The organism is Sporosarcina sp. P12(2017), from assembly GCF_002743035.1.
GTDB classification, from domain to species: Bacteria; Bacillota; Bacilli; order Bacillales_A; family Planococcaceae; genus Sporosarcina; species Sporosarcina ureae.
The window spans coordinates 1-53217 of record NZ_PDYL01000022.1 but is presented as its reverse complement, the minus strand read 5'-3'; the positions used below and the strand labels follow the sequence as shown (position 1 = coordinate 53217).

The following is a 53217-nucleotide window of genomic DNA, read 5'->3' as shown; positions in this document are numbered from 1 at the left end:
GTGAAGTTAGCCGGTTTTATATACGGACTCACAAATGGTCCCAGAGGCTGGTCGGCTTTTCTTCACTTCTACTATAAAAAATAGTAGCACAAACCATGGCCTTGGTTTGTGCTACTAATGTTAGTATGTTTTATTTTCAATATAACCCTATCGTCTGAACAACCATGTTTTCAATAAAGCCAAGCGTTCACGAAGACCTACTCTTGCTTTGACAGATTCAGGAGTCTTCGCTGCAACGACATCAGACTCCCATCCGATCTGTCTAGCAAGAAATCTCGCTCTAGCCAAGTGGTAATCGCTACTGATTATAGTCACACCCGCCACTTCAGGAATGATATTTTGGCTGAATTGTAGATTTTCATATGTGGAAGTGGATTGATCTTCAATAACTAACCGTTCCTTTGCAATACCATGCTCTTTTAAATAACGATACATGGCTTCGGCCTCGCTGATGTCTTCATCTTTTCCTTGCCCACCTGAAAGTACAAGCTGCACATGCGGATATTGCGCTGCATACTCCACAGCGCTCTCCAACCGGTAACGTAATGACAGCGAAGGAACTTCACCGTTCACTTTGGCACCTAGAATAATTGCATAGTCATAGTTTCCATTCGCTTTCATCAGTTGCGCTTGTTTTATTCGATCCCCTGGTAACATCCAACACATCCCCAGTCCCACAATGATCAACACTACCATTATGGCTATACCCCATAATTTCTTCATTCAGACACCCCCTGCTATATTCATAAGACGGTGATGAATGAAAAGTAGTTTCAAAAAAGAGCAGCGAAGCTTTTGGCCGCGCTGCTCTAACTATCCATCTTAAGACTTCTTCACAACTTGCTTTTCATTGACCATACTATGCACTTCAGTAGGAAGTCCCCATAGCTTGATGAAACCGACCGCTGCAGCTTGATCAAATTCATCATCAGCTGTATAAGTCGCTAATTTCTCATCATATAGAGAATTGGGAGATTTACGACCTTCTACTATTGCATGGCCTTTGAACAATTTCACACGAACTGTACCGTTGACATATTGCTGTGTCTCTTTAATAAATGCCTCAAGTGCATTACGTAAAGGAGAGAACCAAAGACCGTTATAAATCAATTCACCAAGTTTTTGTGAAATGATCGGTTTGAAATGCGCTAATTCTTTTACAAGCGTTAAATCTTCCAGTTCCTTATGTGCTTTCAACAACGTGATAGCTCCTGGTGCTTCATACACTTCACGGGATTTGATACCGACTAAACGATTTTCTACGTGATCGATACGGCCGACCCCATGTTTACCAGCAATTTCATTCAACTTGGTGATCAGTTCACTTAATATATACTTTTCTCCATCAATCGTAACCGGAACACCTTGTTCAAAGCCAATTTCGATAATATCAGCGGTATTGGGTGCATTTTCAATGGAAACCGTTAAACCGAACGCGTCCTCTGGAGGTGTTGCCCACGGGTCCTCTAGAATTCCGCATTCATTTGCACGCCCCCACAAGTTTTGGTCCACTGAGTATGGATTATCCAAATCAATCGGTATGGGAATATTATGTTCTTGTGCATAATGAATTTCTTCTTCACGTGACCAACTCCATGAACGCACAGGTGCTACGACTTCAAGCGTTGGATCCAGCGACTTGATCGCTACTTCAAAACGTACTTGGTCATTTCCTTTTCCTGTGCATCCATGAGCTACTGCAGTTGCTTGTTCTTGATGCGCAATTTCCACCAACTTTTTGGAGATAAGCGGACGGGATAACGCAGAGACTAGTGGATATTTATTCTCATAATATGTTTGAGCTTGCAATGAAAGTAGGACGAAATCTTGTGCGAATTCTTCACGCGCATCAATAACATAGCTGCTGATCGCGCCAACTGTAAGAGCTTTTTCCTTAATAAAGTCGAGATCTTTTCCTTCACCGACATCTAAGCAAACTGCTATTACACTATATCCTTGATCCGTTAACCACTGAATCGCAACTGATGTGTCTAAACCGCCTGAGTAGGCTAAAACGACTTTTTTCTTTTTCATGGGTAGATCCCCTTTCATGCAAGCAAGTGTATGTTTATTCAACTTAACGTATTTTTATAATAACATATTTTAGTTGAAGCGCAATAGGAAAGCATAAAAAAACAGACACATTATGTAAAAAAATGTGTCTGCTTAATATCACTTATCGAATTCCGTGTGCAACCATCGCATCGGCTACTCTCAGGAAGCCTGCTACGTTAGCCCCCATTACTAGATTGCCTGGTTTACCATAGTCCGTCGCTGCATTACTACAGTCTTTATAGATATTCTGCATAACCTCTTTCAAATGCATATCTACTTGTTCTTCTGACCATGATAGACGCTGGCTATTCTGAGACATTTCCATAGCGGAAACAGCTACGCCACCCGCATTGGCAGCTTTAGCTGGTGCGAATAACACATTGTGTTCTTGGAAAATGACAATCGCTTCAATTGTACATGGCATATTTGCACCTTCACCAACTGCTTTAACACCATTTGCGATTAGCATATGTGCAGCAATTTCATCGATTTCATTTTGTGTAGCACATGGAAGGGCAATATCACATGGAATAGACCAAATTTCCGTACAATTTGCATGATACTCTGCATCAAGATGTTCTTTCGTATATTCCCAAATACGTTTATTTCCGTACTCTTTTAGTTCCTTCACTAATTCAAGATCAATTCCGTTCTTGTCGTAGATATAGCCATCAGAATCACTACATGCCACAACTTTCGCTCCAAGTTGCATAGCTTTCTCCATTGCATACGTCGAAACATTACCTGAACCTGAAACTACAACAGTTTGACCTTCTAATGAAAGTTTGTTTTCTTTCAGCATCTCATCAACAAAGTACACTGTACCGTAACCAGTCGCTTCTTTACGACCAAGACTCCCACCATGATCAGGATTTTTCCCAGTTAAAATACCTGCTTCATAGCCACCTTTAATCCGGTTGTATTGACCGAATAAATAGCCGATTTCACGTTTACCAACACCAATATCTCCTGCTGGCACGTCGATGTCCGGTCCAATATGTCTGCTAAGTTCTGTCATGAAACTTTGCGTAAAGCGCATGACTTCACGATCAGACTTCCCCTTTGGATCGAAATCAGATCCACCTTTACCTGCCCCGATTGGCTGTCCTGTTAAAGCATTTTTGAAGATTTGCTCAAAAGCGAGGAATTTCATAATACTATTATTTACAGATGGGTGGAAACGAAGTCCTCCCTTATAAGGTCCGAGATCGCTATTGAACTGAACGCGGAAACCTCTATTTACTTGCACCTTACCTTTATCATCTTCCCACGCTACGCGGAAGGAAATAATTCGTTCTGGCTCTGTGATTCGTTCAAGAATTCCGTTTTCCATGAATTCGGGATGCTTAGCAAAGACGGGACGAAGAGAATCAAAAATCTCTCTTGTCGCTTGTAGAAATTCCTTCTCATCTGGATTCCTTTTTTTCACCAATTCATATACATTATGAACGTAATCATTTGCTCGTTTGCGATTATTATATTCTACCTCATCAACCTTTGTCATTTGCGATCATCCCTTTCCTTAGTTGTTAATTAAAAACTGTTGACTGACCAGTCGCTCATTTACTCAGAGACTATGATTTCAAAATACTTGTATGTTAAGAGAGTAAATTCTACTAATATAAATTGAATTTTAATTGTTCGAAATATTTCTTTGTATTCCAATATTATCACTGAAAAGATAGCAAGTTACAAGATTTTTTTAGAATATCTCAATTTTGACTTAACTTTTGTGTCAATTTTATGTACTATATTAAACTTTATCATTTACATTCGACTGAATTCAGAGTATCATTAGACTATTCAAACAAACTACGTGAAGTTCTAAATGTAAGCGCATACACATACTAGTGAGAACAATACGAAAAGAAAGAGGCGAAGCGCCATGACAAAGAAAACAGGTACAATTCGATCAATCCTAGGAGCGAACCTCCTCCTCATCATGACTTTTGCTTTCCTACCTGCTTTACTCGTAAATCCAGATATGGATGTGTTCCAAAGCGCTATGAAATTATTAAATAACGAGTGACAACTCATATGACAGAGCCTTTCCTTTTATTTAAGGAAAGGCTCCTATATTTATCGCTTGCGAATAGTAAAGCGATCTTCTAATAACAACCAATTTTGCGGGAATGCTAGCCCGAGTTTCCAGTACATGATTCCACGCAACTTAAATTTCTTCAGCAAGTTAAACTTTTCATTGATGCTTCGTGCATCTTCAAACCACACTTCATGTTCGGTTCCAGTTTCATCGTAATACGTATAATGTGGCGCTTGGGCTAATGCGTCGTATTCAATAGCGACATTCTGCTCGATTGCCAGATTAGTCGCCATCCGTGGACTTAATGCTCTGGCGGCTTTACTGTCCGATTGACCAAATGGAGCTGTCCAATCATAACCGTATAGATTTTGTCCTAAAAACACTTTTTCATTCGGGATTTGACTTACGGCGTATTCCACTACTTTTGTGACTGGACCGATTGGGCTCACAGCTTGTGGTGCACTATACGTATATCCCCATTCATACGTCATCAATACAACGAAATCTGCAATCTCTCCATGTGCTTTATAATCATGGGCGCCATAAATACCTGTCGTTACTTCCCCAGCTTTTGGTGCAAGTGCTGTGGAAATTGTCAGGCCCGCTTTATGAATTTGATCACGCGCATTACGTAATAATTGATTATATAATTCCCGATCTTCTGGGAATAATAACTCAAAGTCGAAGTGAATATCACTATAGCCGATTTCTTTTGCTACTTCAATGGCACTTTGAATCATTTGGTTTTGTGCAGCTTGATCGGTAAAAATCACATGCGCCAAATCCGCACTGAATGAATAGTTTTCTAAATTGGTCAGCACTAGTATATTTTGAGCACCTGCATTTTCTGCAATAGTCGGAATATCGGCGAGCGCTGGTGCTTTGAGTGATCCGTCACGTTGTACTTCATAGCTAAACATTGCGAGATACGTGAGACCATCCACACGTTCACGAACTTCCGCCAGCATATCTTGACTGACAGGATTACGCGGTTCTACATATAATAATGAATCAATTAACGTTTTCACTTCTTGTGGTATATACAGACGCTGACCGATCATTAACATTCTAGTAGGGTCGATTGCATTAATTTGCGCCAAGCGCGCAACTGTTAAACCGTATCTCTGTGCAATTGTATATAGGCTATCTCCAGGTCGCACCCAGTAATAAGAACCTATTATTGGAATGACAAGCGCTTGTCCCACAGCTAATCGTATTTCGCTCTCTAATTCATTAACTTCTGCTATTTGTTCGTATGGCACACCGTATATGTTACCAATTTCATATAAACTCTCCCCTTGCGAAACTACATGAATCTGCATGTATCCCCACTACCCTTCTTGAGTTCTATCCTTATGATATGATGGTGCGTTACAAACTATGCATGAGTCGTGAATGCCATCTCATATGTATAGGATTTCGATGATTTCACATACTACTCTCGATGTACATGACAATTGAAGGAGGAAATAAATTTGACAAATCAATTCGAAACATCTCAACACATGCAAGGCGGAGCGGTACCACCATCGATGAATCACGGGGGACATGAGTTATTTGATGTTAAAGAGATACTAAGCGCGACCGTTGGAGCATTAAACCAAGCAATGATTTTACGTCCACACGTCCAAGATCCAGAACTTCTCGATATTCTTGATCGACAATACCGATTCACGCTGGATGAGTACAATATCCTTGTCGAAAGTTTTAAGACAGGCAAAGATCCTTCACATCCTACACAGCGCTATCAAATGAAAGCAAGCAGCGATTTCATTTACGGCATGAAAGAAAAAGCACCTGCTAAACCTATTCAATCTACAGGTGAAATCAGTGATGAAATCATCTCCGGATTTTTGTTGGGCGCTACAAAAGAAGGCGCTACAGGCAAAACGGCTGCTTCATTAGAAGTATGTAATCCAGTCGTTCGCCGTGTACTTGCAGATTCTGTGCCCAACTGTATAGAAATGGCATACGAGTTGTCCATTTACCAAAACAAACATCAATATTATCAAGTTCCACAATTAAATGATCAGGACATGAATATGTTGCTAAATTCTTTTGCGCCTTCCCAAGGTCAACCGGGTATGCCAAACAACCTGCAATAAGTTAACGATTCAAGCAGATGGGGAAAAACTCCATCTGCTTTTTGCTATTACACTCGTTATATTTGTATACTAAGTAGAAGCATACAAAAGAGGAGTGTCTATATGAAAGTTGCGATCTTTGATTTTGATGGTACGTTGTACACTAAAGAAACTTTTAAATTACTCATGGAGCAATTAAAAAATCATCCTACTTACAAGCAGTATTATAGGAAGTTCTACCGTTCAATATTACCACTTTACATTCGCTATAAATTAAAAATACTGCCTGAATCTGTCATGAAAGAGCGCTCGATGCACCTTTATCTTAAAGCCTTAGACTCATTAACGATGACGGAACTACATGAGTTTTTCAAAGGCATGCATAACGTTATGATGCCGGACTTTAACGAACAAGTCATTAATCGACTGGCAAAGCACCGAAAAGATGGATACCATGTCTTGCTCGTTTCTGGAGCCTATACTCCTTTCTTAAAAGCAGTTACAAGTCACCTAATATTTGATCGAATTATTGGCACAGACATCCCGTCAAATGGCGAACAACTTGCAATGGATCAGCCCTTATTACATATTCAAGGTACACGTAAAAACGAACAAATTTACCAAGCACTACAAGGAGAAACTATCGACTGGGACAATAGCTTTGCCTATGGAGACAGCATTTCCGACCTTCCAGTTTTAGAGAAAGTTGGCTCCCCTGTAGCAGTTCGTCCAGATGAAAAACTTACTGTCGTGGCCAAACAAAGAAATTGGGAAATATTATAAAAAACGCGAAGAGCTCTGAATATGTCAGAGCTCTCCACGTTAAGTCGATTTTAATGTATTAATATATAAACTACCATCTGTCTGAATTTCTGCATAGAGAACATGCTCAGGCTTAGAAATCCCCTGCTTTTTTAATTGTTCTGTTAGCCAAGTATCGGTCAATTGAAGTTCTCGCATACTTTTCTCTTCTACTTTCCCATTAGTAATAATTTCAGTCGGAATATATTTTGGCGTTGGTGATGGAGCTTTGACATCTTTCTTTGTCGCATATTTCTCGCCCGTATTTAGCATGACACTCAAATTACCATTCGTTTCGAATATCGCGTAATTGACATCCTTCATCGAAAATACCGACTGCTCTCGTAGCAACATATTTAAATCATTGAAACTCAACCGTAATTTACGCATGGAACCTTCTAGGATTTTTCCATTTTGAATGACAATTATCGGTTTATCATCGAGTAATACGCGAAGTTTGATGGATTTGAATGATAAAAAGTTAGCAATAATCGTTAACACTGCCCATAAAACCATTCCATATAAGCCATTTAAGAAAGGTGTTTCAGACTCTCCCGCCAAGTTGGCTGCAATCGAACCAATCGTTATGCCTGTTACATAATGAAAGAAAGTCAGCTGAGACACTTGTTTCTTCCCCATGAAGCGCGCTAAGATCAACAGTACAATAAATGAAATCACCGTTCGTAAAGTCATTTCCCAAAAAGCCAATTCCCAAAATTCATCTATGTTCACTGCATACACCTCCAGTAGTCGGAGTATGTGCAAACTATAGAAATTTATACTGCAATTCTTTTAACTCCAGTTGTAAGGAGTTTTTTGGTAGACATAGTAATTGAGCCAATTAGAGAATAATAAATGCGTGTGGGAACGCCAAGTATTCATAGGTTCTTTTGATGGATCATCATTCGGATAATAATTTACAGGAATGTCAATATCAGCACCTTTTTCTACATCGCGAGCATATTCATCCCCCAAGGTATGTGCATCGTATTCTAAATGTCCAGTTACCATAATATGCTTTGCATCATTTGAGATCACAATGAATGCACCTGCCTCTTCAGAAGCAGAAAGTAGAGTCAAATCGGGATGACTCTTTATTTCTTCTAATGAAACCCCCGTATGGCGTGAGTGTGGCGCTACAAATACATCATTGAATCCGCGTGCCAAGTTCACTGTCGGATCGGTAATATCATGTGAAAACACTCCAAAACATTTCTTTGACAACTCGAACTTGTCAATTCCGTAATGATGATAAAGGGCCGCTTGTGCCCCCCAGCAAATATGGAGCACTGATGTAACGTTCGTTTTTGTCCATTCCATGATCTCTTCTAACTCTTTCCAATAGACTACATCTTCAAATTGTAAAAGTTCGATTGGCGCACCTGTGATGATCATACCGTCAAAACGACGAGCTTTAACATGTTCAAAAGTAGTATAGAAGGTTTCTAAATGAGTCTGACTGACGTTTTTTGAAACATAGGATGCTGTATTGAGGAATGTGACATTCACTTGTAATGGTGTATTTCCAAGCAATCGAAGCAATTGTAACTCAGTCTTCTCTTTTTCTGGCATCAAGTTCAAAATCAAAATATTGATTGGACGGATATCCTGTGTTGTGGCACGTTCTTCATCCATAATAAAGATTTTCTCTTCTTTCAATAATTCTCCTGCTGGTAGATGTTTCGGTATATTAATCGGCATACTATTTCCCCCTTAACGTTCTATTATTACTATTTCTATACAAAAAACCCTCATTTCTATTAGATAAGAAAATGAGGGTTGACTGTTCACCGTTCTTATCTCTCAAGACAACAATCTTGTTGGAGGTAGCACCTTCCTGTATGCACAGAGGTTGCTGAAGCTTCATCAGGCCAATTCCCTCAGCTTCTCTTGATAAGAAATATTTAATTACTGACTATTATAGCATTAATAATTTAATTGTATAGCAGAATTGTCAAATTGTTCTGCGCATTTTAGTTTTGTAAATTGTAGATGGTCTATTTTTGTGTATAATAGAAATTACCAACTACTTTTCTTCGAGGAGGAGCTTATGAAATCTTTAGGTATAGTTCGTAAAGTTGATCATCTCGGCAGGATTGTCATTCCGAAAGAACTTCGGAATTCTATGTCGATCGATCAAGGTGACCCTATCGAAATTTTCGTAGAGGATGACAGAATTATATTGAGAAAATATCAGGTCAACAGAGCATGTTTTATCACCGGCGATGTGATGGATGAAAACAAGCAATTGTCGAACGGTCTATACATCAGTCCACGAGGCGCAAAAATCCTTATAGAGCAACTGAAAGATTTCACATAATACAAATATATAAGAACTATTGTAAAATCTTTTCTTATAAAAAAGGACCGAAAACAACAGTTACAGTTGTCTTCAGTCCTTTTGTTTAATTGTCTCTTGATCCACTCATAGAGAATTATTGCATTACGTTAAACTATTAATAAACTCCTCAATCTCTTCTTTAGTTTTACGATTCTTACTTACCAAACGACCTTTTTCTGTTCCTTCGCTAAATGCCACAAAACTAGGAATACCGAATATATCCAACTGACTGCAAAGCTCTATAAATTCATCACGATCAACCGAGATGAACTCATACTCTGCAAACTCAATTTCTAGTGTAGGTAAGAATGGTTCAATCACTCTACAATCTGGACACCAGTCTGCAGTGAATAAGAAAATTACTCTTTCTTCCTGTTTAAGTTGCTCAAATTGCTCTAGAGATTCTAATTTTTTCAATTTCCAACACTCCTCTTTACGAATAGTATAAGCTCACTATAACACTTTTATCTGTACTTCTTCTCTTTAGACGACTTAAGCAAATTCCTTTCACTCAGTTCAATTAAAGATGTTTTTTTATAATTAACTCCCCAAACACGAACGTTCACAAATAATTCAATAATTACGTTCGCATTTAACTGTTTTTCGGATTTTCGAGAAAAGCAATTGACAATAGTTTTTGACGTGTTATGATTAGTTCTAAATTAATAGTTGTTAAACAATTTTGACGAAGAGATACCTTCCTAAAAAGGATTTTCCAGAGAGCTGATGCAAAGGTGAAAGTCAGCAAATTCTGAGGTTGGGGGCACTTCTGAATTGATTAGCTGAACTTTTTTAGTAGGCTGATCCGTCACATGCACGTTACGCATCCTGAATGAAGGCTGCAATTGCAGCAAACAAGGGTGGTACCGCGTTAGTTTATCGAGCTTTTCGCCCCTTACTTATACGTAAGGGATGGAAGGCTTTTTTATTTTACCTATAAGGGGGGTAGCGCGCAACATACATATACGAACGACTGCACCTAGTTTCTACAAAAACACCCACTACAAACTATCGAAGGAGAGAATGAATATCATGGCTTTTAAAATACTTATTAGTGACCCACTTAGCGAGGACGGAATTTTCCCATTACGACAAGCAGAAGGTTTTGAAATTGTAATGGAAACGGACATGACACCAGATCAGCTGAAAGAGCGTATTAAAGATTTCGACGCACTACTAGTACGTAGTCAGACAACAGTTACAAAAGAATTGTTGGAAGCAGCTGATCAATTAAAGATCATCGGTCGTGCTGGTGTAGGTGTCGATAATATCGATTTGGACGCAGCTACCGAAAAAGGAATTATCGTTGTCAATGCTCCGGACGGCAACACAAACTCTGCAGCTGAGCACACAGTCGCAATGATGATGTCTATGGCACGCAAAATTCCTCAAGCTTTCAACTCGTTGAAAAATAATAAATGGGATAGAAAATCATTCCTTGGTGTGGAATTGAAAGACAAAACTTTAGGAATCATCGGGCTCGGTCGTATTGGTGCTGAAGTTGCAAGACGCGCAAGAGGACAACGCATGAATGTAGTAGCATATGACCCGTACCTAACAGAAGATGTTGCAAAGAAATTGGGTATTGAAATTGGAACAGTAGATGAAGTGCTCGAAGTAGCAGACTTCATTACAGTTCACACACCTTTACTTAAAGAAACCCGTAGAATGATCAACAAAGAAGCATTTGAGAAAATGAAAGACGGCGTACAAATTATCAACTGTGCACGCGGTGGAATTATTGACGAAGATGCTCTATACGATGCAATCGTTGCTGGTAAAGTGGCGGGTGCAGCATTGGACGTATTCGAAGAAGAGCCATTCCTCGACCACAAATTATTGACATTACCTGAAGTAATTGCGACTCCACACTTGGGAGCAAGTACATTCGAAGCACAGGAATCAGTAGCAGTCGACGTAAGCCGCGACGTAGTGAACTTCTTGACAATCGGATCTGTTCGTAACCCAGTAAACTTGCCATCTGTTTCTCGTGATGTGTTGGCAATAATAGAGCCATTCTTCGATCTTACAGAGAAGTTGGGTATGTTCTTATCACAAATCCAAAACTCCGTTATCCATGAAATCAATATTCAATATGCTGGCGAATTGGCAAACTACGATGTGCGCGCACTAACTCGTAATACAGTCAAAGGTCTTTTGAAGCGTAACCTTGGAGAAACTGTTAACGATGTAAATGCGAAGTTATTGGCTGATCGTTACGGCATTAAAGTAAATGAACAAAAAACAACTACTGGTAAAGGTTTCTTGAACTTGATTACAGTAGAAATTGTTACTGAGAAAGGTGTTCGCAAAGTAGCGGGTACACTTCTAAATGGTCTTGGTGCACGTATTGTAAAAGTGGACGATTATGTAGTGGATGTAATTCCAAGCGGTCACTTATTATTTATCCGACACAGAGACCAGCCAGGTGCAATTGGTCGTGTAGGGACACTTCTAGCAGAAGAGAATATCAACATTGCCGCAATGCAAGTTGGACGTTCCACTGAAGGCGGATATGCTATCATGATGTTAGCTGTCGACAACCACGTTGAGTCGGTTTCTATCAAGCGTATCAAAGAAGTTCAAAATATAAATGATGCAAAAGCAATCGATCTATAAGAATGAAAACCTCCTGCTGATATATTTTCAGCTGGAGGTTTTTTTATGTACGATCGACAAAGAAATCAAATCCCATAGCAGTCAGAATTCCGAACACTAAACACCAAAGCGCAATACTGATCGCTGACCAAATTGCCGTATTCATTTTCTTTGCGCCTAATACAAGACCAATAAAAGCCGCGATGTGTGTTCCGATCAAAATTGGACCCGCTAGTGCTAAAACCGGTAATCCATATATGTTCATAATTTGTTCTGCACGTTGTTGACGTTTCGACTCGCCTTTTCCCTTCTTCTGTTTTCTACGTGCCATCCATTCCTTAATTCGTTGGAAACCAACAATCAACAGAAGAATTGTTGTCATATTACCGGCAAATGAAAGAATGATTACCCACATAGGTGATAGACCTCGAATAATACCTAACGGCACGACAATCATAATTTCTATCCACGGTATAGCCGCTCCTAAAAACACCAATAAATATTCTAGCATCCAATACCTCCTTGCTGTACGATCAGCTAAAAATAAGTTAAATAGAATCAAAACCGATGAGATCATCTCATCGGTTTTCTAATGTGCTAAGTATAGGGAAAAGACCATGTAAATTATCGATTTCATAAGTAGGTTTCACTTCATCATTCGGAAGCTTATTTTCACGATTAATCCATACATTACGCATACCAATACGACTTGAACCTAAAATATCTGTCATTAAGTTATCACCTATCATTAACGCTTCATCTGCTTGTGCACCGCTTAAATTAAGAACATGCTTGAATATAGATGCGTCAGGTTTTCCTTTACCAAATGCACCAGAAACGATAATATGATCAAAGTAACTAGGGATTTCAGGTGAAATTGTTAATTTAATCTGTTGTAAACTTGGTGAACCGTTTGTCAAAAGAATTAACTGATAGTTACCCTTCAATTTATCCAATACTTCATACGTCTCTTCATATATATAGGGGCTATTCTTACGCTCTTTTGGAAACACATCCGCTAATTCCCAACCAAACGCTTCATCATCAACCCCTAATTTCTTTAAGCCATTGACCCAAGCTCCCTTTTGGTAGCCAGGAACAATCTCTTTCATCTTCTGAAACTCTTCTCCTTCATCGTCAAAGACACCCCATAATCCTTCAAAAGGATTAATTCCGATATTTTGAGTATGTGGAAATGTCTCATATGTAGCATACAAGTCTCTTGCTTCCTGACGCACAGCATGCTCAAGTTCTACTGGATTGACTCCTGTTTTCTTTGTCGCATATTCACATGTTTTTTGAAATGCCATAGAAATACTCTTGGCATCCCATATCAATGTATCATCCAGATCAAAAATCAATGTTTTAATCATCGTGACATCCCCTTTGCAATTATAATAATTCAGTTATATCCTACTCTTATTATACACATTATTTATATGATTTGTTAGTACGTTCCCTAAACCGCGGGCTATACACAGATTATTTTGTACAGTCGTGCATATATTTCAAAGTGTAAGGGAACCTACTGAATAGGAGGTGAGCTGGAATTGGGACAACATTACTTTATCGGCATCTCTATTGCTCATCCTGTTGATGACATAGCCCAGCAATTTCGTACAGAATACCAATTAAACGAGAAATACAAAGTAATTCCGCACGCTAAAGATTTACATTTGACTATGCGCTATATCGGAGAGCTTGACGAGGCTAAGCTCCCATGGCTGAAATCCAGTCTACAGAAAATCGCTACATCGCATACAGAGTTCACAGTGTACTTGCAAGGTTTATCATTTTTTGGATCTGCAAGTGGACCACGTGTCGTTTTTCTAGCGGTTCAGAATTCCGACACTTTATGCGAACTACAAAGGCAAATCGCTAGACGTACAGAGAAGATCCTTGAGTTGGAAAAAGACACTCGTTTCGTTCCGCATATCACGATAGCTAAAAAACGCAAGACCACTGAAAAAATGCAATTAGAAAAAAAGTCTATAGAACCTGTTCCTATTACAATAGCAGGTTTCACATTGTTTAAAATTCATCCTAAGAAAAGCCCCTCTTATGAAGCCCTCGCGTATTTTCAATTAAAAAAGAGTTGATTGCACACTACGCAATCAACTCCTTACTATGAACTTAACTTCATACATTTAATTCCTAATTTAACTAGTTTACACATAGAATTTTCAACTCAGGCCAAACATCATCTTGTAACCGCGAATTGCTTTATAAGCCACTTGATTATTCAGTAAATTTTTACATAGTATGATATGAATTTTTTCTTTCGTCAGAATGGTATTTATTTTGTTTTTCTAGTATACTAGAATTTCATGACTCTTGAGAGATGTACTCAAGGTGATTTTGTATTTCTACATAAATTTACAATATATTAGTACAAATTGCAGTAAGAGACTGAAGCAGTTAGGACGTGTTACTCGTGTCAACAGAACTTTTTATTACAACGGACTTTCAACGCCGATGGGTCAATGAATTGACTGAGGCAGGTCCGTTTTTCAGCGGCTTTTCAGAACGATCTGATGAGCTTTCAAAATTCCCACAAGAGAATATAGAAAAACTCATAAAAATGGGTTATACGACGTTAACCTTACCTAAAGAGTTCGGAGGTGAGGGGATCACAGTGACGGACATGGTGCTCTTACAGGAGACCATCGCTCGTTTTGACAGTGCTACCGCTCTTGCTATCGGCTGGCATCAGGGAGTCATTGGCGAACTGTATGAGAATCGTAAATGGACGGAAGAACAATTAGCACAGTTTAGTGAAGCGGTTCAACAAGGCGCACTTGTTAATCGTTCCGTTACTGAAGCTCAAACTGGCAGCCCTACGCGTGGCGGTCGACCACAAACGACTGCTGTTCGCACTGAGAGTGGCTGGATGATTTCAGGTGAAAAGACGTTTACGACTATGGCGCCTGCCCTTACCCATATACTTGTATCTGTTTGGATTGAAGAAAAGCAGAAAACAGGCTTTTTCTTGTTGCCAAGTGACGCAAACGGTCTCTCCATTAGAGATACTTGGCATATGATTTCAATGCGCGGTACCGAAAGTCAGACGCTTGTACTGGATCAAGTGATAGCAACGGATGATCAGTTAGTAGAAGTGAATGAAGCACCTCGCGGCAACAATCAAAACGGCTGGCTTCTTCATATTCCCGCATGTTACATGGGAATTGCCCAAGCCGCACGTGATTATGCGGTACACTTTGCAGCAACTTATCAGCCAAACAGCCTCAATGAACCCATCGCTTCCCTTTTCAGTATCCAAACACAAATTGGGAAGATGGATTTAGAACTGATTAAGGCACGCCATTTACTTTATGATATCGCGAGAATTTACGATGATCCTGCTCGTCGAGTTCATTTACAAAATGAACTGGGGGTAGCGAAGTCGATTGTAACGAATAGCGCGATCGAAATTGTTAACTTAGCGATGCGTATTGTAGGTGCGAAAAGCTTGGAAATGTCCAATCCTCTTCAGCGATATTATCGCGATGTACGAGCTGGTCTTCACAACCCACCGATGGATGACATGACGATTACAAAGCTCGCACAAGCAGCAATTAGTGGACAACAATGATTAAACGTCTACTCGTGAGCGGTTATAAAGCCCATGAATTAGGAATTTTCAATGAAGATCATCAAGGTATTCCTATTATTAAAAAAGCGTTAACAGATCAATTGCTAGCTCTTCTAGACCAAGGACTCGAATGGGTTATCGTCAGTGGACAACTTGGAGTGGAAACGTGGATTATTGAATGTGTGTGGGATTTGCAAGAAGACTACCCCAACTTACAATACGCGGTCATTACGCCATTTCTTGATCAACAATCAAAATGGAATGAAATAAAACAAGAAACATATGAACAAATCCTATCACTCGCAGATTATTCAGTGAGTCTGACAAACAAACCGTATGAAGCACCTTGGCAATTTGTAGAGAAGAATAAGTTTCTACTTCGAAATTCAGATGCTTTGTTACTGGTATATGATGAAGAAAATGAAGGTTCACCGAAGTTCCTTAAGAAAATGGCAGTACAACTAGCTGAAACTACTAACTATGAAGTATTATCAATTACTGCCGATGATTTACAACTCATTGCAGAAGATTTGCAGCGGGAACAATGGGAATAACAAAAAGCGAAATGCCATCAAAACAGGCATTTCGCTTTTTTCTATTTGATTACTTTCAAAACTTGCTTAAATTCATCTGTCCCTGCCTCACCAAGCAACTCATACAAAGCTGTTTCTACACATGTACCTGAGACTCCAAGATGTTTCATCTTTTGTAAGCCGATCATTTTATTAGCTTCTGTTCTAGATGTGACTGCATCCACTACCACTTCTACTTCATAGCCTTGTTTCACAAGATCAGCCGCTGTCATATACACGCAAATATGCGTTTCAATTCCTGCAATTAATACTTGCTTCCTACCCAACTCCTTCAACTGTTTAACAAATTCTTCATTGCCCATTGCACTAAATGTCATTTTGGCAATCGGTTGTTGTTTTTCAAGCAAGTTCGATAACGATTCGGTAGTCGGCCCTAGACCATCAGGATATTGTTCGAGCCATAGTATAGGAATATCCAATACTTGTAATCCTCTGATCAGTTTTTCCAAGTTATCATGTAATTCCTTACTTTCATTAACGATTTGCGCGAGCTTTCCTTGTACATCGACTAATACGAAAACTGTTTGATTTGTTTGCAACATGCTTTATTCATCCCCTTTTCATCATTGTCGCTAGTATAGCATGTTGACAGACTTATTTGAAAAATACGCATCTCTGATTAATTTAGTAAAAAACCGTCTCTCTTCCGTTAGCGAAAGAGAGACGGTTTGGAATGGTTATTAGTTTTGTACTGTCGCTTTTTGTTTTGCTTTTGCTTTCGCTTCAATACGACGAGCATGCAAGATCGGCTCTGTATATCCACTTGGCTGTTCTGCCCCTTTAAATATCAGGTCAGACGCTGCTTGGAACGCGATGGAATCATCATAGTTCGGTGCCATCGGCTGATACAACTCATCATCCGCGTTCTGCTGATCCACTACTTTTGCCATACGCTCCAAAGTTTCTTGTACTTGCTCTTTCGTACAAACCCCATGACGTAACCAGTTTGCAATGTGCTGACTCGAAATACGTAACGTTGCACGGTCTTCCATTAATCCGACATCATTGATATCAGGAACTGTTGAACACCCTACTCCTTGGTCAATCCAGCGAACTACATAGCCCAGGATACCTTGTGCGTTGTTATCTAGTTCAGATTGTACTTCTTCGGCAGACCAATCCGCTTTAGGTGCCAATGGAATGTCAAGGATACCATCGCGGTAATCGATCGAACTGTCAATTCCGGCTTGTACATCTTTAACATTTACTTCATGGTAGTGCAATGCATGCAAAATTGCAGCTGTTGGTGATGGAACCCACGCAGTGCTAGCTCCAGCTTTTGGATGAGCAATTTTCTGTTCAAGCATTGCAGCCATTAAGTCAGGCATTGCCCACATTCCTTTTCCAATTTGTGCGTGTCCTGGTAGACCCGCTCCAATTCCTACTGCTACGTTTGCAGATTCATATGAAGATAGCCATTTAGACGTCTTCATATCCGCTTTGCGAATAACTGGACCTGCTTCCATAGATGTATGGATTTCGTCACCTGTACGGTCAAGGAATCCAGTGTTTATAAATGCAATACGCTCTTTCACTTCATTGATTGCCGATTTCAGATTCAGTGACATTCTACGCTCTTCGTCCATAACTCCGATTTTAATTGTGTTGCGCTCAACACCTAGTAGATCTTCAATACGATCAAATAGTTTATTCGCAAATGCCGCCTCAGCTGGACTATGCATTTTCGGCTTTACAATGTAAATGGAATTGTGGAGGGAGTTTTTAAACTCTGTGTTTTCTTTAAAGTTATGTGTAGCAATCAGCGATGTAAGAACACCGTCCAAGATCCCTTCAGGTACCTCATTGCCATTTTCGTCTAGGATTGCATTATTAGTCATTAAATGACCTACGTTACGTACGAACATCAATGAACGACCACGCAGAGTCAACTCCTTGCCATCTCCGCCTGTATACGTACGATCTGGATTCAATTTTCTTGTAACTGTGTTACTACCGCGCTTGAATGTTGATTCCAAGTCGCCCTTCATTAGACCAAGCCAGTTACGGTATACACCAACTTTATCTTCAGCATCTACTGCAGCAATAGAGTCTTCACAGTCCATCAACGTAGAGAGTGCCGCTTCAAGTACAAGATCTTTCACACCTGCTTTATCACTTTTACCGATTGGATTATTCTTATCGATAGCGATTTCAATATGCAATCCATTATTCACTAACAATACAGCAGTCGGTGCGTCTTCAGAGTCGTTATATCCGACGAACTTGGACTCATCTTTCAATGGAGTCGTGATACCACTTTCAAGCGTTACTTGAAGTTTACCTTCTACAATTTTATAAGCTGTTACTTCTGCATGAGAACCTTCAGCTAAAGGCGCTGCTTGATCTAACAATTTTTTCGCAAAATCGATTACTTTCTGTCCACGAATCGGGTTGTATTGAACGCCAGCTTCAGCACCCGCCTCATTACTAATTACATCCGATCCATAAAGTGCGTCGTATAGACTCCCCCATCTTGCATTCGCTGCATTTAATGCATAACGAGCATTATCGATTGGAACAACCAATTGTGAACCTGCTTGGTTTGCGACTTCATTGTCAACGTTTGCTGTTGTCACTTTGAAATCTTCAGGAACTGGCTCTAAGTAGCCAATTTCTTCTAGAAATTCTTTATATTTAGCGAAATCAATTTCGCTTTTATTATTTTGATGCCATTCGCTAATGGTCTTTTGCAATTCATCACGTTTTTCTAATAGCGCTTTGTTTTCAGGAGTAAGTTCATGAATGAGCGAATCAAAATTTGTCCAAAATTGATCACTTTGGACTTCTAAGTCCGGAAGAACTTCTTCGTTTACGAAGTTATATAGTTCTGTTGCGACTTGCAATTTACCTACTTTTTCATAGTTTGTCATGGATAAAAGCCACCCCTTAATGTTTTTTGCGCTATTCTGTTGTATAACATATAGCGATGAACACCTATCATCATCCATTATTCAGCAACACCCCATAGCCTGTCGATCATAAATCGACACATAACAGACGAATGACTTCTTCACTTGAAGACGTGTTAGTACATATCATACCTAAAGTCTAGTTGACTTTCAACTGAATTGTGTAAATTTTCACATCACGGTTAATTACGTCTGAGTCTAGCTATTGACATCAGTTATATAACAGTAGAGGTAATATACTGTTTCATCATTTCACTACGCCATTTGTTCTTTAGGTACCCGCCACTAAATTCAGATAGCAAGTTGACACACTATTTTGCATGTGATAGTTTTAGAGACAATCATCTGAATTGAATAGTTTGAAAAGTAGGTGGAATGAAAATACTTTCATTTCTTAAAAGGGAATCCTTTTCTTGGAGCGGTCCCGCCACTGTGAAGACGCCCATGCGTCCAGCCAGACACCTGCCTATTTTTCATGACGCTTAATCCTACGATGAATAGGGAAGTGTTAGACAGAAGCAGTCTATAAACGCATGCTATTTTTAGCATGTTATTTTATATGTACTCGTTTTTCTAACATCTCCCCTAGAGATGTTTTTTTATTATAAAAAATCAAGGGGGAATTTATCCATGGTAAAAAGTAGTATAGCGGGCTATCCGGTCATAGGTGAAAATCGTGAGTGGAAACGCGCACTTGAGGCATTTTGGTCAAAGAAGATTTCAGAAGATGAACTTCTTCAAACAACGAAAGAGATTCGCTTGGCGAACTTAAAAAAACAGCAAGATGCCGGAATTGATTTCATTGCTGTAGGCGACTTCACATTGTATGATCGTGTACTTGATACGTCTGCAATGTTCGGAATCATTCCTTCACGCTATAACTGGAAAGGCGGACAAGTTTCCACATCCACATACTTTTCGATGGCTCGCGGTAATGATGAGGCAGTCGCTTCAGAAATGACAAAATGGTTCAATACGAACTATCACTATATCGTGCCTGAATACGAAGGTCAGCGTTTTGAACTAACTGAAAATAAACCGCTAGCTGCTTATCGTGAAGCAAAGAAAGAACTAGGTATTGAAGGTAAACCCGTTCTACTTGGCCCCTATACATTATTGAAATTATCTAAAGGGTTTGAGGATAATGATGTACCATCTATCATCCTGCAATTGATCCCACTTTATCAAAGAGTACTCCAGGAATTACAGGATGAAGGAGTACAATGGGTTCAAATCGATGAGCCAATTTTATGTACATCAATCAGCTCAGATGAAATGAAAACTGTTACAGAAATTTATTCACAACTGACAAATAATCTAAGCGGACTGAATATTCTTCTACAGACATACTTTGATTCAGTTGAACATTATACAGAAACGATTGCGTTACCTGTTGCAGCGATCGGACTCGATTTCGTCCACGGACGCGAGAAAAACTTAGATAACCTGAAGCAACATGGCTTCCCAAAAGACAAAGTACTTGCGGCAGGGATTGTAGATGGACGCAACGTATGGCGTTCTAATTTACAAAAAAAGCTTACATTGACTGAAACAATCCAACAGCAAGTTTCACCTGATAAATTATGGATTCAACCTTCATGTAGCTTGCTCCACTCACCTGTCACGACTCGCTCGGAACAGAAACTAGATCAAACCATCTTGAACGCATTAGCATTTGCTGATGAGAAGATGGAAGAAATCAAAGCTATTCAAACAGCTCTACAATATGGAAAAGAAAAATTCACTAAAGTATTTGAAGACAGTGAAGCAGCATTGACTGCATTTAATGCCCTTCCTGCTCGCAATAATAAAGAAGTACGCGAAGCGACTTCCGGAAGTCTACTTTCTGACAGTAAGCGAAACCTTCCATTTGCAGAACGTAAAGTGAAGCAACAGGAAAAATTCCAATTGCCACTACTTCCCACTACAACAATCGGTAGTTTCCCACAAACGCCAGAAGTACGGGCTACACGGAATAAATGGAGAAAAGGTGAAATTACGAATCAGCAATACAAAGATTTCGTTAATGCCGAAATCAAAGAATGGATCGATATCCAAGAGGACTTAGGACTTGATGTATTGGTGCATGGTGAGTTTGAACGTACGGATATGGTGGAATATTTCGGAGAAAAGCTTGACGGATTTGTCTTTACTGAAAAAGCATGGGTACAATCCTACGGTTCACGTTGTGTTAAGCCTCCAATCATCTTCGGAGACGTTGCGTTCACTAAACCCATGACTGTGGAAGAATCCGTTTATGCGAAATCCCTTACAGATCATGAAGTAAAAGGAATGCTCACGGGTCCTGTCACTATTTTAAACTGGTCATTCGTTCGTGACGACTTGTCGAGAGAAGAAGTGACAAACCAAATTGCACTCGCTTTGCGTAAGGAAATTGAAGCGCTTGAAGCAGCCGGCATTCATATGATCCAAGTTGACGAGCCAGCACTTCGAGAAGGTCTTCCATTAAAGAAAGCTGAGTGGAAACACTATCTGGATTGGGCTGTTAATGCTTTCCGCGTATCCACAGCATCAGTCGAAGATACGACGCAAATTCATACACATATGTGCTATTGTGATTTCAATGACTTTATCGAAGCGATCAGCGCACTGGATGCAGACGTCATCTCTATTGAAACTTCACGTAGTCACGGCGACTTGGTCGAGGCTTTCAATGAGTATCATTATGACAAAGGAATCGGTCTAGGTGTCTATGACATCCATAGCCCACGCGTCCCTGCAGTCGAAGAGATGACAGAGATTATCAACAAAGGTCTTGAAGTGCTAGAGCCTAACCAGTTCTGGATCAACCCGGATTGTGGTTTGAAGACAAGAAAGCGTGAAGAAACAGTTGCAGCATTGAAGAATATGGTAATTGCCACTGTACAGGCACGAGAAAAGTTAGGCGTAGTAGCGGCAAAATAACGAATTTAGTACTGTCTAAGAAACCAATATGGTTTCTTAGACAGTTTTTTGTTCATAGAGATTGTAATAGAGCAACTCGCATGGGTGTTGGGGATGATACATTCATTCGCTAACCCCTTTCAATCTTGCACTTGAATTTGAATTATACATAATAAAAGAGGACATCCCATGAAGTATAGTAACTTCCGGGACATCCTCTTTTCACTCTGTTATTAATCAATCAAACTGCTTTGTTAGGTTCGCCATCTCAATAGCAGACACCGCTGCGTCCCAGCCCTTGTTCCCCGCCTTAGTCCCTGCACGCTCGATTGATTGCTCAATTGTATCCGTTGTGAGCACCCCAAAGATTACAGGGATACCTGATTGCATACCAGCTTGTGAAACACCTTTTGCCACTTCATTACAAACAAAGTCAAAATGAGGAGTCGCACCACGGATGACCGTGCCTAGTGTAATGACTGCGTCATACTTTTTAGAATCCGCCATTTTCTTTGCGATTAACGAGATTTCAAACGCACCAGGCACCCATGCTATGTCTACATCCGCTTCATCTACACCATGACGTTTAAATGCGTCTTGTGCACCAGAAAGTAACTTCCCTGTGATGAACTCGTTAAACCGCCCTACGACGATACCTACTTTTAAACCAGTACCTACTAAATGTCCTTCGAATAAATTACCCATTTTTCATCTCTCCTCATAAAGTTAATAAATGACCTAGTTTTTCCGCTTTTGTGTGTAAGTATTTTTCGTTTACTTCATTAAATGGTAGCTGGATCGAGACGCGTTCCACCACTTCCAATTCATATCCTTTTAAACCAGCAATTTTCTTCGGATTATTCGTCAGCAAACGCATTTGCGTAATACCGAGTTCACGAAGAATTTGCGCGCCGATACCGTAATCACGCAAATCAGCAGCAAATCCAAGTTTTTCATTCGCTTCTACCGTGTCATAGCCTTGTTCTTGCAGTTCATAGGCTTTCAGTTTATTCATCAAACCTATGCCTCTGCCCTCTTGACGCATATACAACAATACGCCGCGACCTTCTTCTTCAATTTGAGAGAGAGCCGCTTGCAGTTGCGGACCACAGTCACAACGGCATGATCCAAAGACATCGCCTGTTAAGCATTCTGAATGAACTCTCACTAAGACCGGCTCTTCTGTCGTAACGTCGCCCTTTATCAATGCAACATGTTCTTTGCCTGTCATAGTCTCGGTATAGCCGACCATGCAGAACTCTCCATAGTCCGTTGGCAGCTTGATTTCTGCTTCACGTATGACTAGATGCTCTCGCTGTAGACGGTAATGAATGAGGTCTTGAATGGTGATTAGTTTCAAATCTAATTCTTCAGCCATCTGACGTAACTCTGGCACACGCGCCATCGTTCCGTCTTCACTCATGATTTCACAAATTACACCTGCAGAAGCGCTGCCTGCCAATCGCGCCAAATCTATCGCAGCTTCAGTATGTCCCGTACGTTCCAGTACACCACCTGATTTCGCTACGAGTGGAAATATATGTCCAGGACGTTTGAATTCACCTGCTGTTGCATTCGGTTCCATCATTTTGACGATTGTATCTGCACGTTCAAATGCACTGATTCCGGTATGGGTGGAGTGGTGATCGATACTGATTGTAAACGCCGTACCATGTGAATCCGTATTGTTATCGGTCATCATCTGCAAGCCTAGTTGGGCTGCTTTCTGTTCTGTTATCGGTACACAAATCAAGCCTCGACCTTTCGTTGCCATGAAGTTGATGATTTCAGGCGTAATCTGGTCGGCCAATGCCACGAAATCCCCTTCGTTCTCTCGATCTTCGTCATCCACTACGATCACAACTTTACCTTGTCGTAAATCTTCTAATGCTTCTTCAATTGTATGAAACATCCACATTCACTCCTTCACATAAATCCATGTTGTTGTAAAAAATCCTTCGACATTGTTTGACCCGCATCTTGTCTCTTTCGCAACATATTCTCAACATATTTCGCAAGCATATCGCATTCAAAGTTGACTACATCCCCTACCGGCTTTTTCGAAATGACTGTCATTTCCTGCGAATGTGGAATCAACGAAATCGTAATATCCGTATCTTTCACTTCGAAGATCGTCAATGAAGTACCATCCAATGCGATAGAGCCTTTATGTAATAAATAGGGATCATATCCTTGCGGTAATGACAGGCGTATATATAATGCATTATCAACTGTTCGCTTATCACGGATCGTGGCTATTCCATCTACGTGTCCCGTGACAAAATGTCCACCGAACCTGCCATTTGCCGCGAGTGCCCGCTCCAAATTCACAGGACTTCCCATCGCTAATTGTCGTAGTGAAGTAGAGGATACGGTTTCAGGCATGACGTCCGCTGCAAATCGGTCTTTCGAAAAGCTCTTTACCGTCAAACAGACACCATTGACTGCGATACTGTCCCCAACTCTCACATCTGTCAATACAAGAGATGCTGCTATCGTTAGTGTCATAGACTGAGCACCAGGTTGTATTTGCTGAACTGAACCAATCTCTTCAATTATTCCTGTAAACATTGTTTAATCACTCTCTTTCGGTACAGCTACGATTTTAATGTCTGGACCGATCATTTCCACACTTTCAAATGTTAGCGGAAGTGCCTCATTCATCATTAGAGGATCCAGCCCGCCAATTGGCGTCAAAGACCCAATTCCACCAAGTAATTTTGGCGCCACATAGCAAATGACTTTCTGTACAGCTCGCGCTTTTACAAATGAAGCATTAATAGCGGCGCCACCTTCTACAAGCAATGTCATGACACCACGTCTTCCTAGCTCTAGTAGAATATCTTCTACAATTAGCTGAGGTTTCTGCATTCGGATGATCTGGACATGCGGCTTCTTGAGTAACTTTTCACGTGATAATTCCGCATATTTTCCGCAAAAAATCCACGTCGGTGCTTCTGCGTTTTGAATGATCTGGCTAGATTCCAGTGTTCGTAAAGATGTATCTAAAATAACTCGAATAGGATGTTGTCCACCTAGGGGCAGTCTGGTGGTGAGAAGAGGATTATCATGAAGAAGCGTTTGCACACCTACTAAAATTGCATCTTGCGTATGGCGAAGCTGATGGACATCGAGTCGCGCTTGCTCACTCGTCACCCATTTGCTATCTCCTTTTGAAGTCGCAATTTTACCGTCTATCGTCATAGCTGTTTTCATTGTCACATGAGGTGTTTTATTTTTAATAAAATGAAAAAATGGTGCATATAGGTTTTTAGCAAGTTCAACGGAAACCGATTCGGTTACTTCTACTCCTGCCTCACGAAGTTTTGCAATGCCTTTACCTGCTACAAGCGGATTCGGATCCGCTGTTGCGACGAAGACACGTTTGATACCCGCTTGAATAACGGCATCTGCACAAGGTGAAGTTTTACCGGTGTGTGAACACGGTTCAAGTGTTACATACAAATCAGCATCCGTTGCTTTGGCTCCAGCCATATCTAGCGCCACTCGTTCGGCATGGCGCTCTCCCGCTTGTAAATGTGCGCCCATTCCAATGATCCGGCCCGCTTTTACGACAACCGCACCTACAGGTGGATTAGGAGAGGTTTGACCTGCCACATTTTCCGCGAGTTGCAAAGCCATTTCCATATAATTTTGATTCATTGAGCAACACTCCAACTTACGGTATTCCTCTAGTGACAATTCTACATACAAAAGCCCCGCAAAAGAGTATGCGGGGCTTGTAACCATGACTAAATAAACGTTATAAACAGTAATGAAAATCATTACATGTAGTATATACGCACTGTTCCTTCTCTCATCCAGACTTTAACTGTCGGCTTTGGAGTTTCACCAAATCCACCTTCTGCTTTATATAAAGCATCCGGGTCACGGACTAAGAGCTTGTAAGCTCATCACCGTCGGTAGGGAATTACGCCCTGCCCCGAAGGAAACTTATTCGATTAATTAAGAGTCTAGCACATGTGATGACTAAATAACAACAACTGAATAATTATTCAGATAAAAATACCCATTTGTCTACTGTAAATCGTTCCACTGCTTCCATGTTTGGGATGTACCCGATTCCATCTCCTGTCGGAACCGTAATATAACCTTCATTAGCCACTACTTCTGGTGTAATAATATCTTGTTCCCAGTAACGTGAAGACCCCGCTGTGTCACCAGGGAGCGTGAAATTAGGTAATGTTGTCAATGCTATGTTTTGCGCTCGGCCAATACCCGATTCCAGCATGCCGCCACACCATACATCGATCCCTTTTGTAGCACAATAATCATGAATTTTCTTCGCTTCTGACAAGCCACCCACTCTACCAGTTTTCACGTTAATAATTTTACAACTACCCAGTTCGATAGCTTTACGCGTATCTTCCAACGAATGAATACTTTCATCTAGACAAATTGGTGTCTTAATTTGCTTTTGTAGTGTTGCGTGATCGATAATATCGTCGGAAGCAAGTGGTTGCTCAATCATCATCAAATTAAACTGGTCCAGTTCTTTCAACAACTCTACATCGTCTAGTGTATAAGCAGAGTTCGCATCTGCCATTAATGGCACATCAGGATAGGCTTCTCGAATGGCGCGAATCACTTCCACGTCATATCCAGGTTTGATTTTCACTTTAATGCGCTTATATCCCTCTTCTATAAATCCATTAATGTTGGCCAATAAATCTTCAACATGTTCTTCAATTCCAATGCTGATACCGACTTCAATACGTTGCCGTTTCCCTCCAAGTGCTGCAGCTAGCGTCATATGGTGATGTTTCGCATATACATCCCATATCGCTCCTTCAATTGTCGCTTTAGCCATATTATTTTTGCGGATATGCCCAAATAAGTCACTAACCTCATCGGGATGTGTAATAGTCTTGCCAAGTACTGCAGGAATCAGGAAATCACGCAGCATGTGAATCGTCGTTTCGGTCGTTTCTTCACTATACCAAGGTGCCGTAAACGCAACCGACTCTCCCCATCCCTCATACCCATCCGCGTCCGTGACAGTTGCCAAAAGAAAATCTTTCTGCTGTATCGTTCCGAAACTTGTTGTAAATGGATGTTTCATCGTCATATTCATTCTACGAATTGTAATCGAGTTAATTTTCATTGGATAAGCTCCTTTAATTTTGCAACGGAATGATGGATCGCTTACAGAAACGATAGTATTGGACAGGTTCTTCTGTTCTGCATACATCGACCAAAGCGAACCCTTCATCACACAGTTGTTGAAATATATTTCTCGTTTCCATTCGCCATTCATAGGCCAATTGCGGATTTTCTTTCTTCATCAATTGAATTTGTTTGGGTACTGGCACTTCTATCGCTTCTGCCTCCAGCCAATCATTCATTTCCGGCAAAAGTACGACAGGGTGTGAATCTTCACTCAAGTGAATTTGAAAAGGACGACTATATGTGAGATCAGGTTGCCATTTCTCTAACACACGCGGACTATCAATCCACCAGGCCACTTGAAAACGATCAGTCGGTAAGCCTTTGTTTAACCCATCGTCCATACTCCCATAGCAATTAACTATATAGTCATAACACACACCGTATAACTTCGCAGTATTTAAGTAGGCGTTGCGACTTTCGAGTGGATCGAATGTCCAGACGATCAATCGATATCCCATTTCCCGCGCCAGACGAAGTTGTTCTTCTTTTAAAAGCTTACCAATGCCCATCATCTGAAATTCTTCATCTACCGCAAGCATGTGAGAGCATAAATATACTTCCCCTTCTGAATATCCTGCAAAGCTATAGGAATAGCCGATCAAACGATTTTCTAGAAATGCTCCGACAATTAAGCCACCATTTTTGACTGCAGTGATGGTTTGATGGACAGGGATAGGTTCCATTCCCCAAACCCGCTTCTCAAGCTTTTGTACGGAATAAATGTCTTCGATAGCTGTCACTTTCCTAACTTTTATATCCTTCCTCATACTGTCACCTTCTATTTTTTAGATTGGAATGTTAATTCAATGGCAGTTGTCAAAATTTCGACTCCTGTTGCCAACGCATCTTGATTAAATGTCATATATGGATGGTGAAGTCCCGGTGTTAAGCCACATCCCAATCCAAGCATTGTACTTTTGACACCCGGTCGGCGGACAGAATAAAAGTGAAAATCTTCTCCTCCGGGTGTGACGACAGTACGTGTAGCCTTCTCTTCGCCAATTACTTTAACAATCGCCTGATACATGAGATCTTCCGCTTCGGCATCTACTTCCGCTGCAACCATTTCCGCCATTATTTTATAGTTAATTTCTACATCATATTGTCTTTCAACCGCTTGAATTACACGTTCCACTTGTTCATATAATTCGTCCATGACACCATTTTCTTGGGCACGTAAATCCAAACTGAATTTCGCGTTTCCCGGAATAATATTTGCGGATTCGCCTCCCGCTTGGAACATCGTCATCTTTGCTGTATGGGAAACCATCGGATTACAATGAATGGACTGCAAGCCTCCCACTAACGAAGCACCAACCTCGATAGCATTCTTTCCTTGATGTGGCCTTGCGCCGTGTGCTTCCGTCCCCTTTATCGTTCCACTAATCATCTTCGCCGCCCCGTGACGCAGGGAAGCAGCGGAGTAACCGTCCGCCATTTCATCTGCAGCCCGTACATGAACGCCAAATAAATAATCGATATCATCGATCAATCCCTGCTCAAGAACAGCTAACGCACCTTCGCCCTTCTCTTCTGCCGGCTGGAAGAATACTTTCAATGTTCCTTTTTGAGGAATACCACGCTCTTTTGCCATAAGTAAAGCGCCAATTCCCATGGTCATATGTCCATCATGTCCGCATGAGTGATTCGCTTGATAAACACCATCTACTTCTTGCCACAATGCATCTATATCCACGCGTAATCCGACTACCGGCTTACCTTCACCAATCGTTACGGATAAACCTGTTATTCCATCAAATACATTCACATGAAATCCTTCACTCTCAAGAAATTCTTTCAAGTAAGTTGTTGTTTCTGTTTCCTTCCAACTGACTTCCGGATGACTGTGTAAATGCGCAAACACTTCATCTAGTTTCGGCTTCAGTAACTGTACTTGCACTTTCATTAAGACGCCTCCTAATATCTGTCGTTCGTTGTTATGTATCGCATGATTTAATCCTGACTTTTCAAACTTCTCAATAATTCTAACATAAAAAAGACTTCTCTTTCACATCGTGTGAAAGGAAGTCTTTTTTGTATTCACTAAAAAGTCCAAAGAATCATCATACCAAATAATAGGGTCATGTAATTGACTGAATATAAGAACATGAAGTTAGCCCACTTATAATCATCTTTTGCATAAAATCCGTAGATACTAGCCGCAATATATCCAAGGTTCATCAATGTCGCGATGATAATGAAAGTAGTACCGAACATCGTTAATAAAAACGGTAACGGCAATAAACATAATACATAAACCAACATTTGGCGCTTAGTGAAATTAAATCCATAAACAACAGGCAACATCGCTACGTTAGCCGCGCTATAATCTTTGTACTTTTTCATAGCAATTGCAAATGTATGAGGCATTTGCCAAATGAATAGTATAGCAACCAAAACAATAGGTACGATATGATCCGCCGACATAATAGCTGCCCATCCTATGAGGGGAGTTACTGCCCCCGACACACTACCAATGACTGTATTTAATGTATATTTACGTTTAGACCACATGGTATAGGGTATTACATACGTAAACCATCCAATAAATGCATAAATCGCCGCTTCTAAAGTAGTGAATAATAATAATAACATGCCAATCCCCGATAATATCAAACCGGTTTTTAATACGGTTTTCAAAGCGAAACTTCCTGTCACAGTCGGACGTTTTTTTGTTCTCTCCATCACCGTATCAATATCAGAATCAAACCAGTTATTCATTACAAGTGCACCTGCAACTAAAAAGGTGCTACCTATCATGGTTAGCAGAAACACACCCCAGTTACCTGTAAGTGTCATACCTGAAAAATATAGTGCCAACCAAAACCCCGTAAAAACCGGAAAGACATTCGCGATTAGTACAGGTCCTTTAACTAATGATTTAATATCCGAGAAGAAGGTAGACGCCGAGCGGCTTTGAGTCGTACTCGAAACAACATGGGCTTCTTTCGTCATATGGGTCCGTTCTCCTTTTACGTTACATTTAAATATTTTTCCATTCGTACATATAACTATATCATTTTCTTAAAAGTAAAATCAAAAAATCAAGACGATTCCTTTTAAACTGTTACAAAGATTTGTCCAAAGTGCATAAATAAACATATCGCACGATAAAATTTCCTTTTATATACACAGTCAACATACTATACATTATCATTTCCCCTATGATTCGACAAAGCCTGAGCCTATCCCCCTTATAGGCTAGCACCTCAGTTCACCCACCATGATCAATCAAATACAATTTGCTTTTTTAATCATAAAATACAGCTATACATCTATTTAAAATCGCATAAATCAAATAGTTTTCTAAATAATTAAATTGATATTAATTTAATTATCCTGTAAACTCTTGTAATAGTCTTGCGAAAAATGTAATGTTTCCCCCTTGATTCCTTCAACTACCTGCATATTATCTCATGCAGCTAATTTTAAGAGATCTAAGCAAAAAACAGCATTTCGTGATGAAAAAATTATAAAAAGAAAGGGTTTGATTTTTTGAGAAAGTTTATGTTATTTTTATCTATCTTTACATTACTACTATTAACAGCATGCGGTAACAGTGACAGCAAAGATTCAATTAGCACAATTAAACTAGCGGATGCGGGGTGGGATAGTATTCGTATCCATAACGGCATTGCACAAATTATTTTAGAAGAAGGATTCGGCTATGACACAGAAATAGTTAACGGCACCACTTCTGCAACATTCCAAGCATTACAGCAAGGTGATCTACAAGTGTATACAGAAGTTTGGTCTGATAACTTGGGCGACGCGTATACAAACGCAATCGACAGCGGAGACATCGAATCCATTTCCACAAACTTCGATGATAACTCTCAAGGCCTGTATGTTCCTACATACGTTATTAAAGGGGATCCAGAGCGTAATATCGAAGCAGTAGCGCCAGATTTAAAAACGGTAAAGGATTTAGAAAAGTATCCCGAACTATTCCAGGATCCTGAAAACAAGGATAAAGGACGCATCATCGGTGCACCATCTAGCTGGATCGTTAGTAAACACTTAGGTGAAAAGTTAGAAACTTACGGATTAAATGACAAGTTTACGTATTTAGCTCCAGGTTCCGATTCTTCTATCGTAGCTGACTTGGCTAGCGCATATAAAAAAGGAGAGCCATGGGTTGGATATTACTGGTCCCCTACTTGGGTCACTGCAACATATGATTTAACTCTTTTGGAAGACGAGCCATTTGACCGAGAAGCTTGGGATCAAGATAAGTCTGGCGCATTCCCTCCAAATGATGTCTTCATCAGCGTCCATAAAGACTTGAAAACACAAGCTCCTGAAGTAGTAGAGTTCTTCAGCCATTACGAAACTAGCAGTGCTTTAACAGAAGAAGCATTAGAGTATATGGGTGAAAATGAAGCTAGCCCAGAAGATACTGCAAAGTGGTTCATGAAAGAAAATGAAGAGCTTTGGACTTCATGGGTGCCTGAAGATGTTGCGGAGAAAGTAAAAGCAGCACTGTAATACATTATAGATTTTCGGGGTGGACGCTTTCCGCTCCACCCTTTTTAATTTGCACGAATACTAAAAGTAGAGAAAGAGAGGGACAAGCTAGTACGTCCTAGCTTACTGCCTATGAATGAATTCCCTAATGTCAGAATACCTATAGGAGATTATGTGGAAAAGTTTATTGATTTTCTGGCAATGAACTTTGGCTGGTTATTTGATTTCATCTTCACTATTGCCTCCACTACCATCCGAACGATTGAAACAGCTTTACTCGCTACACCTTGGTGGGCCATCATGATTGTGGTTTTCCTACTTGGTTGGTATTTAAATTCCATTTTAAACGGTATAATGTTTGCCGCCTTTATCTTTTTGATTGGATCCTTCAATTTATGGGAAGATACGATGACAACAGTTGCTATTATCGTCATTTCAGTTGTACTATCCCTTGCGATCGGTATTCCAGTCGGTATCTTAATGGCATTTAGTAAAACATTTTCCGTCATCATGCGTCCTCTATTGGATGCCATGCAGACGATGCCTACATTCGTCTACTTGATACCCGTAATATTCTTTTTCCCTCTGGGTAACGTTCCCGCAATCATTGCAACCATCATTTATGCGTTACCTCCAGTGATCCGTTTAACAGAACTTGGTATTCGAAACGTTGATTCTGAAGTGATTGAGTCTGCAGAATCATTTGGATCTTCTCGAAACCAAATGTTAATAAAAGTACAATTACCACAGGCATTGCCTACTATGATGGCAGGAATCAACCAAACGACGATGATGGCTTTATCCATGGCTGTTGTTGGTTCCATGGTTGGTGCTCACGGTTTGGGTGAACGTGTACTATTCTCTATTAACCAGATCAATATTTCACTAGGATTCGAAGCAGGTATCAGTATCGTGTTCTTAGCGATTATTATTGATCGTTTAACAAATGGAGTAGCAAACCGTCTACAAAATACAGGGAGGAGATCAGCATGACCGTTAAACTTAAAGTGGAAAATGTCACCAAGATCTTTGGTCCTCGCCCGAAGAAAGTTATTCCTATGATCGAAAAAGGAGCTACTAAGCGGGAAATCCTTGAAAAGACTGGACATACAGTAGGTGTCTATAATGCCAACATGGAAATCATGGAAGGTGAAACTTTTGTAATTATGGGCCTATCTGGAAGTGGTAAATCAACACTGATCCGTTGCTTTAACTTGTTGAACAAGCCTACGTCAGGTGCAATTTATGTAGATGGTGAGAATATTGTCAAGTACAATAAAGAACAATTGAAATTTTACCGTCAGAAGAAAATTGCAATGGTCTTCCAGCACTTTGGTTTATTCAGCCATAGAACCGTTATAGAAAACATTGAATACGGTCTAGAAATTCGCGGACTATCGAAGAGTGAACGTCGCGATATCGCACAAAAACATATCGAGACGGTCGGTCTGAAAGGGTATGAAAATCAATATCCTGACGAGCTGTCAGGCGGTATGCGGCAGCGTGTCGGTATTGCACGTGCTTTGACAAATGATCCCGATATTCTATTAATGGACGAGCCATTCAGTGCGCTTGATCCGCTTATTCGCAGAGAGATGCAAATGGAACTTTTGGATATTCAAACACGTCTTCAAAAAACTATCATCTTCATCACACATGATGTCAACGAAGCATTCCGTATTGGTGACCGCGTGGCGGTTATGAAAGATGGTCACGTAGAGCAAATCGGTACTCCCGAAGAGTTATTAGAAACACCTGCAAATGATTATATTATGGACTTCACTCGTGAAATCGACCGTTCGAAAGTGTTACAAGCCATGAATATCATGTCAAAACCATTGAGTGTTATGAATGGTAAAGATGGTTTGCATGTCGCGATCAAGAATATGAAGGAGAACGGTATTTCTAGTGTCTTCATTACGAATCGTGAACGACAGTTGCTCGGCTTAGTAACAATCGACTGTGCGATTGAAGGCGTAAAAAACAAAAAAACATTGGATGAAGTGATGACGACTGATGTATTGACAGCTACTCCAGAGGAATATGTACAAGACATAATTCCCCGTGTACTAGATTCCAAATACCCACTTGTTGTTATAGATGAAACGAACCGAATTGAAGGTATTATTTTACGGGTTCATGTACTTTCAAGCATAATTAGCAACTCCGCTGATGATGATGAAGATGAGGAAACACTGATTAATCCAGTCGAAACAGTTAAAGTAACTGAATAACAAAAAAGGGAAGAATGGGCATCGCTGCTCACTCTTCCCTTTTTATTAATTTTTTCCGGAAACACCGGCACTTTCAAAGGTTGCCATTTCATTGATCATCAACACAGCTGATCGAATAATACTGAATGCAACTGCTGCACCTGTACCTTCCCCTAATCGCATGGACAAAGACAGAATGGGCTCTTTTCCTAAATATTGATATGCCTTTTGATGTCCCGGTTCCATGGATTGATGACCAAGTAACATATATCCTGTTGCGCCTTGGCTTATAGTTTCCGCCACACAAGCTGCCGCAGTTGAGATAAATCCGTCTAAAATGATAGGTACGCGCTTAGAAGCGGCCGCAAGCATTGCTCCTACCATCGCAGCCAATTCTAGACCACCAACCTTACGCAGCACATCATAGCCGTCTGAAGAATTAGGCTGATGAAGAGCTAGCGCTTCCCGAACTACTGTAATCTTATGAAGAAGTTGTTTAGACGATATTCCTGTTCCGTATCCAACCAGTTCTTCCGGATCTAAACCTGTTATGGCCGCCACTACAGCACTGCTTGTCGTAGTATTACCAATACCGACTTCCCCTACTACTAAGAAATCTACACCTTTTTCAAATAGCGCCATCGCTTCTTCATAGCCAATCTCCAGCGCTTTCTCTACTTCTTCCTGAGTCATCGCCTCGGTACGTAGAAAGTTCTCCGACCCCTGTCGAATCTTCCGGTCTTTCACGGGTGCTGAAAACGACTCTCCCATCACACCCACGTCAACCAATGAAAATTCTGCTTGTTGCTGTCTGCTGAATACATTGATAGCCGCCCCGCCTACCGCCATATTCTGCACCATCTGACGTGTGACTAGTTGAGGAAATGCTGAAATCCCTTCTTCTACAATTCCGTGATCTGCTGCGAATACCAGTACACCTAATCGATTTATGCTAGGCTGTTTCCGACCTTGTATCTCTGCCAAAGTAATTACGATTTCTTCAAGTTTCCCTAAACTTCCGATAGGTTTCGTCAATGTATCTACATACGCTTTTGCTTCCACTCCTGCTGAGACGTCCAAAGCAGGGATAGTATACTGTTTCAAGTGATGACCTTCTTTCTCATTATGTACAAACATTCATTAGTTTTCTATTTAAGTATATCAGTAGACCTTAATGAGTATCCAATTAAATAACTAGTATGCAAATATTGTCGTTTAAAGGTATACTATAGATAGCGGAGGTGTCATACTTTACGCTAGTTACATTACTATCAGAAAAGGGGCGATCCACATGATTAGTGAAAAATTAGCACAAGCGTTGAACGAGCAAATGAATAATGAATTTGCCGCAGCACAAACTTACTTATCCATGGCATCTTACTGTGAATATCGCAATTACAGCGGATTTGCGCACTTCTTTCTCCAGCAGGTAGAAGAAGAACGTCAACATGCAATGAAAATCTATACTTATTTGAATGATCGCGGGATCCGTGCGATTATTACAGAAACACCTGCACCAACTACTTCATTTGATAACTTGGTCCACACGTTTGAAGTGGCATTATTACAAGAAAAAGAAGTGACAAAATCATTTTATCAAATCATGGATATGGCATGGGAAGAAAAGGAACATGCAACGATTTCTTTCCTGAACTGGTTCCTTGACGAGCAAGTAGAAGAGGAAGCAACATTCGATAGACATATCGAATATTTGAAGCGGATCCGTGACGATAAGAACGCATTGTTCATCTACGAGAAAGAACTTTCCACACGTTCATTTGAAGCCGAATAAAAATCAGGCAAGCTAGTGGTCCATAGACCTCTTGCTTGCCTGTTCTAATTCAGTTATACGGTTCAAACACGTTTCACATATACAACGTTTGTACAGGTCTTCTTCTGGTATTTGTCGAAACACTTCTGGCGGAAAGGTCATCTTTGTACACCAGCAACGTTCGTCATTTTCCATTGTATTACCACAAAAATTATTCCCCCGACAAATCGGACATTCGCTTTTCATGTATTCCCCTTTCTACAACCGATGCTTGTCCAGCTCGGCCGCATTTTTCTTCTCTAACTCTTCTACACGTTCTTCTAATTCCTTATTTCGTTTCATACTTTCCATCGAATACAAACCAGCTAGTAAAGCGACTACAAATGTTGCGTAGTTAAACCATTCCATACATTCCGCCCCTTTTTACTTTTGTTTTTTCAAATAGATTTCATATACTTTTTTCAATGTGTCAGGCGTGAGTTCCATATTATGTTCATACATATATTTCACTGCATATCCTAGCGCAACTGTCATAGACCCGGCAACACTTGCAGCAACGACCATTCCTGCACCCGGAATCACTTTAACGATTTGACGGAAAGCTGTTTTTCCGATATTCCCTACGATCGTTGCAATGATCAGCTCCTTGGCGTGGTCTTTCGTAATCGGTTTTCCATATAATGTAGACAACTTCAACATAAGGCCCATTTGCAATGTTGTCAACGGTATAAAGTCAGCACCTGGAATGGGAACTGCTCCAATCGTAGCGGCAGATGCACCTGCTGCAAGAATCCATCGTTTGGCAATGGACGACTTATCGTCCATATGCGCTGCGAGTAATAGATCTTTATTAACATCTTTTAATTGTTGTAGGATCTCTTTTTGCAGGAATTCCATTTGTTCTCCTGTCTTTGAAGAGATTGGAATAACCGGATAGGCAAACCCAGTATGCTCCAAAACATAGTTCACTAAACTCGGAATATCATCAGCTGCATCTATTTTATTGAGTACGAGAATGATTTTCTTATTGAGCGTAGCAATCTTATTCAATGATTTTAGTTCCGTATCTGACAATACCGTACCCGCTGCATTCAAGAAAAATAAAATCACATCTGCTTGATTATAAAATTTTAGCGTCTCATTTGAATGTTCCTGATAAATATCATCAAGACCCGGTGTATCAACAAACAGTATATTGTCTGTGTAATAAAACTTTTTAACTTCCTTCGTTTCCCCTGGCTGCGCTCCCACTTCTGCTACATCTTTTTGCATAAGACGGTTCAGTGTAGATGACTTCCCTGCATTGATGTCTCCGACCATCGCAATAAGAATTTCTTTTTGTAGTTGTTCATTGATTAGATCAGATTCTTGTTTAAACACTTCATCAAATGATTCATCTGACATGAAATTTGGTGTTTTCATTATAGCACTCCTATTCATTGAATTTGATTATTCAGATTATATCATTGTAAAAAAGAGCATCAGTCATTCACCTACTTTTGACTGATGCTCAACGCTATTTTTCTGGTTACTTAATAATAAGGTGAAATCAATATATACACAAGTACTCCGGTAAAGCTAACATATAACCATATAGGCATCGTCCAACGTGCAATTTTGCGGTGGCGCGGGATTTCCATATTCCATGCTCTTGCGACACTTGTTAGTGCGAGTGGAACGATTGCAGCAGCTAACACGATGTGTGAGAACAAGATGAAGTAATAGAATCCAGCCAAGAAACCACTACCACCAAACGGTGTAGATTCTGATAAAAAGTGATACGCGACATACGTCACTAAAAATAAAGCGGTTGTCCCAAATGCTGCATAGATAAAACGTTCATGCAGTTTGATATTTTTCTTCAAGATCGCGACTAATGCACAGACAAGGAAAATAAAAGTGAAAGTGTTAAATATGGCATTCAATAGAGGCAAGATTGTAATATCGAATGCTGTGAAGTTTTCTACGCCCGGCATGCCTGCCAAGATGCCAATCGCACCGATGAGAATGACTGAGATAATGATAATCGCCGGACGGTAATTTCGTTTCTTGAAATTTGCAGGCGGTGTTGTTTGATTCGTATAGTTCATCTAATAGCACTCCTAATTCTATATTCATAACTACCCTATATCGTACCATACGTAACATGCTATGCAGATCATAATTGTGTCGATTTTTGAAATTGCTCTTCCATTTCTTCTCTGAATTCGTTAATCACTTTTATAAATTTTGCAATGGTCGGTGTCAAATAAGAATCTGCCCGTCGTACAAAAACCGTTTTAATTTGGCTGTATTTGGGCGGTAGATGATAGCAATAGACTGACCCCTGATCTAACAGATGAGAAACAGTTGATCTCGGAACGAATGTTACGCCTAATCCGGCTGCCACACTGCCGAGAATCGTCTCCAGTGTTCCGAACTCCATCATTTTCGTTGGCTTGAATTGCTCAGCTTCAAGCCATGACTCTAAGCGAGCTCGATAACCACAACCCTTTCTGAAACAAAGAATTGGCTCATCTTTAATATCTTCAATTGATTGGAACGGTTTACTCGAAAGTAACACGAGTTCTTCTTCGAGCACATCATGTACTGCTAGATCGGGATGCGTCGTACCTTCCGATATAAACGCCCCATCAAGTTGATGGTTTAGAACCTTAAATTGCAATCCTTCCGTTACGCCTGTTAATAGTGAAATATCGACTTGCTTATATTTTTTATTATACCTCGACAGAATAATCGGCAATTTGATGACCGTTTCAACCGAGCCTAGCTCAAGCTTTCCTGAAGGTTCTTTGTCATTCTGCACGATTTTTCTCATTTCATTCGTTAGCGATAAAATCTTCTCGCTGTATAGGAGAAGTCGTTTCCCTTCAGGCGTCAAGATCATTCCTCGGTTGTGTCGGTTAAATAATGGCGTCTTTAATTCCGCTTCGAGCTTTTGTATACGAGACGTGATATTTGACTGTACATAGCGTAATTCTTTAGCTGCCGCTGTGATTGTTCCTTTTTCTGCGACCACCTGGAATATCTCTAAGTCTTTAAATTCCATGTATATCCTCCTAGTAATATTCTCTTATATATATGATATCAATAAAATTGATAGTAGTCATCATTATTATTCGTTTTACGTGATGTCTAATATAGTGTTTACTAGAAGTAGTACTTCAAGGAGGTTGGGTCTGTTGAAAAACAAAATTATCTGGGGAGCGTTTTTGTGCTTTATAGCCAGTGTGTCATGGGGTGCAATGTTCCCAGTTGCCAATAGCGCGTTCAAAAATATCGACCCGTTTTATTTCACATTAATTCGTTATGTTTCGGTAACACTTCTGCTCGTCATCATACTATGGCTTAAAGAAGGAACACGGGCTTTCCGCTTTGAAAAGAGGGGTTTATCCCTTTGGTTCTTCGGGACAATGGCATTCGTTGTCTATAACCTCTTTATTTTCTGGGGGCAAGATCTGATGGGACAACCTGGAACGATGGTAGCATCTATTTCAGAAGCTATGATGCCGATGATTTCTATTGTTATTGTCTGGATGATTAGTAGACATAAACCACATGGCTTCACGCTCACTTGTGTGTTTACTGCCTTTGTCGGTGTAATGCTTGTGATCACAAAAGGCGACTTACGCACATTCCTCACAGCAACAGATGACATTGTACCTTCATTACTCATCTTCATTGCGGTAATCGGCTGGGTCATTTATACAATGGGCGGAAATCGATTTAGTGAATGGTCAGCGTTGCGATATTCTACGTTAAGCTGTCTACTTGGTACATTCACTGCTTGTATAGTGGTATTCTTCGTAACGTTGACAGGTTATATTTCAGTCCCGACTATGGATACATTACAAGTGGTAACACCGCACATGTTGTTTATGATTGCATTCCCGGGTATCATTGCGTTAGTAGGTTGGAATGTTGGTGTACGCATCTTGTCTCCATTGAATGGTTTATTGTTTATTAATTTCGTGCCGGTGACCACACTGGTAATTTCCTATATTCAAGGATATCAGTTAACAATTTTTGATTACATCGGTACGGTGTTTATTATCGCGGCGCTGTTAGGAAATAATATATTCCTTCGGATACAGCAGAAGCGCAAAGATGAGGCCCGTCAATATAAGAAACATAGTATACAGCCTAGTGTGTAATTCAAAGTTAGAAATCTATTATATTGATAGAACCTTAATAAGCAAAGACACATCCCAATAATTTGGAATGTGTCTTTGTTTTTAATTTGCTGTTTTTCATCTGCCCAATTAAACCAGACAAATCATTTTCGTCAAAAAAAGTAAATAGATATTCTCCTCATTTTATATATCTTCTAGCCGAAACATACTCTGACTTATACGGTTCCACGGTCATTGGAATGACCTCTACAGTACGCTTAGGATTTGGTGCATGAATCATTTGACCGTTTCCTGCATACATCCCGACATGGTGGATGATACCTTTACCTTTGTTATAAGCAAAGAACATTAAGTCTCCAGGTTGCAAATCCTTCTTCTGCACCAACTTTCCATTTAATGCTTGTACAGATGCATCACGCGGGATATCAATACCATGCTGACGATAGACTGAGTAAGTGAATCCTGAGCAATCCAGGCCAAATCCTGAAGTACCTGCCCATAGATACGTTAACCCGTCAAAGAGCTTGGCTGTTTCCATGATTTGCTGTGTTGTCGGCTTTGGCATGACGCCATCTGCTTCAACTACCTTCACTGCAGTTTTGTCAATATACTTTATCCCGTCTGCAGGTGTTTGGACAGCGAGCTTGTTATCCACAACATGAACTATTGGCAACGTCGTATTGAAGCTGATGGAACGGAAAGATTGCTTGCCACTTTCATCCATCGTAAGTGAAGCTGACTTCTTTGTCACCATAGCCGTGTCGCATGTTGCATAGTTAGGATATACGGTCGTTAAATGATTCTTCAACATCCATCCAGGATAACCTGCAGCATTTTTAGGTGAGCTTTGATCAACTACTGCCACTTGCACCCAGTCCCCTTTTGTTTGTAGAACTTTTACCGTTTGACCATATAGTGCTTGCGTTTCTAATTTACCTACTAGCCATTGTTTTTCACGTAAACTCATCGCAGCAACCCACTTCGTAATATCAGGCGATTTGTTTGTGGCATAAGCATCTACTGTTCGCGACTTTCCTGGCTCTTTCCAGAGTGTCGTCACAGGAACATTTACTGTTTGCACTGGTGTATTATTCGGCTTAAAACACGCTGATTGTTCTCTGAAGTCAGGCTCAAGAATTCGTGCAAGAAATACTGCAAAGTGTCCACGGGTTAACGTTTGATTCGGTTTGAACGTATTATCCAAATAGCCTGTCGTAATCGCATTTACAGATAACTTTTGTATGTCCGATAAACCCCAATATGTTGCAGGCACATCACGGAATCGATACGTAGATTTACCCGTCAGATCGAATGCGCGAACGAATACCGCAGCCATTTGCCCACGTTTTAGATTACCATACGGTTGAAATTCATTTTTCTCGTTGCCCATGAAAATACCTTCATCAACCATTGCAGCGATGAGTGCGTAGTGGGAATGAGACAGCTTTACGTCAGACAGCTTTGCATCAGGTCTATTCTCCACAGGAATTTTTAGTGCGCGTTGGATCATCCCTGAGGCTTCGAGGCGTGTGATCGGTTCGTTTACACGATATTTGGTATTTGGTTTTTCTATGATGATTTCTTTTTCAACTAAATATTGTATTTCATCAGCTGCCGAGTGCTGGGGACGTACATCTTGAAAGACGCTCGCAAGCGAGGTGGTTGGGATTGCATATAGGACCAGCATTATCGTTAGCGCTAGTGCGCATATCTTTTTCAAGTCTAGTACACTTCCATTCTCTTAAGTTGTTTTGCCTTAACTATACCTGAGGAATAATTCTTTGTATAGAAAGAATTCCAAAAAGTGTAACTGTACTTGACTTATAGCCATGCAAAAAAGATCTCCCTTGAAGTGTTATAACTTCGAGGAGATCTTTTGTTTACTGAATAGCAGTTCGCAGACTACTTTAATTCAATTTGTGATTACGTTAATATGTTCTTTAAAATCGCTACCGCTTGATCGATTTCTTCTTTTGAAACTGTCAGCGGTGGTAATAGACGGATGACATTCGTTCCAGCAGGTACAAGGAGTAATCCTTGTTTTTCGGCCGCTTGGATGAATGGGGCGATTTCTTTATTTGAATGAATTCCAACTAATAAGCCCTGACCCCGAATCGAGTATTTATCATTTGGTAGTTCTGATTGGAGTTGTTTCTTCAGGTACGTAGACTTTTCTTGAACATCCTGTAAGAAGGCAGGATCAAACACATGATGAACTACTGTTTGGGCAACTGCGATGGCTAATGGATTTCCGCCAAACGTTGTACCATGTGCGCCAGGTCCGAAAGTATCGAACAGCTCTTCACCAGCAAGCAATGCGCCAATCGGGAAACCGCCACCAAGACCTTTAGCAAGTGAGACAATATCAGGTTTTAATGCAGTTTGCTCGTAGGCATAGCGAGTTCCTGTACGTCCAATTCCTGTCTGAACTTCATCGATAATGAGGAGAATATTATGTTCATTACAGGCAGCCATAACCGCTTCAGCAAAAGCCGGTTCGATAGAGTTAACCCCACCTTCTGCTTGGATGACTTCTAGCATGATGGCAGCCACGCTATCGTTAGTTGCTTGTTTCAAAGACTCGACATCATTAAATGGCAATGCTTCAAAACTTTGAAGCATCGGGCCAAATCCTTGTTGGATTTTATCTTGACCCGTAGCAGCCATTGCGCCAAAAGTCCGCCCATGGAATGACTGTTTGAACGATAAGATATGATGCTTGCCTGTATGTTTACGTGCTAGTTTAATCGCCGCTTCATTTGCTTCAGCTCCACTGTTACAAAATAACGCATATGACAGATCTGTATTTTTCGTTAATGATTCAGCAAGTTTTTCCTGTTCTGGACTTTCAAATAAATTGGAAACATGCCATAACTTTTCGCTTTGTTCTTGCAAAGCTTTAACAATTGCAGGATGAGCATGTCCTAAACTGACGACTGCGATGCCGCTAGTAAAGTCTAAATAATCCTTCCCTTTATCGTCTGTCACTACGGTACCCTGTCCTTTTACGAGATGTACCGCACGTCTTGCATAGTTATTGAATAAATACGTCACGCGATTGCCTCCTCCTTGGTAATGACCGTGCCTTTTAATTTCTGACAGACGATCTGTACAGATGGAATACCCGCTTCTAGACAATCTATTGCCGCCATTACTTTCGGAATCATTCCTCCGTAGATATCTTCTGATTTAATCCAGCCATAAATAGCTTGCGGTACCACTTCTGTCTGGGGCTGATCTTGGATCCGGATTCCTGATGTATCTGTCACCAATAATAAACTTTCCGCTCCGACTGCTAATGCAATTTGACTCGCGACTGTATCCGCGTTGACATTCAATGGATCACCAGTAGCAGTTGTACCGATACAAGAGATAACAGGAATAACTCCTGCATCCGATAGTGCATCCAAAACTTCTGTTTTAACTGTTTTAATTTCTCCCACATAACCATAGGTTTCAAAATCAAGTACATCACATGTAAATAAGTTCGCATCGAATCCACTTAATCCAACCGCCTTGATTCCTTCGTGATTGAAACGATGAACGAGCGCTGGATTCACTTGGCCAATCATGATTAACTGAACGATATCGATTGCTTCAGCAGACGTAACACGGAACCCATTGACAACAGTCGAAGCGACACCACGATTTTCAAGTTCTTGATTAATGTTTGGTCCCCCACCATGAACAATAATTACTTGAACACCATCTTGCTGTAATTTCTTCACACCCTGGAAAAAACTATCGCTTAATTCGTCTAGCATACTGCCGCCTAGTTTAATAACTTGTCTTTTACGTGCGGTATGTTGCGTTAATTTGGACGTAGTCATAAGTAAGATCGCACCCCCATGCCATTCCTTGCCCAGCTCCCTGGTTTAACTCTATTGCAAATTTCACTTCATGCTGTTTAAGGTAAATTAACAATTTCTCTTCTGAAAACGGAATAGGTTCTCCGCCTTCTACTACTACAGTGTCACCGATATAGATTTTAATATCTTCGGGATCTATTGTGGCTCCGCTATATCCAACTGCCGCAATAATTCTTCCCCAGTTCGCGTCACAGCCAAATACTGCCGTCTTGACAAGCGGTGAGCCGACAACAGATTTTGCGATTTGACGCGCTTGTTCATTCGAAACTGCACCTGTAACTTTCGCTTCAATCAATTTGGTAGCACCTTCTCCATCTTTGGCGATCATTTTTGCCAAATCACGTGATACGGCATGCAATGCATCGATGAAAGATTGCCATTCGGGATGATCCGGAGTTAGTGAGTGGTTACCCGCTAGCCCGTTTGCCATGACGAGAACCATGTCATTTGTTGACGTATCACCGTCTACCGTAATGGAGTTGAAAGTTACATCTGTAATTTCTTTTAGTGCTGTTTGTAAATGCTCAGATTCAATATTGGCGTCGGTTGTGATGAAGCCAAGCATCGTCGCCATATTTGGTTCGATCATTCCTGAACCTTTTGCAACACCCGCTACTACCACTTCACGATCATCGATCACCGTTGCATAAGCAGTATTTTTCGTTACGGTATCTGTTGTTAAAATTGCTTGTGAAAATTGAATGGAACCTTCCAATGTGTCCATCGGTTGAAGCTTTTCAATACCTGATAGTAAAGGAACCATATTCATTTGTTCACCAATCACACCTGTTGAAGCAATCCCTACAAGATCGGAATCAATACCTAAGTGTTCTGCGGTTTTTTGTTGCATAGTTATTGCGTCTTGCATGCCTTGCTTTCCTGTACATGCATTCGCGTTACCGGAGTTAATAACGACCGCTTGCATTTTCTGTGTCTCATTGACAACTTTTTTTGTGACTTGAAGTGGAGCTGCCTGGATTACATTCGTTGTGAAGACACCCGCAACACTCGCTGGCACTTCGCTGACTAATAGAGCTAAATCATTTTTCTTATGTTTTAGCCCACAGTGAATGCCGACTGCCTTGAATCCTTTTGGTGAGATAATATTTTTACGCGAGATGCGCTTCATACTTTCGATAGTTTCCATAGTAGTGCTCCCCCTCTAGTTCTCGTTTCCACATTCATTGTTTAAATCCATAATGGAATGATATCGATTCCTGTTTTTTCATTTAGATCATATTGGATATTCATATTTTGTATAGCTTGTCCAGCGGCGCCTTTCACCACATTATCAATGACTGCTATAATCGTTGCCTGATTCGTTCGGGGATCTACCTTGACATGGATATCACAATAGTTGGAGCCATATACCTGTTTCGTACTGACCTTTTGTACGTCTGTCATAATGCGAACGAACGGACTATCTTTATAGGTTTCTTGCAAGCAATTTATAAGCTGTTCTTCCGTTACTTGCCCATTCACTTTCGCATAGCTCGTTGTCATGATACCTCTCGTCATAGGAACAAGATGTGTAGTGAACATAATTGGATCCGGCTGATCGGCAAATGTATTCATTGCCTGTTCAATTTCCGGTATATGCTGATGTTGATGAATCTTGTATATAGAGAAGTTTTCATTTGTTTCACTGAAATGAGTCGCCTGGCTCGGTTTATTACCTGCACCGGATATACCACTTTTTGCATCGATGATCAATTGGCTACCGTCAATTAGTTTGTTTTTTAGTAACGGAAGTAAAGAAAGAAGTACCGCTGTCGGGTAACACCCTGGATTCGCAATTACTTCTGCATCGGCAATATCCTCTTTATTCCATTCGGGAAGTCCGTATACACTTTTCTCCAAATGTTCAATTGGCGGTGCTTCCTTTTGATACCAGTGCTCAAAAGTCGCTTGATCTTTCAATCTAAAATCTCCTGATAAGTCAATCAATTTAGCACCCGCTCCGACCAATGGAGGAAGTAACTTAGTTGTAACGCCTGCTGGTGTACTGAAAAACACTGTGTCCAGCTTACTAATATGTTCAGGTTCTATAGCCTTCATCGGCTGATCGTGAATATTCACGAGATGCGGATATTTTTGAGAAAAGATCGTCCCTACTTCTGACGATGTGAATAAATCAATTTGTTCAATTTCCGGATGGTTTTGTAGCAACCGTATCAATTCTAGGCCACCATATCCAGACGCTCCTACGATTCCAACCTTCAACGCCATCACCTCTTTATTCATTAATGACAAGTATACGTATGTATAATTATAAAGTCAACTGTATTTTTATTTATTAACAGTTAACTTATAAATTCTCTTTCCTTTCTTAATAGAAAATCTATAACTTCTTCTTCGCTATATGTTATTATTATGGAGTGTATAATATGATCAAATGAATAAGAAACTTTCAGGAGGCTATTATGGTAGATTTATTAAAATTATCCGGTAAAAATATTGTGATTATGGGTGTGGCAAATGAACGTAGTATTGGTTGGGGAGTTGCAAAAGCATTATTCTCAGTTGGTGCGAATGTTATTTTCACCTACCGTAAAGATCGCTCACGTGATAAATTAGAAAAAGCGTTAGCTAAAAACGAATTCACAGCCAAACAAATTGTTCAATGTGATGTGAATAGTGACGAAAGCATCGAACAGGCTTTCAAAACGATTGGCGAAGAAGTTGGTGTTATTCATGGAGTAGTCCATTCCATCGCATTTGCACATCAACAAGACTTGCATAATCCATTCGTCGAAACGACTCGTGAAGGATATGCATTCGCACAAGATTCAAGTGCCTATTCACTGGTAGCAGCAGCACGTGAAGCCCGTCATTATATGACAGAAGGCGGAGCGATCATTACGATGAGTTATTTAGGAGCAGAACGAGTTCTTGAAGGCTATAACGTAATGGGTGTTGCAAAAGCTGCTCTTGAAGCTTCTGTACGCTACTTGGCATCGGAGCTAGGTGAACAAAATATTCGCGTCAATGCAATCTCTGCTGGAGCAGTTCGTACATTATCCGCAAAAGGCGTTCCTTCTTTTAATACTATCCTCAGTCAAATTGAGGAGCGTGCGCCACTAAAACGTAACGTCAAACCTGAAGAGGTTTCAGATATGACAGTGGCAATGTTAAGTAATTTATCGAGTGGCGTGACAGGTGAAGTCATCTATGTAGATGCCGGCTACCATATTATGGGGTAATCTTCTGAAGGATTCTCTTAGGAGAATCCTTTTTTATGAGCTCTTTTCACTAACACACAACTAATTATCTAAATACATACACTTTTCAAAGTATTTCAGGAGGAATTCCAAATGAATCAATTTACAAAATTTGATACGTTCAAATTAGGGTTGACGATGTTCGCTCTCTTTTTCGGTGCAGGAAATATGATTTTCCCACCGCTACTGGGTCAACTAGCAGGAACACAAACATGGATTACGCTAGTTGGTTTTTTAATAACAGGAGTAGGTCTTCCCTATCTCGGCGTAATTGCAGTTACTATGAGTGGTAGCCAACTAAGTGATTTAGCGAGAAAAGCATCTCCTTTGTTTGCCATGATTTTTCCATTAGTTATATATTTAGCGCTTGGACCGTTCTTCGGTGTTCCGCGTACAGCGACTGTTTCATACGAAATTGCCGTTTCACCATTTGTACCGGAGTCGTACTCTAGGTTAGCACTGGCGCTCTTTTCCATTGTGTTTTTTACAGTGACGATTTGGCTCTCATTTAAGCCAAATAAAATAGTCGATCGATTCGGAAGTATTTTAACTCCCATATTGCTAGCTATCGTAACGCTTATCGTCGTGACTGGTATTATCAAACCAGTCGGTGAAGCGGGCGCGCCGCAAGGATCTTATGCAAAAGATTATTTTTTCAAAGGTTTTATCGAAGGGTATGGAACAATGGACGCAATGGCTGCGCTCGTCTTCGCTATCATTGTAATTAATGCCGTGAAGGCAAAGGGTATTACAGATAGAAAAGCGATTACTTCTATTACGATGAAAGCAGGATCCATTGCAGTTATCGGGTTGAGCTTTGTTTATGCTGGATTAGCCTATTTAGGGATGACGAGCCGCTCTGTAGCAGAAGGTGCCACGAATGGCGGAGATATTTTAGCAAAACTTGCATATGCTTTGATGGGTAATAACGGATTATACTTACTTGGCCTTGCAGTCACGTTAGCTTGCTTAACGACTTCGGTTGGACTGACGACTGCTAGTGCTACATATCTTTCAAAAGTCGTACCAAAGATCTCTTATAAAGCGTTTGTGTTTATTATTTGTTCGTTTTCTACGATAGTTGCGAATGTCGGTCTCACACAGTTGCTTGCAGTGACGATTCCCGTACTAGTAGGAGTATATCCGCTAGCCATTGTCTTAATAATCTTCAGATTGTTACACCCATTATTCAAAGGCTATCAAGAAGTCTACAAGTACGGTTTACTAGCAGCAGGTCTGATTGGATTCTTTGATGTGTTACGTGCATTCAATATCGATGTGGTACCGGTTACACATATATTGGAATTCCTGCCATTATATGAACAAGGTGTCGGTTGGATTTTGCCTGCTATAGTGTTTGGTGCAGTAGGTTTTATTGTCGCATCTGCCCAAGGTAAGCCCCGTGTTGAATAGTAAAAAGCCTGTGGACATTTCACAGGCTTTTTACATGCTTATGATCGTTCAGTTTTATTGAGGTAGTATTAGCCAGCGTCTATAGAAAACCTAGTTTCCTTACTAGAATTACTGTTCTTTCATCAACCCTTTATTGCCTTTTGTAATAATGGATTCGTAATCAATATATTCATAGATGTCGTCTTCGATATGATCGCTGAACTTTTTGAGTTTCCTCACTGTCAGGTCCTCAATCGCTTTGTTTTCCTGTTCACAATAAATGATGATTTTTCCAACAATTTCATGTGCATCACGGAATGGCGTACCTTTTGCAACTAAATAGTCCGCCACTTCTGTTGCATTTAAAAATCCTCCTTTAATTGCTGCTTTCATATGCTTTTCATTTACCTGTAGAGTGTCGATCATTTTAGACATGATTTCCAAGCAATCTAGAACTGTATCCAGTGCGTCGAAGAATTGTTCTTTATCTTCCTGCATGTCTTTATTATATGTTAATGGCAATCCTTTCAACGTCGTCAGTAAAGCGAATAGAGAGCCATATACACGTCCTGTTTTACCGCGAATCAGTTCTGCTGCATCCGGATTTTTCTTCTGTGGCATGATGCTGCTTCCTGTTGAATAGGCATCTGAGATGGTGATGAAACGGAACTCTTGGCTACTCCAAAGAATCAATTCTTCACTTAAACGGCTCATATGCATCATAATGAGTGAGAAGTCGGACATCAATTCTACTAAGTAGTCGCGATCGCTGACGCCGTCAAGGAAGTTATCTACCGGCCTATCGAAACCTAGCAACGCGGTCGTCACTTGACGATCAATATCATGCGTCGTACCAGCAAGCGCACCACAGCCAAGCGGATTTTCATTCAGAATCTCGGCCGCATTTTGCACACGTTTTTTATCGCGTTTGAACATTTGTGCGTATGCGCCCAAATGATGTCCGAAAGTGACGACCTGCGCGCGTTGCAAATGTGTGTAGCCTGGCATAATAACATTGTTTGCTTTTCCTTTTGCTTCAAGTGAATCAATTAAGACCTGCAACGCATCCATGATGATAGAAGTTTGATTTCTCGCATATTGTCTCATATCGACAGCTACTTGATCGTTTCGACTACGGGCTGTATGTAATTTCTTGCCTGTCTCCCCTACCCGCTCCGTCAAGTTCATTTCAATGAATGAATGAATATCTTCATAATTTCCTTCAATTTTTAGTTCGCCAGATTCAATATCTGCCAAAATTGACTGCAAGCCGTTCACTAGCAATTCACCTTCCTCCGGTGACAATAAATCCGAATGAACTTGCATCGTAACATGTGCGATACTACCTGCGATATCTTCTCTATATAAACGATAATCAACGGGTAAAGAGCTATTAAACTTCTCCATGATCTCATATGCTTTACTACTAAAACGTCCGCCCCAAAGCTTCATTATTCATCAAACCTCTCGAATTGTATTTTTATACGTGACTGCGTATAACAACTATAACTGTTACTTCCTTGCATTGTTTCTATTCTCTTATTTTGACACAATAGAAGACATTTTTCTACTGTGAGTGCCGTTGCGTTTCCTTGCATAAACTGTACATTTATGGGATAATGATTGAACTACAAATGAATGAGTGATGACAATGATGAACTTTGCACCAATCCAACAATTAAAATTATTTATGACCTCGCCCAAAATAAGCGAGGTTTTTTTGTTGTTTAAAGGCAACACTGTTAGAGGGGGGAAACTTTTATGACAACTCGTATCAATGAACACTCTACATCTTCTGTCTTAGCAATTTGGATTAGTTTAATTAGCAATATCGTACTAACCATATTAAAACTAGTCGTTGGGTTTATTTTCAGAAGTCCGGTTTTACTCGCAGATGGTTTCAACAATGCCAGTGACGTGGTCGCTTCTGCCGCTGCGTTGACATCCATGCAGATTTCGAAACGCCCCGCTGATGAAGATCATCCGTATGGGCACGGTAAAGCAGAGGTAATTGGCTCAAGTATCGTAGCAATTATTTTAGGTTTAGCTTCCATTTATATTGCTTTTGAAGCAGCGAAAGCGTTGTTCGCAGAACCAGCGACAGCCAGTAAAATTGCATTACTCACAGCAATTGTATCGTTAGTTTGGAAATACGTGCTCTATATTTATACAATACGTGTAGGAACAGCTGAAAACAGTAAAGCCTTAATTGCCACGGCTTATGACCATTTGGCTGATGTTTATGCCTCACTTGCCGCAGTGGTCGGAATTGGACTTGCATTAATAGGGGATGCCTATGATTGGCTGTTGCTCTCGTACGGTGATCCTATCGCGGGAATTATTGTATCCATTTTCGTATTTAAAATTGCGGTGGAAATCGGTAAAGATAGTATTGATATATTAATGGAAAAAAGTGTTGATGATGATCGATTAATCGCATTTGAAGAATTGATTCAATCAATTCCAGAGGTAAAACGAATTGACCGTTTGCGCGCCAGAGAACATGGCCACTATGTATTGGTCGATATTCGCATCGGAGTCGATGGAGATTTAACCGTGCAAGAAGGCCATATTATTTCAAGTAGATTACGTAATTTGATCATGGCAAAGAATGAAGACGTCGATGAAGTGTTAATTCACTTAAATCCTTGGTATCCCGAAAAACAATCCGGTATACTTACTAACGAGGAGTGAATAAAATGAGTACAGTAACAATCAAAACAATAGAAGTATGTGTAAAAGAAACAGAAGAAACCGTACGCTTTGCAGATGAGCATTTTTTACAGGAATCCATCTCTTACTTGAAATCCAATATAGCTGAATTTCTTTTTGTCGAGTCGCCTGACTTCGATGAGATCAAAGTGGATTCGCTAGCACTTGAAGTTGATGACATTTTCAAGACGTATATGGCGTTGTTTGGTTTACAAGGTAAGAAAAAAGAAGCCGAAACAATTCGCACATTTATTGAAGAAAAACTTCAGCACAACTTAAATGGCTTTAGTATTTCGTTTTCTGACAACGAAGGTTTCTGGGAATTGAATGTTCCGTTTGATTCTCTTAAAGGATTTGACGAGACGATGTCGATCCAAGATGCGTTACAACTTTTGTATGATGCACTTGTCGATTTGCATGAAGTGAGAGCAAATAACTAATGGCTTCACAATTTATATACACGTATATTCGACACCGTGATGAAAAGGAATTATGTCGAATGGAAATGCGGGCTTTTTTCGGTCATGACGTAGAAGACAACGTAATCGTAAGTGATGTTGCGGTGGATCCGTCACGAAGTCCGTTTATACAAACTCGACTCGAAGTTTTACTGGATGCAGACAGTTTAGAATTGCTGGCAGACAAAGCTTCTGAGCTGAGGATCGATCAATTATTTAAGACAATCTGCTTGAACGATATGAAGCTTGCAAGAACAGCTAAAATCGGTCATGATGATCGTCGCGAAATAGAGCGTACAATTGGATTACGTATCAAAGGCGAGCCAGAGTTGGATCACCCTGAAGTGTTTATCGGCATCATGCAATTGGATGATCACTGGTATGTTGGAAATTTACTTTACAGTTCTTCTGATTGGCATGTGCACCAACAGAAGCCACATATGTACTCCACTGCACTTGGTACACGTTTAGCCAGAGCTGCTGTCAATATCGCTGTGCCACATCCTGAAGGGAAACGCGTCATCGATCCTTGCTGTGGAATTGGAACTGTCCTTGTTGAAGCACTCTCTATGGGTATCCCTATTGAAGGTCGTGATATTAATCCTCTTGTCGTCTATGGTTCACGGAAAAATATCGACTACTTCGATTTGGAAGGCAATGTCACAATAGGTCCAATTGCTGAAGTCGACGAAGAATATGATGTAGCAATTATAGATATGCCGTATAATTTATTTACGCATATTACAGCAGAAGGCCAACTCGAGATTTTGAAAGAAGCTCGTCGTTTTGCGAAAAGCTGTTTAATTATTACGATTGAGAATATGGACGAAATGCTCGAAATTGCTGGATTTGAGATAGCCGATCGTTGTCTCGCGCGTAAAGGTACGTTTTCACGTGAAGTAGTTCTATGTAAATAATGAAAGACGAGCGAGAAGATTTCTCTCACTCGTCTTTTTTATTGTGTATTTTGGAGGAGCAACTCGTTTATTCGTAATTACATACTCCCCTGTGATTGGTCCATTGATGAATCACAAATAATTTTGTTATATATCTCATTACGAAAAGTGTGAATTTTATAAAATAGGGGAAACAACAGTAAAAGAGCATTTATCTATCACATTATTCTTTTTTATTATAGTGAGCTCTTATTCTTATAGAAGGAGTGAAGTTTATGTTTATTAGCATCATGAAGCTTTTAAGTGTTCTTTATCTATGGACATGGTTCGTATGGCCATTTGTTTTTGTTATATCGATAATTTATGCGATCAAGGAGCTGGTGAAGGAAGAGCCGGCATTTATGAAACCCGCAATCATCGCGTCGGTATCCTTACTAATTATTCTAGCGGGAATTAGCTCCCCTTCTTTGTTTTTGTGAGGGTTTCAGCGGAAGCTTGGGCGACTCCGTGAGAATCAGCGTGAGCCTTGAAACCCCGGACAGGTGCCTTAATTTCTGCAAAGTACACAGAAATACGGCAAAGCGAACCCTTCGCTGTTCGCTTGGCTCAAGCCACGCCCTCCGAAAAGCGTCCCCAGCTGGAGCTTCAATCCCATCGTAGATACTAGTTCCTGCCAGTATAAACATACTTAAATTTTAAACTAAACCATAAAAAAGAGGTTGGGACAGAACAGAAAAAACGTAAGGGGAATCCTTTACGCTTTTTTCTGTTCTTATCAGTAAATATTTTTTTAGAGTATCAGAGTGTACCGGAACGGAGAAAGGCCGACTCCTGAGGGATCAGCGTGCGTCTTGAGACCCTGAACGGAGCAAAGCGAAGGAAGCGGCTCAAGCCACCATAGCTGTCAACTTAAGAATTCACAGTAAATTTATAACCCGCATCCCATGCACTATACATGGTTTACTAGCTTGATTAAA

General features: G+C 40.4%; 51 protein-coding genes, 3 riboswitches and 1 other annotated feature. Of the genes, 20 read left to right on the top strand and 31 right to left on the bottom strand.

The features are described 5' to 3' along the window. Window positions 1-147 precede the first annotated feature (147 nt). From CSV80_RS15570 to gdhA, 3 genes are all read right to left on the bottom strand, one after another. Window positions 148-723: a YdcF family protein gene (locus CSV80_RS15570; RefSeq protein ID WP_099671528.1), complete on the bottom strand. Its 576-nt coding sequence runs from the start codon at window positions 721-723 to the stop codon at window positions 148-150. A 99-nt stretch (window positions 724-822) separates the two neighbouring features. After that, the gene (locus tag CSV80_RS15565; RefSeq protein WP_099671527.1) at window positions 823-2034 is read right to left on the bottom strand and encodes an argininosuccinate synthase; all 1212 of its coding nucleotides are present in this window, start codon (window positions 2032-2034) and stop codon (window positions 823-825) included. Between the two features lie 142 nt (window positions 2035-2176). Then, on the bottom strand, window positions 2177-3559 hold the full coding sequence (gene gdhA, locus CSV80_RS15560) for an NADP-specific glutamate dehydrogenase (protein ID WP_099671526.1): 1383 nt from the start codon (window positions 3557-3559) through the stop codon (window positions 2177-2179). Window positions 3560-3940: 381 nt separating this feature from the next. Between gdhA and CSV80_RS17695 the strand changes: the two genes are divergently transcribed. Beyond that, entirely contained in the window at window positions 3941-4084 is a 144-nt protein-coding gene (locus CSV80_RS17695; RefSeq protein ID WP_199083996.1) for a hypothetical protein, read from the top strand. A gap of 50 nt (window positions 4085-4134) precedes the next feature. Here CSV80_RS17695 and CSV80_RS15555 read toward each other — a convergent pair whose 3' ends face one another. Continuing rightward, window positions 4135-5418, bottom strand: a complete 1284-nt coding sequence (locus CSV80_RS15555) for a LysM peptidoglycan-binding domain-containing protein (protein WP_099671525.1) — start codon at window positions 5416-5418, stop codon at window positions 4135-4137. 147 nt (window positions 5419-5565) lie between these two features. Here CSV80_RS15555 and CSV80_RS15550 point away from each other — a divergent pair, with 147 nt between their 5' ends. Further along, complete coding sequence (locus CSV80_RS15550) at window positions 5566-6201, top strand: spore coat protein (RefSeq protein ID WP_099671530.1); 636 nt, start codon at window positions 5566-5568, stop codon at window positions 6199-6201. A gap of 102 nt (window positions 6202-6303) precedes the next feature. Continuing rightward, complete coding sequence (locus CSV80_RS15545) at window positions 6304-6963, top strand: HAD family hydrolase (RefSeq protein ID WP_099671524.1); 660 nt, start codon at window positions 6304-6306, stop codon at window positions 6961-6963. A gap of 39 nt (window positions 6964-7002) precedes the next feature. Here the strand turns inward: CSV80_RS15545 and CSV80_RS15540 are convergent, their stop codons facing one another. Together CSV80_RS15540 and metA are read right to left on the bottom strand one after the other, a co-directional pair. Then, complete coding sequence (locus tag CSV80_RS15540) at window positions 7003-7707, bottom strand: YetF domain-containing protein (RefSeq protein WP_369802839.1); 705 nt, start codon at window positions 7705-7707, stop codon at window positions 7003-7005. A 66-nt stretch (window positions 7708-7773) separates the two neighbouring features. Then, complete coding sequence (gene metA, locus CSV80_RS15535; protein WP_099671523.1) at window positions 7774-8682, bottom strand: homoserine O-acetyltransferase MetA; 909 nt, start codon at window positions 8680-8682, stop codon at window positions 7774-7776. Between the two features lie 92 nt (window positions 8683-8774). Next, window positions 8775-8881, bottom strand: a riboswitch (SAM riboswitch). A 150-nt stretch (window positions 8882-9031) separates the two neighbouring features. On the opposite strand from metA, the gene CSV80_RS15530 reads away from it, so the two are divergent. Beyond that, window positions 9032-9301 carry an AbrB/MazE/SpoVT family DNA-binding domain-containing protein gene (locus CSV80_RS15530; RefSeq protein ID WP_029052739.1) on the top strand — a complete coding sequence of 90 codons (270 nt, stop codon included), beginning with the start codon at window positions 9032-9034 and terminating at the stop codon, window positions 9299-9301. A 123-nt stretch (window positions 9302-9424) separates the two neighbouring features. Here the strand turns inward: CSV80_RS15530 and CSV80_RS15525 are convergent, their stop codons facing one another. Then, entirely contained in the window at window positions 9425-9739 is a 315-nt protein-coding gene (locus tag CSV80_RS15525; RefSeq protein ID WP_099671522.1) for a thioredoxin family protein, read from the bottom strand. Between the two features lie 256 nt (window positions 9740-9995). Continuing rightward, window positions 9996-10221 (top strand) — a binding site (T-box leader). A 133-nt stretch (window positions 10222-10354) separates the two neighbouring features. Here CSV80_RS15525 and serA point away from each other — a divergent pair. Next, window positions 10355-11941, top strand: a complete 1587-nt coding sequence (gene serA / locus CSV80_RS15520) for a phosphoglycerate dehydrogenase (protein WP_099671521.1) — start codon at window positions 10355-10357, stop codon at window positions 11939-11941. 43 nt (window positions 11942-11984) lie between these two features. On the opposite strand, the gene CSV80_RS15515 is transcribed toward serA, so the two are convergent. Both CSV80_RS15515 and CSV80_RS15510 read right to left on the bottom strand, forming a co-directional pair. Then, on the bottom strand, window positions 11985-12431 hold the full coding sequence (locus CSV80_RS15515; RefSeq protein ID WP_099671520.1) for a small multi-drug export protein: 447 nt from the start codon (window positions 12429-12431) through the stop codon (window positions 11985-11987). A gap of 67 nt (window positions 12432-12498) precedes the next feature. After that, on the bottom strand, window positions 12499-13293 hold the full coding sequence (locus CSV80_RS15510) for an HAD family hydrolase (protein ID WP_099671519.1): 795 nt from the start codon (window positions 13291-13293) through the stop codon (window positions 12499-12501). Window positions 13294-13470: 177 nt separating this feature from the next. On the opposite strand from CSV80_RS15510, the gene thpR reads away from it, so the two are divergent. The 3 genes from thpR (at window position 13471) to CSV80_RS15495 (ending at window position 16066) form a co-directional block, all read left to right on the top strand. Beyond that, complete coding sequence (thpR, locus tag CSV80_RS15505; RefSeq protein ID WP_158231925.1) at window positions 13471-14019, top strand: RNA 2',3'-cyclic phosphodiesterase; 549 nt, start codon at window positions 13471-13473, stop codon at window positions 14017-14019. A gap of 335 nt (window positions 14020-14354) precedes the next feature. After that, window positions 14355-15512 carry an acyl-CoA dehydrogenase family protein gene (locus tag CSV80_RS15500; protein WP_199083995.1) on the top strand — a complete coding sequence of 386 codons (1158 nt, stop codon included), beginning with the start codon at window positions 14355-14357 and terminating at the stop codon, window positions 15510-15512. After that, on the top strand, window positions 15509-16066 hold the full coding sequence (locus CSV80_RS15495) for an SLOG family protein (RefSeq protein ID WP_029052731.1): 558 nt from the start codon (window positions 15509-15511) through the stop codon (window positions 16064-16066). The genes CSV80_RS15500 and CSV80_RS15495 overlap by 4 nt, the downstream gene beginning before the upstream one ends. A 41-nt stretch (window positions 16067-16107) precedes the next feature. Here CSV80_RS15495 and CSV80_RS15490 read toward each other — a convergent pair whose 3' ends face one another. Both CSV80_RS15490 and CSV80_RS15485 read right to left on the bottom strand, forming a co-directional pair. Then, window positions 16108-16647: a hydrolase gene (locus CSV80_RS15490; protein WP_099671516.1), complete on the bottom strand. Its 540-nt coding sequence runs from the start codon at window positions 16645-16647 to the stop codon at window positions 16108-16110. A gap of 138 nt (window positions 16648-16785) precedes the next feature. Then, window positions 16786-18975 (bottom strand): malate synthase G, encoded by a 2190-nt coding sequence (locus tag CSV80_RS15485; protein ID WP_099671515.1) that lies wholly within the window; start codon window positions 18973-18975, stop codon window positions 16786-16788. Between the two features lie 390 nt (window positions 18976-19365). Beyond that, window positions 19366-19498, top strand: a riboswitch (cobalamin riboswitch). A 146-nt stretch (window positions 19499-19644) separates the two neighbouring features. On the opposite strand from CSV80_RS15485, the gene metE reads away from it, so the two are divergent. Next, the gene (metE, locus tag CSV80_RS15480; protein ID WP_099671514.1) at window positions 19645-21939 is read left to right on the top strand and encodes a 5-methyltetrahydropteroyltriglutamate--homocysteine S-methyltransferase; all 2295 of its coding nucleotides are present in this window, start codon (window positions 19645-19647) and stop codon (window positions 21937-21939) included. A gap of 216 nt (window positions 21940-22155) precedes the next feature. On the opposite strand, the gene ribH is transcribed toward metE, so the two are convergent. The 8 genes from ribH to cyoE all read right to left on the bottom strand — a co-directional run bounded on the left by ribH (window position 22156) and on the right by cyoE (window position 30063). Continuing rightward, entirely contained in the window at window positions 22156-22623 is a 468-nt protein-coding gene (gene ribH / locus CSV80_RS15475; RefSeq protein ID WP_029052727.1) for a 6,7-dimethyl-8-ribityllumazine synthase, read from the bottom strand. Window positions 22624-22636: 13 nt separating this feature from the next. Further along, window positions 22637-23830 carry a bifunctional 3,4-dihydroxy-2-butanone-4-phosphate synthase/GTP cyclohydrolase II gene (locus CSV80_RS15470; RefSeq protein WP_099671513.1) on the bottom strand — a complete coding sequence of 398 codons (1194 nt, stop codon included), beginning with the start codon at window positions 23828-23830 and terminating at the stop codon, window positions 22637-22639. 14 nt (window positions 23831-23844) lie between these two features. Further along, window positions 23845-24489: a riboflavin synthase gene (gene ribE / locus CSV80_RS15465; protein WP_099671512.1), complete on the bottom strand. Its 645-nt coding sequence runs from the start codon at window positions 24487-24489 to the stop codon at window positions 23845-23847. 3 nt (window positions 24490-24492) lie between these two features. Next, on the bottom strand, window positions 24493-25581 hold the full coding sequence (gene ribD, locus CSV80_RS15460) for a bifunctional diaminohydroxyphosphoribosylaminopyrimidine deaminase/5-amino-6-(5-phosphoribosylamino)uracil reductase RibD (RefSeq protein WP_099671511.1): 1089 nt from the start codon (window positions 25579-25581) through the stop codon (window positions 24493-24495). Between the two features lie 142 nt (window positions 25582-25723). Beyond that, window positions 25724-25873, bottom strand: a riboswitch (FMN riboswitch). Window positions 25874-25930: 57 nt separating this feature from the next. Next, on the bottom strand, window positions 25931-27043 hold the full coding sequence (gene menC / locus CSV80_RS15455; protein WP_099671510.1) for an o-succinylbenzoate synthase: 1113 nt from the start codon (window positions 27041-27043) through the stop codon (window positions 25931-25933). Between the two features lie 13 nt (window positions 27044-27056). Beyond that, window positions 27057-27875, bottom strand: a complete 819-nt coding sequence (locus CSV80_RS15450) for a GNAT family N-acetyltransferase (RefSeq protein ID WP_099671509.1) — start codon at window positions 27873-27875, stop codon at window positions 27057-27059. Between the two features lie 11 nt (window positions 27876-27886). Then, entirely contained in the window at window positions 27887-29014 is a 1128-nt protein-coding gene (locus tag CSV80_RS15445; protein WP_099671508.1) for a M20 peptidase aminoacylase family protein, read from the bottom strand. A 137-nt stretch (window positions 29015-29151) separates the two neighbouring features. Continuing rightward, on the bottom strand, window positions 29152-30063 hold the full coding sequence (gene cyoE, locus CSV80_RS15440) for a heme o synthase (RefSeq protein ID WP_029052720.1): 912 nt from the start codon (window positions 30061-30063) through the stop codon (window positions 29152-29154). A 540-nt stretch (window positions 30064-30603) separates the two neighbouring features. Between cyoE and CSV80_RS15435 the strand changes: the two genes are divergently transcribed. From CSV80_RS15435 to CSV80_RS15425, 3 genes are all read left to right on the top strand, one after another. Then, complete coding sequence (locus CSV80_RS15435; RefSeq protein ID WP_099671507.1) at window positions 30604-31596, top strand: ABC transporter substrate-binding protein; 993 nt, start codon at window positions 30604-30606, stop codon at window positions 31594-31596. 153 nt (window positions 31597-31749) lie between these two features. Continuing rightward, window positions 31750-32568, top strand: coding sequence for an ABC transporter permease (locus tag CSV80_RS15430; RefSeq protein ID WP_369802838.1), 819 nt, complete (start codon window positions 31750-31752; stop codon window positions 32566-32568). Next, window positions 32565-33809: a quaternary amine ABC transporter ATP-binding protein gene (locus CSV80_RS15425; RefSeq protein WP_099671505.1), complete on the top strand. Its 1245-nt coding sequence runs from the start codon at window positions 32565-32567 to the stop codon at window positions 33807-33809. The genes CSV80_RS15430 and CSV80_RS15425 overlap by 4 nt, the downstream gene beginning before the upstream one ends. 45 nt (window positions 33810-33854) lie before the next feature. Here CSV80_RS15425 and cobT read toward each other — a convergent pair whose 3' ends face one another. Continuing rightward, on the bottom strand, window positions 33855-34925 hold the full coding sequence (cobT, locus tag CSV80_RS15420; RefSeq protein ID WP_099671504.1) for a nicotinate-nucleotide--dimethylbenzimidazole phosphoribosyltransferase: 1071 nt from the start codon (window positions 34923-34925) through the stop codon (window positions 33855-33857). Window positions 34926-35079: 154 nt separating this feature from the next. On the opposite strand from cobT, the gene CSV80_RS15415 reads away from it, so the two are divergent. Beyond that, window positions 35080-35580, top strand: a complete 501-nt coding sequence (locus CSV80_RS15415; protein WP_029055169.1) for a ferritin — start codon at window positions 35080-35082, stop codon at window positions 35578-35580. A 12-nt stretch (window positions 35581-35592) separates the two neighbouring features. Here the strand turns inward: CSV80_RS15415 and CSV80_RS15410 are convergent, their stop codons facing one another. The 5 genes from CSV80_RS15410 to CSV80_RS15395 all read right to left on the bottom strand — a co-directional run bounded on the left by CSV80_RS15410 (window position 35593) and on the right by CSV80_RS15395 (window position 38608). Then, complete coding sequence (locus CSV80_RS15410) at window positions 35593-35805, bottom strand: cysteine-rich CWC family protein (protein WP_099671503.1); 213 nt, start codon at window positions 35803-35805, stop codon at window positions 35593-35595. Window positions 35806-35817: 12 nt separating this feature from the next. Next, the gene (locus CSV80_RS17585) at window positions 35818-35967 is read right to left on the bottom strand and encodes a hypothetical protein (protein WP_158231924.1); all 150 of its coding nucleotides are present in this window, start codon (window positions 35965-35967) and stop codon (window positions 35818-35820) included. Window positions 35968-35982: 15 nt separating this feature from the next. Beyond that, complete coding sequence (locus CSV80_RS15405; protein ID WP_099671502.1) at window positions 35983-36981, bottom strand: YcjF family protein; 999 nt, start codon at window positions 36979-36981, stop codon at window positions 35983-35985. A gap of 110 nt (window positions 36982-37091) precedes the next feature. After that, window positions 37092-37649, bottom strand: a complete 558-nt coding sequence (locus CSV80_RS15400) for a DUF420 domain-containing protein (RefSeq protein WP_029055167.1) — start codon at window positions 37647-37649, stop codon at window positions 37092-37094. A gap of 68 nt (window positions 37650-37717) precedes the next feature. After that, window positions 37718-38608, bottom strand: a complete 891-nt coding sequence (locus CSV80_RS15395) for a LysR family transcriptional regulator (protein WP_099671501.1) — start codon at window positions 38606-38608, stop codon at window positions 37718-37720. Between the two features lie 133 nt (window positions 38609-38741). On the opposite strand from CSV80_RS15395, the gene CSV80_RS15390 reads away from it, so the two are divergent. Then, on the top strand, window positions 38742-39713 hold the full coding sequence (locus CSV80_RS15390) for a DMT family transporter (protein WP_099671500.1): 972 nt from the start codon (window positions 38742-38744) through the stop codon (window positions 39711-39713). A gap of 157 nt (window positions 39714-39870) precedes the next feature. Here CSV80_RS15390 and CSV80_RS15385 read toward each other — a convergent pair whose 3' ends face one another. The 5 genes from CSV80_RS15385 to argC all read right to left on the bottom strand — a co-directional run bounded on the left by CSV80_RS15385 (window position 39871) and on the right by argC (window position 45805). Beyond that, window positions 39871-41412, bottom strand: coding sequence for an NlpC/P60 family protein (locus CSV80_RS15385; protein WP_099671499.1), 1542 nt, complete (start codon window positions 41410-41412; stop codon window positions 39871-39873). Window positions 41413-41615: 203 nt separating this feature from the next. Next, a complete protein-coding gene (locus CSV80_RS15380) occupies window positions 41616-42746 on the bottom strand; it encodes an acetylornithine transaminase (protein ID WP_099671498.1) in 1131 nt (376 codons plus the stop codon). Continuing rightward, on the bottom strand, window positions 42743-43522 hold the full coding sequence (gene argB, locus CSV80_RS15375) for an acetylglutamate kinase (protein ID WP_099671497.1): 780 nt from the start codon (window positions 43520-43522) through the stop codon (window positions 42743-42745). Before argB ends, CSV80_RS15380 begins: the two co-directional genes overlap by 4 nt. After that, window positions 43485-44708, bottom strand: a complete 1224-nt coding sequence (gene argJ / locus CSV80_RS15370; RefSeq protein ID WP_099671496.1) for a bifunctional glutamate N-acetyltransferase/amino-acid acetyltransferase ArgJ — start codon at window positions 44706-44708, stop codon at window positions 43485-43487. Before argJ ends, argB begins: the two co-directional genes overlap by 38 nt. 41 nt (window positions 44709-44749) lie before the next feature. After that, complete coding sequence (gene argC, locus CSV80_RS15365) at window positions 44750-45805, bottom strand: N-acetyl-gamma-glutamyl-phosphate reductase (protein WP_099671495.1); 1056 nt, start codon at window positions 45803-45805, stop codon at window positions 44750-44752. A 179-nt stretch (window positions 45806-45984) separates the two neighbouring features. Between argC and CSV80_RS15360 the strand changes: the two genes are divergently transcribed. Together CSV80_RS15360 and brnQ are read left to right on the top strand one after the other, a co-directional pair. Further along, window positions 45985-46764 carry an enoyl-ACP reductase FabI gene (locus tag CSV80_RS15360; RefSeq protein ID WP_029055160.1) on the top strand — a complete coding sequence of 260 codons (780 nt, stop codon included), beginning with the start codon at window positions 45985-45987 and terminating at the stop codon, window positions 46762-46764. Window positions 46765-46875: 111 nt separating this feature from the next. Beyond that, window positions 46876-48195 (top strand): branched-chain amino acid transport system II carrier protein, encoded by a 1320-nt coding sequence (gene brnQ / locus CSV80_RS15355; protein ID WP_099671494.1) that lies wholly within the window; start codon window positions 46876-46878, stop codon window positions 48193-48195. A 108-nt stretch (window positions 48196-48303) separates the two neighbouring features. Here brnQ and argH read toward each other — a convergent pair whose 3' ends face one another. Beyond that, window positions 48304-49626: an argininosuccinate lyase gene (argH, locus tag CSV80_RS15350; RefSeq protein ID WP_099671493.1), complete on the bottom strand. Its 1323-nt coding sequence runs from the start codon at window positions 49624-49626 to the stop codon at window positions 48304-48306. 309 nt (window positions 49627-49935) lie between these two features. On the opposite strand from argH, the gene CSV80_RS15345 reads away from it, so the two are divergent. The 4 genes from CSV80_RS15345 (at window position 49936) to CSV80_RS15330 (ending at window position 52719) form a co-directional block, all read left to right on the top strand. Further along, window positions 49936-50868, top strand: coding sequence for a cation diffusion facilitator family transporter (locus CSV80_RS15345; RefSeq protein WP_099671492.1), 933 nt, complete (start codon window positions 49936-49938; stop codon window positions 50866-50868). 5 nt (window positions 50869-50873) lie between these two features. Beyond that, entirely contained in the window at window positions 50874-51326 is a 453-nt protein-coding gene (locus CSV80_RS15340; protein ID WP_099671491.1) for a hypothetical protein, read from the top strand. Beyond that, the gene (locus CSV80_RS15335) at window positions 51326-52261 is read left to right on the top strand and encodes a TRM11 family SAM-dependent methyltransferase (RefSeq protein WP_099671490.1); all 936 of its coding nucleotides are present in this window, start codon (window positions 51326-51328) and stop codon (window positions 52259-52261) included. The genes CSV80_RS15340 and CSV80_RS15335 overlap by 1 nt, the downstream gene beginning before the upstream one ends. Before the next feature lie 254 nt (window positions 52262-52515). Continuing rightward, a complete protein-coding gene (locus tag CSV80_RS15330; protein WP_029055155.1) occupies window positions 52516-52719 on the top strand; it encodes a hypothetical protein in 204 nt (67 codons plus the stop codon). Window positions 52720-53217: the final 498 nt, after the last annotated feature.

Coding starts and splice junctions, on each gene's coding strand:
- ribD (WP_099671511.1), bottom strand. CDS start 25,581: ATGAATCAAAATTATATGGAAATGGCTTTGCAACTCGCGGAAAATGTG.
- brnQ (WP_099671494.1), top strand. CDS start 46,876: ATGAATCAATTTACAAAATTTGATACGTTCAAATTAGGGTTGACGATG.
- metA (WP_099671523.1), bottom strand. CDS start 8,682: ATGCCGATTAATATACCGAAACATCTACCAGCAGGAGAATTATTGAAA.
- CSV80_RS15415 (WP_029055169.1), top strand. CDS start 35,080: ATGATTAGTGAAAAATTAGCACAAGCGTTGAACGAGCAAATGAATAAT.
- CSV80_RS15450 (WP_099671509.1), bottom strand. CDS start 27,875: ATGAGGAAGGATATAAAAGTTAGGAAAGTGACAGCTATCGAAGACATT.
- menC (WP_099671510.1), bottom strand. CDS start 27,043: ATGAAAATTAACTCGATTACAATTCGTAGAATGAATATGACGATGAAA.
- CSV80_RS15570 (WP_099671528.1), bottom strand. CDS start 723: ATGAAGAAATTATGGGGTATAGCCATAATGGTAGTGTTGATCATTGTG.
- CSV80_RS15485 (WP_099671515.1), bottom strand. CDS start 18,975: ATGACAAACTATGAAAAAGTAGGTAAATTGCAAGTCGCAACAGAACTA.
- CSV80_RS15495 (WP_029052731.1), top strand. CDS start 15,509: ATGATTAAACGTCTACTCGTGAGCGGTTATAAAGCCCATGAATTAGGA.
- CSV80_RS15545 (WP_099671524.1), top strand. CDS start 6,304: ATGAAAGTTGCGATCTTTGATTTTGATGGTACGTTGTACACTAAAGAA.
- CSV80_RS15425 (WP_099671505.1), top strand. CDS start 32,565: ATGACCGTTAAACTTAAAGTGGAAAATGTCACCAAGATCTTTGGTCCT.
- ribE (WP_099671512.1), bottom strand. CDS start 24,489: ATGTTTACAGGAATAATTGAAGAGATTGGTTCAGTTCAGCAAATACAA.
- cobT (WP_099671504.1), bottom strand. CDS start 34,925: ATGTTTGTACATAATGAGAAAGAAGGTCATCACTTGAAACAGTATACT.
- CSV80_RS15555 (WP_099671525.1), bottom strand. CDS start 5,418: ATGCAGATTCATGTAGTTTCGCAAGGGGAGAGTTTATATGAAATTGGT.
- ribH (WP_029052727.1), bottom strand. CDS start 22,623: ATGGGTAATTTATTCGAAGGACATTTAGTAGGTACTGGTTTAAAAGTA.
- serA (WP_099671521.1), top strand. CDS start 10,355: ATGGCTTTTAAAATACTTATTAGTGACCCACTTAGCGAGGACGGAATT.
- CSV80_RS17585 (WP_158231924.1), bottom strand. CDS start 35,967: ATGGAATGGTTTAACTACGCAACATTTGTAGTCGCTTTACTAGCTGGT.
- argJ (WP_099671496.1), bottom strand. CDS start 44,708: ATGGAAACTATCGAAAGTATGAAGCGCATCTCGCGTAAAAATATTATC.
- CSV80_RS15340 (WP_099671491.1), top strand. CDS start 50,874: ATGAGTACAGTAACAATCAAAACAATAGAAGTATGTGTAAAAGAAACA.
- metE (WP_099671514.1), top strand. CDS start 19,645: ATGGTAAAAAGTAGTATAGCGGGCTATCCGGTCATAGGTGAAAATCGT.
- argH (WP_099671493.1), bottom strand. CDS start 49,626: ATGAAGCTTTGGGGCGGACGTTTTAGTAGTAAAGCATATGAGATCATG.
- cyoE (WP_029052720.1), bottom strand. CDS start 30,063: ATGACGAAAGAAGCCCATGTTGTTTCGAGTACGACTCAAAGCCGCTCG.
- gdhA (WP_099671526.1), bottom strand. CDS start 3,559: ATGACAAAGGTTGATGAGGTAGAATATAATAATCGCAAACGAGCAAAT.
- CSV80_RS15530 (WP_029052739.1), top strand. CDS start 9,032: ATGAAATCTTTAGGTATAGTTCGTAAAGTTGATCATCTCGGCAGGATT.
- CSV80_RS15330 (WP_029055155.1), top strand. CDS start 52,516: ATGTTTATTAGCATCATGAAGCTTTTAAGTGTTCTTTATCTATGGACA.
- CSV80_RS17695 (WP_199083996.1), top strand. CDS start 3,941: ATGACAAAGAAAACAGGTACAATTCGATCAATCCTAGGAGCGAACCTC.
- CSV80_RS15400 (WP_029055167.1), bottom strand. CDS start 37,649: ATGAACTATACGAATCAAACAACACCGCCTGCAAATTTCAAGAAACGA.
- CSV80_RS15335 (WP_099671490.1), top strand. CDS start 51,326: ATGGCTTCACAATTTATATACACGTATATTCGACACCGTGATGAAAAG.
- argC (WP_099671495.1), bottom strand. CDS start 45,805: ATGAATAAAGAGGTGATGGCGTTGAAGGTTGGAATCGTAGGAGCGTCT.
- CSV80_RS15360 (WP_029055160.1), top strand. CDS start 45,985: ATGGTAGATTTATTAAAATTATCCGGTAAAAATATTGTGATTATGGGT.
- CSV80_RS15515 (WP_099671520.1), bottom strand. CDS start 12,431: ATGCTAGAATATTTATTGGTGTTTTTAGGAGCGGCTATACCGTGGATA.
- argB (WP_099671497.1), bottom strand. CDS start 43,522: ATGACTACGTCCAAATTAACGCAACATACCGCACGTAAAAGACAAGTT.
- CSV80_RS15565 (WP_099671527.1), bottom strand. CDS start 2,034: ATGAAAAAGAAAAAAGTCGTTTTAGCCTACTCAGGCGGTTTAGACACA.
- CSV80_RS15345 (WP_099671492.1), top strand. CDS start 49,936: ATGACAACTCGTATCAATGAACACTCTACATCTTCTGTCTTAGCAATT.
- CSV80_RS15395 (WP_099671501.1), bottom strand. CDS start 38,608: ATGGAATTTAAAGACTTAGAGATATTCCAGGTGGTCGCAGAAAAAGGA.
- CSV80_RS15490 (WP_099671516.1), bottom strand. CDS start 16,647: ATGTTGCAAACAAATCAAACAGTTTTCGTATTAGTCGATGTACAAGGA.
- CSV80_RS15410 (WP_099671503.1), bottom strand. CDS start 35,805: ATGAAAAGCGAATGTCCGATTTGTCGGGGGAATAATTTTTGTGGTAAT.
- CSV80_RS15405 (WP_099671502.1), bottom strand. CDS start 36,981: ATGAAAACACCAAATTTCATGTCAGATGAATCATTTGATGAAGTGTTT.
- CSV80_RS15510 (WP_099671519.1), bottom strand. CDS start 13,293: ATGATTAAAACATTGATTTTTGATCTGGATGATACATTGATATGGGAT.
- CSV80_RS15445 (WP_099671508.1), bottom strand. CDS start 29,014: ATGAAAGTGCAAGTACAGTTACTGAAGCCGAAACTAGATGAAGTGTTT.
- CSV80_RS15470 (WP_099671513.1), bottom strand. CDS start 23,830: ATGTTTCATACAATTGAAGAAGCATTAGAAGATTTACGACAAGGTAAA.